This window comes from Salmonella sp. 741265055_HSA (assembly GCF_046569525.1).
Lineage (GTDB): Bacteria > Pseudomonadota > Gammaproteobacteria > Enterobacterales > Enterobacteriaceae > Salmonella > Salmonella enterica.
This window is the reverse complement of the sequence record NZ_JBKFSQ010000014.1, coordinates 1-57,671: the sequence shown is the minus strand read 5'-3', so window position 1 is coordinate 57,671 and position 57,671 is coordinate 1. Positions and strand designations below refer to the sequence as shown.

General features: G+C 54.1%; 50 protein-coding genes and 3 pseudogenes (1 of these 53 running past the window's edge). 25 read left to right on the top strand and 28 right to left on the bottom strand.

The window, feature by feature from the left end; translation table 11 throughout:
* Positions 1-443, top strand: partial view of a preprotein translocase subunit SecA gene (gene secA / locus ACLD4K_RS10120; RefSeq protein ID WP_411011790.1) — the final stretch only. 2,263 nt of this gene lie to the left of the window's left edge; only the last 443 of its 2,706 coding nucleotides appear in the window; the start codon falls outside the window, past its left edge; the stop codon is at positions 441-443.
* Between the two features lie 151 nt (positions 444-594).
* Positions 595-990, top strand: coding sequence for an 8-oxo-dGTP diphosphatase MutT (gene mutT, locus ACLD4K_RS10115; RefSeq protein WP_000736058.1), 396 nt, complete (start codon positions 595-597; stop codon positions 988-990).
* A gap of 33 nt (positions 991-1,023) precedes the next feature.
* Here the strand turns inward: mutT and ACLD4K_RS10110 are convergent.
* Positions 1,024-1,164, bottom strand: a pseudogene (locus tag ACLD4K_RS10110) (aldo/keto reductase); the annotation flags it as partial.
* A 41-nt stretch (positions 1,165-1,205) separates the two neighbouring features.
* On the opposite strand from ACLD4K_RS10110, the pseudogene ACLD4K_RS10105 reads away from it, so the two are divergent.
* Positions 1,206-1,307, top strand: a pseudogene (locus ACLD4K_RS10105) (LysR family transcriptional regulator); the annotation flags it as partial.
* Here ACLD4K_RS10105 and yacG read toward each other — a convergent pair.
* The 3 genes from yacG to coaE are packed head-to-tail and all read right to left on the bottom strand — an operon-like array spanning position 1,304 to position 2,868.
* On the bottom strand, positions 1,304-1,495 hold the full coding sequence (gene yacG, locus ACLD4K_RS10100; protein ID WP_001286419.1) for a DNA gyrase inhibitor YacG: 192 nt from the start codon (positions 1,493-1,495) through the stop codon (positions 1,304-1,306). The pseudogene ACLD4K_RS10105 and the gene yacG overlap by 4 nt on opposite strands.
* Before the next feature lie 9 nt (positions 1,496-1,504).
* Positions 1,505-2,248, bottom strand: a complete 744-nt coding sequence (gene zapD / locus ACLD4K_RS10095; RefSeq protein ID WP_000557441.1) for a cell division protein ZapD — start codon at positions 2,246-2,248, stop codon at positions 1,505-1,507.
* On the bottom strand, positions 2,248-2,868 hold the full coding sequence (coaE, locus tag ACLD4K_RS10090; protein WP_079981128.1) for a dephospho-CoA kinase: 621 nt from the start codon (positions 2,866-2,868) through the stop codon (positions 2,248-2,250). The genes zapD and coaE overlap by 1 nt, the downstream gene beginning before the upstream one ends.
* Before the next feature lie 225 nt (positions 2,869-3,093).
* On the opposite strand from coaE, the gene ACLD4K_RS10085 reads away from it, so the two are divergent.
* The gene (locus tag ACLD4K_RS10085) at positions 3,094-4,137 is read left to right on the top strand and encodes a GMP reductase (RefSeq protein WP_001217365.1); all 1,044 of its coding nucleotides are present in this window, start codon (positions 3,094-3,096) and stop codon (positions 4,135-4,137) included.
* Between the two features lie 30 nt (positions 4,138-4,167).
* On the opposite strand, the gene hofC is transcribed toward ACLD4K_RS10085, so the two are convergent.
* The 4 genes from hofC to nadC all read right to left on the bottom strand — a co-directional run bounded on the left by hofC (position 4,168) and on the right by nadC (position 8,307).
* A complete protein-coding gene (gene hofC / locus ACLD4K_RS10080; protein ID WP_000114087.1) occupies positions 4,168-5,370 on the bottom strand; it encodes a protein transport protein HofC in 1,203 nt (400 codons plus the stop codon).
* Complete coding sequence (gene gspE / locus ACLD4K_RS10075; protein ID WP_411011789.1) at positions 5,360-6,745, bottom strand: type II secretion system protein GspE; 1,386 nt, start codon at positions 6,743-6,745, stop codon at positions 5,360-5,362. Before gspE ends, hofC begins: the two co-directional genes overlap by 11 nt.
* A gap of 9 nt (positions 6,746-6,754) precedes the next feature.
* The gene (gene ppdD, locus ACLD4K_RS10070) at positions 6,755-7,192 is read right to left on the bottom strand and encodes a prepilin peptidase-dependent pilin (RefSeq protein WP_000414989.1); all 438 of its coding nucleotides are present in this window, start codon (positions 7,190-7,192) and stop codon (positions 6,755-6,757) included.
* Positions 7,193-7,413: 221 nt separating this feature from the next.
* Entirely contained in the window at positions 7,414-8,307 is an 894-nt protein-coding gene (gene nadC, locus ACLD4K_RS10065) for a carboxylating nicotinate-nucleotide diphosphorylase (protein WP_411011788.1), read from the bottom strand.
* Positions 8,308-8,394: 87 nt separating this feature from the next.
* Between nadC and ampD the strand changes: the two genes are divergently transcribed.
* Both ampD and ampE read left to right on the top strand, forming a co-directional pair.
* The gene (gene ampD / locus ACLD4K_RS10060; protein WP_000936326.1) at positions 8,395-8,958 is read left to right on the top strand and encodes a 1,6-anhydro-N-acetylmuramyl-L-alanine amidase AmpD; all 564 of its coding nucleotides are present in this window, start codon (positions 8,395-8,397) and stop codon (positions 8,956-8,958) included.
* The gene (gene ampE, locus ACLD4K_RS10055; RefSeq protein ID WP_000172039.1) at positions 8,955-9,809 is read left to right on the top strand and encodes a beta-lactamase regulator AmpE; all 855 of its coding nucleotides are present in this window, start codon (positions 8,955-8,957) and stop codon (positions 9,807-9,809) included. The genes ampD and ampE overlap by 4 nt, the downstream gene beginning before the upstream one ends.
* 91 nt (positions 9,810-9,900) lie before the next feature.
* Here the strand turns inward: ampE and ACLD4K_RS10050 are convergent, their stop codons facing one another.
* The 3 genes from ACLD4K_RS10050 to aroP all read right to left on the bottom strand — a co-directional run bounded on the left by ACLD4K_RS10050 (position 9,901) and on the right by aroP (position 13,794).
* A complete protein-coding gene (locus ACLD4K_RS10050) occupies positions 9,901-10,851 on the bottom strand; it encodes a family 43 glycosylhydrolase (RefSeq protein WP_411011787.1) in 951 nt (316 codons plus the stop codon).
* Entirely contained in the window at positions 10,851-12,257 is a 1,407-nt protein-coding gene (locus ACLD4K_RS10045; protein WP_000357540.1) for a glycoside-pentoside-hexuronide (GPH):cation symporter, read from the bottom strand. The genes ACLD4K_RS10050 and ACLD4K_RS10045 overlap by 1 nt, the downstream gene beginning before the upstream one ends.
* Positions 12,258-12,420: 163 nt before the next feature.
* Positions 12,421-13,794, bottom strand: a complete 1,374-nt coding sequence (aroP, locus tag ACLD4K_RS10040) for an aromatic amino acid transporter AroP (RefSeq protein WP_411011786.1) — start codon at positions 13,792-13,794, stop codon at positions 12,421-12,423.
* 561 nt (positions 13,795-14,355) lie between these two features.
* On the opposite strand from aroP, the gene pdhR reads away from it, so the two are divergent.
* The 5 genes from pdhR (at position 14,356) to ACLD4K_RS10015 (ending at position 22,196) form a co-directional block, all read left to right on the top strand.
* The gene (pdhR, locus tag ACLD4K_RS10035; RefSeq protein WP_000331771.1) at positions 14,356-15,120 is read left to right on the top strand and encodes a pyruvate dehydrogenase complex transcriptional repressor PdhR; all 765 of its coding nucleotides are present in this window, start codon (positions 14,356-14,358) and stop codon (positions 15,118-15,120) included.
* A 306-nt stretch (positions 15,121-15,426) separates the two neighbouring features.
* Positions 15,427-18,090, top strand: a complete 2,664-nt coding sequence (gene aceE / locus ACLD4K_RS10030) for a pyruvate dehydrogenase (acetyl-transferring), homodimeric type (protein ID WP_411011785.1) — start codon at positions 15,427-15,429, stop codon at positions 18,088-18,090.
* Between the two features lie 14 nt (positions 18,091-18,104).
* On the top strand, positions 18,105-19,997 hold the full coding sequence (gene aceF, locus ACLD4K_RS10025) for a pyruvate dehydrogenase complex dihydrolipoyllysine-residue acetyltransferase (RefSeq protein ID WP_411011784.1): 1,893 nt from the start codon (positions 18,105-18,107) through the stop codon (positions 19,995-19,997).
* 201 nt (positions 19,998-20,198) lie between these two features.
* Positions 20,199-21,623: a dihydrolipoyl dehydrogenase gene (gene lpdA / locus ACLD4K_RS10020; protein ID WP_411011805.1), complete on the top strand. Its 1,425-nt coding sequence runs from the start codon at positions 20,199-20,201 to the stop codon at positions 21,621-21,623.
* 288 nt (positions 21,624-21,911) lie between these two features.
* On the top strand, positions 21,912-22,196 hold the full coding sequence (locus ACLD4K_RS10015) for an outer membrane protein (protein ID WP_000765363.1): 285 nt from the start codon (positions 21,912-21,914) through the stop codon (positions 22,194-22,196).
* 37 nt (positions 22,197-22,233) lie between these two features.
* Here ACLD4K_RS10015 and ACLD4K_RS10010 read toward each other — a convergent pair whose 3' ends face one another.
* Positions 22,234-23,025, bottom strand: a complete 792-nt coding sequence (locus tag ACLD4K_RS10010; protein WP_411011783.1) for a DUF2950 family protein — start codon at positions 23,023-23,025, stop codon at positions 22,234-22,236.
* A 12-nt stretch (positions 23,026-23,037) separates the two neighbouring features.
* Positions 23,038-24,666, bottom strand: a complete 1,629-nt coding sequence (locus tag ACLD4K_RS10005) for a DUF3300 domain-containing protein (RefSeq protein WP_411011782.1) — start codon at positions 24,664-24,666, stop codon at positions 23,038-23,040.
* 388 nt (positions 24,667-25,054) lie between these two features.
* Between ACLD4K_RS10005 and acnB the strand changes: the two genes are divergently transcribed.
* The 6 genes from acnB (at position 25,055) to ACLD4K_RS09975 (ending at position 32,408) form a co-directional block, all read left to right on the top strand.
* Positions 25,055-27,652, top strand: coding sequence for a bifunctional aconitate hydratase 2/2-methylisocitrate dehydratase (gene acnB, locus ACLD4K_RS10000; RefSeq protein WP_000888956.1), 2,598 nt, complete (start codon positions 25,055-25,057; stop codon positions 27,650-27,652).
* A gap of 188 nt (positions 27,653-27,840) precedes the next feature.
* Entirely contained in the window at positions 27,841-28,203 is a 363-nt protein-coding gene (gene yacL / locus ACLD4K_RS09995; protein ID WP_219560702.1) for a protein YacL, read from the top strand.
* Between the two features lie 233 nt (positions 28,204-28,436).
* On the top strand, positions 28,437-29,390 hold the full coding sequence (locus tag ACLD4K_RS09990) for a 2-keto-3-deoxygluconate permease 1 (protein WP_001022089.1): 954 nt from the start codon (positions 28,437-28,439) through the stop codon (positions 29,388-29,390).
* The gene (gene dtnK / locus ACLD4K_RS09985) at positions 29,387-30,658 is read left to right on the top strand and encodes a D-threonate kinase (RefSeq protein WP_000783302.1); all 1,272 of its coding nucleotides are present in this window, start codon (positions 29,387-29,389) and stop codon (positions 30,656-30,658) included. Before ACLD4K_RS09990 ends, dtnK begins: the two co-directional genes overlap by 4 nt.
* Positions 30,648-31,631, top strand: coding sequence for a D-threonate 4-phosphate dehydrogenase (locus ACLD4K_RS09980; RefSeq protein WP_183060624.1), 984 nt, complete (start codon positions 30,648-30,650; stop codon positions 31,629-31,631). Before dtnK ends, ACLD4K_RS09980 begins: the two co-directional genes overlap by 11 nt.
* Before the next feature lie 9 nt (positions 31,632-31,640).
* On the top strand, positions 31,641-32,408 hold the full coding sequence (locus ACLD4K_RS09975) for a DeoR/GlpR family DNA-binding transcription regulator (RefSeq protein WP_119014997.1): 768 nt from the start codon (positions 31,641-31,643) through the stop codon (positions 32,406-32,408).
* A gap of 29 nt (positions 32,409-32,437) precedes the next feature.
* Here the strand turns inward: ACLD4K_RS09975 and speD are convergent, their stop codons facing one another.
* The 3 genes from speD to ACLD4K_RS09960 all read right to left on the bottom strand — a co-directional run bounded on the left by speD (position 32,438) and on the right by ACLD4K_RS09960 (position 34,567).
* Complete coding sequence (gene speD / locus ACLD4K_RS09970; protein ID WP_000734276.1) at positions 32,438-33,232, bottom strand: adenosylmethionine decarboxylase; 795 nt, start codon at positions 33,230-33,232, stop codon at positions 32,438-32,440.
* A gap of 20 nt (positions 33,233-33,252) precedes the next feature.
* Positions 33,253-34,113 (bottom strand): polyamine aminopropyltransferase, encoded by an 861-nt coding sequence (gene speE / locus ACLD4K_RS09965; RefSeq protein ID WP_411011781.1) that lies wholly within the window; start codon positions 34,111-34,113, stop codon positions 33,253-33,255.
* Between the two features lie 106 nt (positions 34,114-34,219).
* The gene (locus ACLD4K_RS09960) at positions 34,220-34,567 is read right to left on the bottom strand and encodes a YacC family pilotin-like protein (RefSeq protein WP_000846613.1); all 348 of its coding nucleotides are present in this window, start codon (positions 34,565-34,567) and stop codon (positions 34,220-34,222) included.
* A gap of 201 nt (positions 34,568-34,768) precedes the next feature.
* Here ACLD4K_RS09960 and cueO point away from each other — a divergent pair, with 201 nt between their 5' ends.
* Positions 34,769-36,379 (top strand): multicopper oxidase CueO, encoded by a 1,611-nt coding sequence (cueO, locus tag ACLD4K_RS09955; RefSeq protein ID WP_411011780.1) that lies wholly within the window; start codon positions 34,769-34,771, stop codon positions 36,377-36,379.
* A 77-nt stretch (positions 36,380-36,456) separates the two neighbouring features.
* Here the strand turns inward: cueO and ACLD4K_RS09950 are convergent, their stop codons facing one another.
* Complete coding sequence (locus tag ACLD4K_RS09950; RefSeq protein WP_411011779.1) at positions 36,457-38,847, bottom strand: glucose/quinate/shikimate family membrane-bound PQQ-dependent dehydrogenase; 2,391 nt, start codon at positions 38,845-38,847, stop codon at positions 36,457-36,459.
* Between the two features lie 205 nt (positions 38,848-39,052).
* Here ACLD4K_RS09950 and hpt point away from each other — a divergent pair, with 205 nt between their 5' ends.
* Positions 39,053-39,589: a hypoxanthine phosphoribosyltransferase gene (gene hpt / locus ACLD4K_RS09945; RefSeq protein ID WP_000683341.1), complete on the top strand. Its 537-nt coding sequence runs from the start codon at positions 39,053-39,055 to the stop codon at positions 39,587-39,589.
* Between the two features lie 57 nt (positions 39,590-39,646).
* Here hpt and can read toward each other — a convergent pair whose 3' ends face one another.
* Complete coding sequence (gene can, locus ACLD4K_RS09940; protein WP_000651590.1) at positions 39,647-40,309, bottom strand: carbonate dehydratase; 663 nt, start codon at positions 40,307-40,309, stop codon at positions 39,647-39,649.
* A gap of 108 nt (positions 40,310-40,417) precedes the next feature.
* On the opposite strand from can, the gene ACLD4K_RS09935 reads away from it, so the two are divergent.
* The 4 genes from ACLD4K_RS09935 (at position 40,418) to ACLD4K_RS09920 (ending at position 43,947) form a co-directional block, all read left to right on the top strand.
* Positions 40,418-41,344, top strand: a complete 927-nt coding sequence (locus ACLD4K_RS09935; RefSeq protein WP_001523220.1) for an ABC transporter ATP-binding protein — start codon at positions 40,418-40,420, stop codon at positions 41,342-41,344.
* Complete coding sequence (locus ACLD4K_RS09930) at positions 41,341-42,111, top strand: ABC transporter permease (RefSeq protein ID WP_000983418.1); 771 nt, start codon at positions 41,341-41,343, stop codon at positions 42,109-42,111. Before ACLD4K_RS09935 ends, ACLD4K_RS09930 begins: the two co-directional genes overlap by 4 nt.
* 104 nt (positions 42,112-42,215) lie before the next feature.
* A complete protein-coding gene (locus tag ACLD4K_RS09925) occupies positions 42,216-42,656 on the top strand; it encodes a PTS sugar transporter subunit IIA (protein WP_411011778.1) in 441 nt (146 codons plus the stop codon).
* 61 nt (positions 42,657-42,717) lie between these two features.
* Positions 42,718-43,947, top strand: coding sequence for a polysaccharide deacetylase family protein (locus ACLD4K_RS09920; protein WP_411011777.1), 1,230 nt, complete (start codon positions 42,718-42,720; stop codon positions 43,945-43,947).
* A 6-nt stretch (positions 43,948-43,953) separates the two neighbouring features.
* On the opposite strand, the gene panD is transcribed toward ACLD4K_RS09920, so the two are convergent.
* The 9 genes from panD to thpR form a co-directional block, all read right to left on the bottom strand.
* Complete coding sequence (gene panD / locus ACLD4K_RS09915; protein ID WP_000621526.1) at positions 43,954-44,334, bottom strand: aspartate 1-decarboxylase; 381 nt, start codon at positions 44,332-44,334, stop codon at positions 43,954-43,956.
* 94 nt (positions 44,335-44,428) lie between these two features.
* A complete protein-coding gene (gene panC / locus ACLD4K_RS09910) occupies positions 44,429-45,283 on the bottom strand; it encodes a pantoate--beta-alanine ligase (RefSeq protein ID WP_411011776.1) in 855 nt (284 codons plus the stop codon).
* A gap of 125 nt (positions 45,284-45,408) precedes the next feature.
* Positions 45,409-46,200: a 3-methyl-2-oxobutanoate hydroxymethyltransferase gene (panB, locus tag ACLD4K_RS09905; RefSeq protein WP_411011775.1), complete on the bottom strand. Its 792-nt coding sequence runs from the start codon at positions 46,198-46,200 to the stop codon at positions 45,409-45,411.
* Positions 46,201-46,320: 120 nt separating this feature from the next.
* Positions 46,321-46,800 carry a 2-amino-4-hydroxy-6-hydroxymethyldihydropteridine diphosphokinase gene (folK, locus tag ACLD4K_RS09900; RefSeq protein WP_411011774.1) on the bottom strand — a complete coding sequence of 160 codons (480 nt, stop codon included), beginning with the start codon at positions 46,798-46,800 and terminating at the stop codon, positions 46,321-46,323.
* Positions 46,797-48,194 (bottom strand): polynucleotide adenylyltransferase PcnB, encoded by a 1,398-nt coding sequence (pcnB, locus tag ACLD4K_RS09895; RefSeq protein WP_220659774.1) that lies wholly within the window; start codon positions 48,192-48,194, stop codon positions 46,797-46,799. The genes folK and pcnB overlap by 4 nt, the downstream gene beginning before the upstream one ends.
* A gap of 161 nt (positions 48,195-48,355) precedes the next feature.
* Positions 48,356-49,252, bottom strand: a complete 897-nt coding sequence (gene gluQRS / locus ACLD4K_RS09890; RefSeq protein WP_411011773.1) for a tRNA glutamyl-Q(34) synthetase GluQRS — start codon at positions 49,250-49,252, stop codon at positions 48,356-48,358.
* Positions 49,253-49,320: 68 nt separating this feature from the next.
* Complete coding sequence (gene dksA / locus ACLD4K_RS09885) at positions 49,321-49,776, bottom strand: RNA polymerase-binding protein DksA (protein ID WP_001155232.1); 456 nt, start codon at positions 49,774-49,776, stop codon at positions 49,321-49,323.
* A 176-nt stretch (positions 49,777-49,952) separates the two neighbouring features.
* Complete coding sequence (sfsA, locus tag ACLD4K_RS09880; RefSeq protein WP_000899412.1) at positions 49,953-50,657, bottom strand: DNA/RNA nuclease SfsA; 705 nt, start codon at positions 50,655-50,657, stop codon at positions 49,953-49,955.
* A gap of 16 nt (positions 50,658-50,673) precedes the next feature.
* Positions 50,674-51,204, bottom strand: a complete 531-nt coding sequence (thpR, locus tag ACLD4K_RS09875; RefSeq protein WP_001294175.1) for an RNA 2',3'-cyclic phosphodiesterase — start codon at positions 51,202-51,204, stop codon at positions 50,674-50,676.
* Positions 51,205-51,276: 72 nt separating this feature from the next.
* Here thpR and hrpB point away from each other — a divergent pair, with 72 nt between their 5' ends.
* Positions 51,277-53,706, top strand: coding sequence for an ATP-dependent helicase HrpB (hrpB, locus tag ACLD4K_RS09870; RefSeq protein WP_411011772.1), 2,430 nt, complete (start codon positions 51,277-51,279; stop codon positions 53,704-53,706).
* Positions 53,707-53,841: 135 nt separating this feature from the next.
* Complete coding sequence (mrcB, locus tag ACLD4K_RS09865; RefSeq protein WP_411011771.1) at positions 53,842-56,367, top strand: bifunctional glycosyl transferase/transpeptidase; 2,526 nt, start codon at positions 53,842-53,844, stop codon at positions 56,365-56,367.
* A 51-nt stretch (positions 56,368-56,418) separates the two neighbouring features.
* Here the strand turns inward: mrcB and ACLD4K_RS09860 are convergent.
* Positions 56,419-57,344: pseudogene (locus ACLD4K_RS09860) on the bottom strand (transposase domain-containing protein).
* Between the last annotated feature and the right edge of the window lie 327 nt (positions 57,345-57,671).

Sequence of the window (57,671 nt, the reverse complement as noted above, 5' to 3'; positions counted from 1 at the left end):
GCGCTGAAATGATGCGTCATTTCGAAAAAGGCGTGATGCTGCAAACGCTCGATTCCCTGTGGAAAGAGCACCTGGCGGCGATGGATTACCTGCGTCAGGGTATTCATCTGCGCGGCTATGCGCAAAAAGATCCGAAGCAGGAATACAAGCGCGAATCCTTCGCTATGTTCGCCGCGATGCTGGAATCGCTGAAATATGAAGTGATCAGTACCCTGAGCAAAGTCCAGGTACGTATGCCGGAAGAGGTCGAAGCGATGGAAATGCAGCGTCGCGAAGAGGCGGAGCGCCTGGCGCAGATGCAGCAGCTAAGCCATCAGGATGACGATGCCGCCGTGGCTGCCGATCTGGCCGCCCAGACAGGCGAACGTAAGATTGGACGTAACGATCCTTGCCCTTGTGGTTCCGGTAAGAAATACAAACAGTGTCACGGTCGCCTGAGCTAATGCGATAAACTTACCGGCCTGATAAGACATAATGTGTTGCCATCAGGTCGGTGCTGGCATTATTGCCGAAGGGCGCTACGCTTATTCGGCCTGACATTGAACACAGATAAAAAGGCGCAGGCGACTGCGCTTTTTTTATGGATGCAACAAGATGAAAAAACTGCAAATCGCGGTTGGGATTATCCGCAACCCGAACGACGAAATTTTTATTACCCGACGCGCCGCGGATGCGCATATGGCGAACAAACTGGAATTTCCCGGCGGAAAAATTGAAGCCGACGAAACACCAGAGCAGGCGTTGATCCGGGAGCTACAGGAAGAGGTGGGGATTACGCCAACACAGGTGACATTATTCGACACTCTGGAATATCAATTCCCGGACCGACACATTACGCTGTGGTTTTGGCTGGTTGAACGCTGGGAGGGCGAACCGTGGGGGAAAGAAGGACAGCCGGGACGGTGGATCGCGCAGAACGCGTTGAATACGGACGATTTTCCGCCGGCCAATGAACCGATTATTCGTAAATTACGCCAATTTGCGCCTTAGTGGGGGATCGCAACACGATCCCCATCGATCTTATTAGCGATTTAATGTCGACATAATTTCCGGCCAGTAGCGGGGGCCGGCCGCGGCGTCGTGAGGAAAAACCGCCTCAATTGCCGCCAGCTCTTGCGGGCTTAGGGTCAGTGATAACGCGCCAGGGTTTTCTGGCGCAGTGGCGGCTACGTTTCTGTTATAGCCTAATCTCGCCGGTTGATTGGTATTATCCCGGCCGCGCGCATATGGCGCCAAAACTACGCGTATTTATTGATTATTTTTGTCATAAGGCGATATTGCCGTCTCAACAGAGCTATCACCGTTAGCGCTCTTCGCTCCAGTCGTCGCTATCAGACTGGTCGCCGCTGCTGGCGATTCGTTTCTCTTCGGCGGCCCATTCGCCCAAATCAATTAACTGACAGCGTTTAGAACAAAATGGGCGGAAGGGGCTAATTTCCCCCCAGACGACCGGTTTACCGCAGGTCGGACAGTTTACGACGGTCACGTCAGACATTTTTACTCCTTAGCAACAGGCCAGTTCAAAATCAAGACGCTCCGGCACCAGACCATTTTCACTATCCAGCGGCATAAAGCGAATGGCAAAACGGCTCTTATGGCCGGAAATTTGCGGATAAAGTTGTGAATCGAGCGTCAGCATAAGACGCAGCAAATCGGCGTCGTCCCCGTTATCCTGATAAAAACCGTTCAGGCTGGTTTGCTTACGGAAAGGCGCTGAATTTCGGATCAGATCAAGTACCAAAGTCAGCGCCTGGGTGAGGGGATTCAGGCTGGCAAGCCAGCTTTCAATCTGGGCGTCGCGCTGCGCCTGTTGTAGGTGCAACCAGATATGCAGAGTGGGTAAATCGAAACTGCAACAGCCGCCAGGAATACTTAGGCGTTGACGCACAAGGGCAATCAAGCGATCTTCACGTAGCTGCTGGCCAATCCTCGGGGCGGAGATCAGCACGCTGCCCGCGGATTTTAACTGCTGGCGCAGGGCTTCAATACGGTCTTGATCGACGCCGGGAACCTCAACCCAGGCCTGTAATTTACGCTGCTGGCGCTCCAGTTCTTTCAGCAGTTCGGTACGGACTTCGCCCCGTTCGAACACATCCAGTAGATCGCTGATGTTACGGAAAAAATGCAGTGCGCCAGCATGGTCTGCAATTGGCAGGTTGATGGAGAGCTGTTGGATCAAAAACTCTATGCGCAGCCACGTACGCATCTTCTCATTGAGAGGGTGTTCAAATAGGACCTGGGTGTGCATTACGGTTTTTCCTGTGAGACAAACTGCGACGCGAGCTTAAGATAACTGGCGTGCAGGCGGGCCACATCTGATGCGATAGCATCCGGTGCGCCGTTATTATCAATAACATCGTTCGCCACGGCAAGGCGCGCTTCACGCGTCGCCTGCGCAGCGAGAATGTGTTCAACATGCTCGCGCGTAACATCATCACGCTGCATTGTGCGCATAAGCTGCGTTTCGGGCGTCACGTCAACCACCAGTACGCGGTTGGCTTTTTGATACAGCCTGTTTTCAACCAGCAGAGGCACAACCCATAACACATAGGGCGACGTAGCCTGTTGAAACTGTCGTTGGGTTTCCTGCTGAATTAAGGGATGAAGCAGAGCGTTAAGCCAGGCTTTTTCTTCCGGATGCGAAAAAATACGCTCACGCAGCGCCCGGCGACGTAACGTGCCGTCGGCGGCGATAAGTTCAGAACCAAAATGTTCCGCTATTGCGTTCAGGGCGGGCTGCCCTGGCTCAACCATCTGGCGCGCGATAATATCCGCGTCGATGACGGTTATTCCGAGGTCAGCGAAGGCATCAGCGACGGTACTTTTACCGCTGCCAATACCGCCGGTTAAGGCTACGGTATACCTCATATCTCCAGCTTCCGGAATTTTAGTTTGCCAATCAAAAGGTTAAATTTTAAATATACAAAGACGATACGCTCTGAGCATTAACCTACTATTCGCCAGGTAAATTTATGGGATTGTAACGTAAAAAAAGAGAATTTCGCAGTCTTGTACGGCCATGATTAGTGCGTATGATAACGTCACTGGAGTTGTGAGTTTCGATTTTTCGCCATTAACCCCAGGAATCCGCACATGCGTATTGAAGAAGATCTGAAGTTAGGTTTCAAAGACGTTCTTATCCGTCCTAAGCGTTCTACCCTCAAAAGCCGTTCCGATGTTGAACTGGAACGTCAATTCACCTTTAAACACTCAGGTCAGACCTGGTCTGGCGTACCGATTATCGCGGCCAATATGGATACCGTCGGGACGTTTGAAATGGCGCAAGCATTGGCCGGGTTTGATATTCTGACTGCTGTACATAAACATTATACCGTTGAAGAGTGGGCAGCTTTTATCAACACGGCTTCGGCTGATGTTCTCAAGCATGTGATGGTTTCCACCGGGACCTCTGATGCTGATTTCGAAAAGACCGTGCAGATTCTGGCGCTGAATCCTGCGCTGAACTTTGTCTGTATTGATGTGGCCAATGGCTATTCAGAACATTTTGTGCAGTTCGTCGCGAAAGCGCGTGAAGCATGGCCGACAAAAACAATCTGCGCAGGCAATGTGGTAACGGGCGAGATGTGCGAAGAGCTTATCCTCTCCGGCGCCGATATCGTGAAAGTGGGAATTGGTCCCGGTTCCGTATGCACGACGCGTGTAAAAACCGGCGTCGGTTATCCGCAACTGTCGGCGGTTATCGAATGTGCTGACGCGGCGCATGGCCTGGGCGGCATGATCGTCAGCGATGGCGGCTGCACCATGCCAGGCGACGTAGCAAAAGCCTTTGGCGGCGGCGCGGATTTCGTTATGTTGGGCGGTATGCTGGCGGGTCACGAAGAGAGCGGCGGCAGCGTGGTAGAAGAGAACGGCGAGAAATTTATGCTGTTCTACGGCATGAGTTCGGAATCCGCGATGAACCGTCATGTCGGCGGCGTCGCGAAATACCGCGCGGCAGAAGGTAAAACGGTTAAATTGCCGCTGCGTGGGCCGGTGGGCAATACCGCCCGCGATATCCTGGGCGGTCTACGCTCAGCCTGCACCTATGTCGGCGCGTCTCGCCTGAAAGAGCTGACCAAACGCACCACCTTTATTCGGGTGCAGGAACAAGAAAACCGCATTTTCAATAGCCTCTAATATTCTGGCTGGCGTAAATGTGCGCCAGCCTTATCCCATCCCGCTCATCGCGTCTCCCAGATGAAAAATCGGCAAATACATCGCCACCACCAGCGTACCGATAATTAAGCCGGTGATGATCAATAACGCCGGTTCCAACAGCGACGCCAGATTATCGGCCAGCGCCAGCGTAGTTTCACTGTGGTGACGGGCAAGGTTATGCAGCATGATATCGAGTGAACCGGACGCTTCGCCCGTTCTGACCAGTTGCAGGCATAGCGGACTAAATTCCTGGGTATTTTTTAGCGCCAACCAGACCGGATTGCCCGCGGCGATCTCCTGATGCACCTGCGTTAAACGCTGTGACCAGTAAGGGCAGCCGAGACTATCGATAGCGCTTTCCAGTCCCTGAAGAAAAGGAATGCCTGCGCTTTGGGTCAATGCCAGTACGGTGAATATTTGCGCTAGTTTCTGGCCTCTTATCAGGCGACCCATAACGGGAAGCCGTAGCAGAAGACGCTGCCGCTGCGCTTGCCAGGACGGCTTTTGTTTTACCCTGCGGTGAGCGATAGCAACGAGCATCGTCAGGAACAAGATGAGCCAACCCCATGCCGACCCCCATTGCGCTATCGCGATAATACCACGCGTCAGAAGAGGGAGCGGGGTATTAAAGCTACGGTAAATGGCGGCAAATTCCGGCAGAACAAAGTGCAGCATGGCGAAAACGACCAGGGCGGCCATTGTCAGAATAATGGCGGGATAGCGCAGCGCCTTTTTCACGCTAACCGTAATCTGCCGTTGCGCTTTTTGCTGACGGGCCAGTTCAAAGCAGCATTCGGCCAGTTTGCCGGTCAGTTCTCCGGTGCGGATCATCGTCTGGTAGAGCGGCGGAAATACCTGCGGCCAGGAGACTAATGCGCTGGAAAAAGGGACGCCCTGTTCAAGCTCGTGAGCCAGCGTGCGCAACAGCGCTTGCCATTGTCGGTGGGGATGCTGTTTCGCAAGGAGTTCCAGCCCTTCTGAAAGCGTTAGTCCGGCATGAATGAGCGTGGCCAACTGATGAATAATTTCAGCGCTTTGCTCTTCTTTCCACAGTGCGGCGTTAACGCCCATGCGCTTGATGCGAAGCGGCATAATGCGCTGATGTTGCAGGGTGATGATCAGCGCCAGACGATTGTCCGCCCATACAACGTCTTGTTCCAGTTGACCTTTATCGTTAACGCCTTGCCAGCGCCAGAGTTGTTTAACGCTCATGGGGCATTCCCAGAACGCGCAGTATCTCTTCAAAGGACGTCATGCCTTGCTCAACGGCGCGACAGCCATTTTCAAAAAGCGTCCCTGTACCGGTCTGTTGGAGGTGGGCTTCCAGTGCTTGCGCCGATGCGCCGCTCGCAATTAACTGACGTAATGCCGGGGTAACGGTTAACACTTCGAATAACGCGGTTCGGCCATAAAAGCCGTGGTAGCAATGCTGACAGCCGCTTGCCTGCCAGCGCGGTAGCGCGCTGGGCCAAAGATTGGGCGATAGCACCACGGGATCGCTCAGACGCTGTTTGCAGTGCGGGCAAAGCTTCCTTACCAGGCGTTGCGCTACCACCAGCGTAAGCGCCGATGAGATCATCCAGCGTGCTACGCCCATTTGCTGCAAACGTATCAGGGTTTCACTGGTGGAGTTCGTATGGAGCGTTGAAAGTACCAGATGGCCCGTTTGTGCCGCCTTAATGGCGATTTCTGCGGTGTCGCCGTCACGAATTTCACCTACCATGATGATGTCAGGATCCTGGCGTAAAAGCGCGCGCAGCACATTTTGAAAGGTGAGCCCGGCGCGGGGATGGATCTGCGTCTGGTTAATCCCATCCAGTGGAATTTCTATCGGATCCTCAACGCTACAGAGGTTGATACCCGGCGTATTCCGGGTTTGTAGCGCGCTGTATAGCGTGACCGTTTTTCCGCTACCGGTGGGGCCAGTCACCAGTACCAGCCCCTGAGGTTGCTGTAGGGCTTGTCTAAAAGCGGTAAGTTGTGCCCCGTACATGCCCAGCGTGTCCAGATCCAGCGTTTGTTCAACCTGATGCAACAACCGTAAGACGACTTTTTCGCCCTCCTTACAGGGAAGCGTGGCGATACGAAAAGAGATGCTGTCGCCCGCCAGGTCAACGGTAAATTGCCCGTCCTGCGGCAGCCGATGTTCAGCGATGTCCAAATTTCCCAGGACTTTCAATCTGGCCGTCAGCGCAAGCCCCGTCTCTTTGGCGATGTCCTGCAGAATATGAAGAACACCGTCGATGCGGAGCCTTATCCGGTAGCGGCCGGCGCCTGGTTCGAGATGGATATCAGAGGCGCGTTTCGCCATCGCCGAGCGTAATGTCTGATTGAGAAGCTGGGCCGCGGTTTCTCCGCCTTTCGCGGCGTTTGTCGAGGGAGCCTGATCCGGCTTATGCCGATGATTTTCCATTTGCTGGCGAGTCCAGCACACAATATCAATCTGTTTTTGCGTGGCGAAATGCAGAGCGTCCAGTAACGCATGAGAGGGCGCGTCGACCACCGCAACAGTGATACTGTTGCTGGCGCTATTGATCAGTACAGCCTGATGACGTTGACATAAGGTGTTGAGCTGAGCGTCTTTCATCTTGTCTCCTTAGTTGGCGTCAAAACGGAAGACATCTTCACAAGCCTGTTGTAACGCGCTGTCGCTTTGAATATTGCAGTTACGCGTCCAGCCGGTAATGCCGTTAGCATTGTCCCAGGCGGGCGTCATGATGACGCTAAGCCCGCTCAGACTCTCCTGGCCGGTAAGCGTGATGACGCCTTTTTCCACGCTCATGCCCGAAACATAACGGGTGATGACGGGCGAGGGGATACCGTTGACGCCCGCATCGCATGTGCTCGTCCCACCATGTTCCAGAGCGCAGAGTTCGACGGCGGTACGATAGGGGACAAACGTTTGCAACATATCCGTCAGCGCCGCTTTACGCAGATAGTTCTGGTAAGCCGGAATGCCAATGGCGCTTAAAATGGCGATGATGCCAATAACGACCATCAGTTCGATAAGCGTGAAACCGCGTTGTTTTTCCATTGTTCGCTCCTTGAGTTAGCTGGCGCTACTGTGGCAAACGAGGGAAGAGCGGGCGAGCGGCAAAAGGTAAAACGGGAAGGCGGATTCTGAAGATTTTCGCTGCGTTACATGACACGGCAACGTTATTGCGAGGCGCTACGAATATTTTACCGAATCACGACGCGGATCTCCGGACAGGTGATTTATAGACCCGACGGCGCAGCGCCATCGGGCGGAGAGGATCAGCAAAAACGCATGGAGAGATCGAGCGCGCGTACGTGCTTGGTCAGCGCGCCAACGGAGATGAAATCCACCCCGGTTTCAGCAAATTCGCGTAAGGTTTCCGCGGTGACGTTGCCGGATACTTCCAGCCGCGCCTGGCCGTTGACGCGTTTCACCGCCTCGCGCATCTGGTCGGTGTTGAAATTATCCAGCATGATAATATCCGCGCCTGCTTTCAGCGCATCGTCCAGTTCATCCAGATTTTCGACCTCGACTTCTACCGGCACGTCCGGATGGAGCCAGAACGCTTTTTCCACCGCCTGACGAACCGAACCGGAGGCGATAATATGGTTTTCTTTAATCAGGAACGCGTCAGTGAGGCCCAGACGATGATTGGCGCCGCCGCCGCATAAAACTGCATATTTGAGTGCGGTGCGCAGACCCGGCAGCGTTTTACGCGTGTCGAGCAACTGGGTTTGGGTGCCAGCCAGCAGTCCAACGTAGCGGCGTACTTCACTGGCGACGCCGGAAAGGGTCTGGACAAAGTTTAGCGCCGTGCGCTCGCCAGTCAGCAATACGCGAGCTGGGCCGTTCAGTTCAAACACTGTTTGGTTGGCGTGAATGGCGTCGCCGTCATCGACATGCCAGGTGAGGCGCACATCATCGCCCGCCAGTTGGATGAAGACCTCTTCAACCCAGCGCTTGCCGCAGAAAACGCCGTCTTCACGAGTGCTCACCGTGGCATGGGCTTGCGTATCTGCCGGCAAAAGTTGCGCGGTGATATCGTTGCCAGCATCGACTTCTCCACCTAAATCTTCACGCAGCGCCTGAGCAACGGCGGCAGGGATATCGAGATTAATGCGTTCCAGTAGCGCGTCACGTCGGTCGTCTGGGTTATAACGGCGAGGCGGCATGATAAAACTCCAAATTGCTAACGAATCATAAGGTAGAAACATGCTACTCTGAAGCAGCTATAAGCACCACTCAAAAGGAGACTCTGCATGTTGCCAGATAAGGGTTGGTTGGTAGAGGCGCGACGCGTCCCTTCTCCGCATTATGATTGCCGTCCGGATGACGAAAAACCGTCCTTGCTGGTGGTGCATAATATTAGCCTGCCCCCCGGCGAGTTTGGCGGTCCGTGGATCGATGCATTATTCACCGGAACGATAGATCCAGACGCCCATCCTTTTTTTGCAGAAATCGCTCATCTTCGTGTTTCGGCCCATTGTCTGATTCGTCGCGACGGTGAAATCGTCCAGTATGTGCCTTTTGATAAGCGTGCGTGGCATGCGGGCGTATCAAACTATCAGGGGCGGGAACGTTGTAATGATTTCTCCATTGGTATTGAGCTGGAGGGGACGGATACGCTGGCTTATACCGATGCGCAGTATCAGCAGCTAGCCGCCGTGACGCGCACGCTTATCGCTTGCTATCCGGCGATCGCCGACAATATGACCGGACACTGCAACATTGCGCCTGACCGCAAAACGGACCCTGGCCCTGCCTTTGACTGGCCGCGCTTTCGCGCTTTGGTAGCCCTTTCGTCGCACAAGGAGATGACATGACGCTGTTTACGACATTACTGGTGCTGATTGTCGAGCGCCTGTTTAAGCTGGGCGAGCACTGGCAGCTCGATCATCGGCTGGAGGCGCTATTCCGTCGGATTACGCATTTTTCGATGTTGCGCACGATGGGAATGACGGCAATCGCGATGGTGGTGACTTTTCTACTGCTCCAGGCGTTAAAAGGGCTGCTATTTAACGTGCCGACGCTGGTGGTGTGGATTCTCCTGGGCGTGCTGTGTATCGGCGCGGGTAAAGTGCGAGTACATTATCACGCCTGGCTGAAAGCGGCGTCCCGTAACGATCCGCATCCTTGCGAGGCGATGGCCAGCGAGCTTACGCTGATTCACGGCGTGCCGCCGGATTGTAATGAGCGTGAATTTTTGCGTGAGCTGCAAAATGCGTTGTTATGGATAAATTTCCGTTTTTACCTCGCACCGCTATTTTGGTTTATCGTTGGCGGTCCGTGGGGGCCGGTAACGCTGGTGGGCTATGCGTTTTTACGGGCCTGGCAGACCTGGCTGGCGCGCTATCAGACGCCACACCAACGTTTGCAATCCGGCATTGACGCTATTCTTCATGTGCTGGACTGGATTCCGGTACGTCTGGCGGGCGTAGTGTATGCATTACTGGGGCATGGCGAGAAAGCGTTGCCGGCCTGGTTTGCCTCGCTGGCGGATCTGCATACTTCGCAATATCAGGTGCTCACACGTCTGGCGCAGTTCTCACTGGCGCGCGAACCGCATACTGACAAAGTAGAAACCCCCAAAGCGGCGGTGTCGATGGCGAAGAAGGCCTCGTTTGTGGTGGTGGTGATTATTGCGTTGCTCACCATTTATGGGGCATTAGTGTAGCGTTGTGCCGATGGCGCTAACGCTTATGCTGCCTACAATGGAAAAATCTGTAGGCCCGGTAAGCGTTAGCTCCACCGGGCAGTGCAACGGCTTAGATCGTATCGGCTGGCGGCACGCCAAAATCAGGCATCCCGTTTTCGTCCCAGCGCACCCGTTTCAGACGCGTATGGCGGTTGGGATCGTACAACGGATCGCCTTCAATTTCGGTGTAATTTCTCGCGTGGTACACCAGTACATCTTCACCTTCCGGCGTTTGCGTAAAGCTGTTGTGTCCCGGCCCATACTGGCGATTTGCATAGCTGGTGGTAAAGACCGGTCGCGGTGATTTATGCCAGTTGGCCGGATCGTGCGGATCGTCGTTTACGTTAATCCACAGTAACCCCATACAGTAGTTTTCATCGGTGGCGCTGGCCGAATAGCTGATAAACAGCTTGTCGCCATGCACCACGACGGCCGGACCTTCGTTAACCCAAAAACCCCGACACTCCCAGTCGTACTCTGGCTTACTGAGTCTTACCGGCTCGCCTTTAATCGTCCACGGGTTTTCCAGTTCAGCCAGATAAATATTTGAGTTACCGGCAATATCCGGCGCTTTTTGCGCCCACAGATACCACTGCTTTCCCTGGTGATAAAAAGTGGTGGCATCGAGGGCGAAGGTATCAAACGGTGTTTTAATTTGACCTTTCTCCGTCCACTTGCCGGTGAGTGGGTCGGCATCGGCGCACTCCAGGGCAAACATGCGGTGCTGGAACATTCCCAGCTTATCAAGCGCTTGAGTATGGGTAGCGGCAAAATAGATGTACCACTTACCGTTGATGCGGTGCATTTCCGGTGCCCAGATGAGCTGGCTCATCGGGCCGCTTTCCGGTTTGCGCCAGACGACAACGGGGTCGGCGGCGCGCAACCCTTCCAGCGAATCAGCCCGGCGGATTTCCAGCCTGTCATATTCCGGTACGGAGGCAATAAAGTAGTAATCGCTGCCGTCGCGTAAAATAAACGGATCGGCACGTTGTTCAATAAACGGGTTTGGCCAGTTTGCCATCAGGCTTTCCTTACGCTTTCAGCGGCGTTGAGCTCCTGCAACTCACTCAATTCGCGGTAATTAGTGCGACGTTTTTCCAAATCGTCCTGGATTTTTTTCATCAGTTCACGGTCAACTTTCAGCAGGCGTACCACGCCTGCGGTAATCAGATAGCCAACGCCGGGGATAACGGTAAACAACAGCATAATACCGTTCATCGCCGAGGCGCTTTGCGCTTTGGCGCTGGCGTCATAACCGTACCAGGAGAGCAAAAAGCCGACCATCGCCCCGGCAATCGCCAGGCCCAGTTTCAGGAAGAACAGATTACCGGAGAAGCTAATACCGGTAATGCGTTTTCCGGTTTTCCATTCGCCGTAATCATCGACGTCCGCCATCAGCGACCAGTGCAACGGGGAAGGGATCTGATGCAGAATATTGAGCAGGAAGTAGAGCGCCACTATCATCACGGTAGCTTTCGGATCAAAGAAATAGAACGCGCAGGAGAAAATCGCCAGCGCGATATTGGTCCAGAAAAATACCTTCAATTTACACCAGCGATCGGTTAAGACTTTTGCCAGCATACTGCCGATCATCATACCGACCACGCCAAGGCTAATAAAAAGCGTAGCGAAATGGGTGCTTTGTCCCATCACCCAGGTGACGTAATACATGGTCGCCGCCATACGGATAAACCCCGGGCAGACGTTACATAAGGTCAATAGCAGAATGCGTACCCACTGATCGTTTTTCCACACGTCTTTGAAATCATTCTTCATATCATCGTGCGTCGGAACGGCAGGGCGAACGCGTTCGCGGACGCTGGCAAAGCAGAACAGAAACATACCCATGCCGATAATCGCCAGCACGGTCATCGCCAACTGATAGCCTTTGGCTTTGTCGCCGCCGCCAAACCAGTCCACCATCGGCAATAGCGTTAACGATAGCAACAGCGTCGCGATGCCGACTAACACGAAGCGATAAGCCTGACAGGCCACGCGCTCTTTTGGATCGTTGGTGATCACGCCGCCCAGTGAGCAATAGGGAATATTGATGGCGGTGTAGGTCACGGAAAGCAGAAAATAGGTGACGAAAGCATAGACAACTTTGCTGTTATAGCCCCAGTCCGGCGTCGTGAACATCAGCACGCTGAACAGCGCGTAGGGAAATGCAATCCACAGTAGCCAGGGGCGGAAACGACCATATTTACTTTGGGTACGATCGGCAAGCGCGCCCATCACCGGATCGGTAACGGCATCGATAACGCGTACTGAAAGGAGTAAAACACCGACTAACGCCGGGGCAAGACCAAAAATATCCGTATAAAAATAATTAACAAACAGCATGATAGCGCCAAAAATAATGTTACATCCGGCGTCGCCCATGCCATACCCGATTTTCTCTCTTACCGAAAGTCTGCCCTTATCCATTGAGACTTCTCCCCATCAGATGATGGCGGTAATTATTCGCCTGCGAGCTTTTTTTTGCGTAGCAGGATCACGCCGCTGATATGGATAAAATGGTTATACGTGGGAAACTGTGAGGCAGATAACACCCTCCCCGGACGGGGAGGGCGGAAAAGTAACGTCACGATCAGTGGGCTTTCACCGTTTTTGCCGTTTTTTCTTTACACAGGTAGCCTACGCCCAGGATGAGCAGCCATACCGGAATCAGCCACACGGAGATCGCCATACCTGGCGTCATCAGCATAATGATCAATACCGCCGCCATAAACAGCAGGCAGAGAACGTTGCCGAATGGATAAAACAGGGCCGGGAAGCGGGTTTTCACGCCCTGCTGCTGTTTCGCGCGACGGAACATCATATGGGCAAGGCTAATCATCGCCCAGTTAATGACCAGCGCGGAGACCACCAGCGCCATCAGCAGTCCGAATGCGGACTCTGGGGCCAGGTAGTTGAGCAGCACGCACAACGCAGTCACGACGGCGGAAACCAAAATGGAGCTCACCGGCACGCCGCGTTTGTCGACGTTCAGCAGCGCTTTCGGCGCATTTCCCTGCTGGGCCAGACCGAACAGCATACGGCTGTTGCAGTAAACGCAGCTGTTATAAACCGATAGCGCGGCGGTGAGAACCACGATATTCAGCGCATTGGCGACAAACGTATCGCCCAGTTCATGGAAGATAAGGACAAACGGGCTGGTATCGGCGGTGACGCGAGTCCATGGCAGCAGCGAAAGCAGGACCGCCAGCGAGCCGATATAAAAAATCAGGATGCGATAGATAACCTGATTGGTAGCTTTGGGGATGCTCTGTTCCGGGTTATCGGCTTCAGCGGCGGTGATCCCGACCAGCTCCAGTCCGCCGAACGAAAACATAATAATGGCCATCATCATCACCAGCCCGGTCCAGCCATGCGGCAGAAAGCCGCCCTGTTCCCACAGGTTGCGCACAGTGGCTTGCGGACCAGCGGTATCGCTGAAGAGTAACCACGCGCCGAACAGAATCATAGCGATGACGGCGATCACTTTAATAATGGCGAACCAAAACTCCATCTCACCGAACACTTTAACGTTGGTCAGGTTAATGGCGTTGATAACGACAAAGAAAAGCGCCGCCGAGGCCCAGGTAGGGATTTCCGGCCACCAGAATTGAATATATTTACCCACTGCGGTCAGTTCCGCCATGGCAACCAATACGTACAGCACCCAGTAGTTCCAGCCGGAAGCGAATCCGGCAAAGCCGCCCCAGTATTTATAGGCGAAGTGGCTAAAAGAGCCGGCGACCGGTTCTTCAACCACCATCTCCCCCAGTTGGCGCATAATCAGAAAGGCAATAAAGCCTGCAACCGCATAGCCCAGGATAATTCCTGGCCCCGCCGACTGAATAACGGAGGCGCTTCCCAGGAACAAGCCTGTCCCTATCGCGCCGCCCAATGCGATAAGCTGAATATGGCGGTTTTTCAGGCCGCGCTTGAGCTGCTCGCCGTGCTGCTGACTGTCCATCATAAAACCTCGTGTATCGGGCGCGGTTTATTCATAACGCGCTTATTTGAACGATGCAGTAGTGCGTGTGTAAGTTTGCAATTCCGCTTTTTGTATTGATTTATTTACAGATTTGTTTTTTTAAATGTCACTTCAACTCTTTCGTCTTGATCAGAATAATGGTATGTGGCCGCGAATGCACCTGCTTTGTGCAGGGGTGATGACGAGTTGCGTAAAAAGAAAGCACTTGTAAATACCTCCTTTTATTTTCCCTTACAGATGTTAATTTGTTTTTATTCATTATTTATGCATAAAAGTGTATTTAATCTGCTGTTGAATCGGTTCAGATGAGATTTTTTATCGTTTCAAATACGTTAAATCTACCTCCTGATGGGTAAATTTAACATTTGTGCATAGTTACAGTTTTGAAACATGATTTCTGTAAAATTGTTAAAATGTGCCTCCTTTACTGATTTCAATCAAAACCTGTATGGACAGAAGGTGAATACTTTGTTACTTTAGCGTCACAGACATGAAATTGGTAAGACCAATTGACTCCGGGCAAATGGCTTAAGACAGGAAATCATGGCCTACAGCAAAATCCGCCAACCAAAACTCTCCGATGTGATCGAGCAGCAGCTGGAGTTTTTAATCCTTGAGGGAACATTGCGTCCCGGAGAAAAACTCCCACCGGAACGTGAACTGGCAAAACAGTTCGACGTCTCCCGTCCCTCCTTGCGTGAGGCGATTCAACGTCTCGAAGCGAAGGGATTGTTGCTTCGTCGTCAGGGCGGCGGAACCTTCGTGCAGAGCAGCCTGTGGCAGAGCTTTAGCGACCCGCTGGTGGAACTGCTCTCCGATCACCCTGAATCCCAGTTTGACCTGCTCGAAACGCGCCATGCGCTGGAAGGCATTGCGGCTTATTACGCGGCGCTGCGCAGCACCGACGAAGATAAAGACCGTATTCGTGAGCTGCACCACGCCATTGAGCTGGCGCAAGAGTCCGGCGATCTGGATGCCGAGTCCGAAGCCGTGCTCCAGTATCAAATCGCCGTCACCGAAGCGGCGCACAACGTGGTATTGCTTCATCTGCTAAGGTGTATGGAGCCGATGCTGGCGCAAAACGTGCGGCAGAACTTCGAATTGCTGTATGCGCGTCGGGAGATGCTGCCGCTGGTGAGTACGCATCGCACCCGTATATTTGAAGCCATTATGGCCGGAAAACCAGAAGAAGCGCGTGAAGCGTCACACCGCCATCTGGCGTTTATCGAAGAGATTATGTTGGACAGAAGCCGTGAGGAGAGCCGTCGTGAACGCGCTTTACGCCGTCTGGAACAGCGCAAGAATTAGTTTTTTCTGGCAGAACGTTAACCAGAAGATGTTGTGAATAAAGCGCAAAAATGTGCGCGGCAACTAAATGCCAGGCCCATAAGGCTATTTTATTTGCCATTTTGGTCCTGGGCAGTGCTCACAATCCTCACATACTACGTGTACGTTCCGGTTGTTCCGCGCTGTCCGTGACCAAACTGGCTGCAACAATTACACCTTATGGGCCAGGCAATAAACGCAGAACCTGTCTTATTAAGCTTTCTGACGAAAGTTTAATGGGACAGGTTCCAGATAACTCAACGTATTAGATAGATAAGGAATACCCCCATGTCAGAACGTTTCCCAAATGACGTGGATCCGATCGAAACTCGCGACTGGCTACAGGCGATCGAATCGGTCATCCGTGAAGAAGGTGTTGAGCGCGCTCAGTATCTGATTGACCAACTGCTTTCTGAAGCTCGCAAAGGCGGCGTGAAAGTCGCGGCAGGCGCAGGGGCCAGTAATTACATCAACACTATTGCCGTTGAAGACGAACCGGAATACCCGGGCAATCTGGAGCTGGAACGTCGCATTCGTTCTGCTATCCGCTGGAACGCCATCATGACCGTGCTGCGCGCGTCTAAAAAAGACCTTGAGTTGGGCGGCCACATGGCGTCCTTCCAGTCTTCCGCCACGATCTATGATGTCTGTTTCAACCATTTCTTCCGTGCGTGCAACGAACAGGATGGCGGCGACCTGGTATACTTCCAGGGCCACATCTCTCCGGGCATCTACGCTCGCGCGTTCCTGGAAGGTCGTCTGACCCAGGAACAGATGGATAACTTCCGTCAGGAAGTGCATGGCAATGGCCTCTCTTCCTATCCGCACCCGAAACTGATGCCGGAATTCTGGCAGTTCCCGACCGTCTCTATGGGTCTGGGCCCAATCGGTGCTATCTACCAGGCGAAATTCCTGAAATATCTGGAACACCGCGGCCTGAAAGATACCTCTAAACAGACCGTTTACGCCTTCCTCGGCGACGGCGAGATGGATGAGCCGGAATCCAAAGGCGCGATCACCATCGCCACCCGTGAAAAACTGGACAACCTGGTCTTTGTTATCAACTGTAACCTGCAGCGTCTTGACGGCCCGGTCACCGGTAACGGCAAGATTGTTAACGAACTGGAAGGCATCTTTGCAGGTGCTGGCTGGAACGTTATCAAAGTCATGTGGGGCGGTCGTTGGGATGAGCTGCTGCGTAAAGACACCAGCGGTAAACTGATCCAGCTGATGAACGAAACCGTTGACGGCGACTACCAGACCTTCAAATCCAAAGACGGCGCTTACGTGCGTGAGCACTTCTTCGGTAAATACCCGGAAACCGCAGCCCTGGTGGCCGACTGGACCGATGAGCAGATTTGGGCGCTGAACCGCGGTGGTCACGATCCGAAGAAAGTCTATGCTGCACTGAAAAAAGCGCAGGAAACCAAAGGCAAAGCGACCGTAATCCTGGCCCATACCATTAAAGGTTACGGCATGGGTGACACCGCGGAAGGTAAAAACATCGCTCACCAGGTTAAGAAAATGAACATGGACGGCGTGCGTTACGTCCGCGATCGTTTCAACGTGCCGGTTGCCGATGCTGATCTCGAAAAACTGCCGTACATTACCTTCCCGGAAGGTTCTGAAGAACACAAATACCTGCATGAACGCCGTCAGGCGCTGCATGGCTATCTGCCAAGCCGTCAGCCGAACTTCACCGAGAAGTTAGAGCTGCCGACCCTGGAAGATTTCGGCGCGCTGCTGGAAGAGCAAAGCAAAGAGATTTCCACTACGATCGCTTTCGTGCGTGCCCTGAACGTGATGCTGAAGAACAAGTCGATCAAAGATCGCCTGGTACCGATCATCGCCGACGAAGCGCGTACTTTCGGTATGGAAGGTCTGTTCCGTCAGATTGGTATCTACAGCCCGAACGGCCAGCAGTACACCCCGCAGGACCGTGAGCAGGTTGCTTACTACAAAGAAGACGAGAAAGGCCAGATTCTGCAGGAAGGGATCAACGAGCTGGGCGCAGGCGCATCCTGGCTGGCTGCGGCGACCTCTTACAGCACCAACGATCTGCCGATGATCCCGTTCTATATCTACTACTCCATGTTCGGGTTCCAGCGTATCGGCGACCTGTGCTGGCAGGCTGGCGACCAGCAGGCTCGCGGCTTCCTGATCGGCGGGACTTCCGGTCGTACTACGCTGAACGGCGAAGGTCTGCAGCACGAAGATGGTCACAGCCACATTCAGTCGCTGACTATCCCGAACTGTATCTCTTACGACCCGGCTTACGCTTACGAAGTGGCTGTCATCATGCATGATGGTCTGGAGCGTATGTACGGTGAGAAACAAGAGAACGTTTACTACTACATCACCACGCTGAACGAAAACTACCACATGCCGGCAATGCCAGCAGGTGCCGAGGAAGGTATCCGTAAAGGTATCTACAAACTCGAAACCCTCGAAGGTAGCAAAGGTAAAGTTCAGCTGCTGGGCTCCGGTTCTATCCTGCGTCACGTGCGTGAAGCGGCACAGATTCTGGCGAAAGACTACGGCGTAGGTTCTGACGTGTACAGCGTAACCTCCTTCACCGAACTGGCGCGTGATGGTCAGGATTGTGAGCGCTGGAACATGCTGCACCCGCTGGAAACCCCGCGCGTACCGTACATCGCTCAGGTGATGAACGACGCTCCGGCTGTGGCATCTACTGACTATATGAAACTGTTCGCCGAGCAGGTTCGTACTTATGTACCGGCTGATGATTACCGCGTACTGGGTACCGACGGCTTTGGCCGCTCTGACAGCCGTGAAAACCTGCGTCACCACTTCGAAGTTGATGCTTCCTACGTGGTGGTAGCGGCACTGGGCGAACTGGCTAAACGTGGCGAAATCGACAAGAAAGTGGTAGCGGATGCGATTACCAAATTCAACATCGATGCAGATAAAGTTAACCCGCGTCTGGCGTAAGAGGTAAAAGAATAATGGCTATCGAAATCAAAGTACCGGACATCGGGGCAGATGAAGTTGAAATCACCGAGATTCTGGTCAAAGTGGGCGACAAAGTGGAAGCTGAACAGTCGCTGATCACCGTAGAAGGCGACAAAGCCTCTATGGAAGTCCCGTCTCCGCAGGCTGGCGTCGTGAAAGAGATCAAAGTCTCTGTCGGCGACAAAACCGAGACCGGTGCACTTATCATGATTTTCGATTCCGCCGAAGGTGTAGCTGACGCTGCACCTGCTAAGGCAGAAGAGAAGAAAGAAGCGGCTCCGGCAGCAGCACCTGCTGCGGCAGCGGCGAAAGACGTTCACGTTCCGGATATCGGCAGTGACGAAGTTGAAGTGACTGAAGTGATGGTGAAAGTGGGCGACACGGTTGAAGCTGAACAGTCGCTGATCACCGTAGAAGGCGACAAGGCCTCTATGGAAGTGCCGGCGCCGTTCGCGGGTACCGTGAAAGAGATCAAAGTGAACACCGGCGACAAAGTGTCTACCGGCTCTCTGATTATGGTCTTCGAAGTGGCGGGTGAAGCAGGCGCAGCAGCACCAGCGAAAGCGGAAGCCGCTCCGGCTGCGGCTGCTCCAGCAGCAGCGACGGGCGCGAAAGACGTTAACGTACCGGATATCGGCGGCGACGAAGTTGAAGTCACCGAAGTGATGGTCAAAGTCGGCGATAAAGTAGACGCTGAACAGTCGCTGATCACCGTGGAAGGCGACAAAGCCTCCATGGAAGTGCCTGCGCCGTTCGCGGGCACCGTGAAAGAAATCAAAATCAGCACCGGCGATAAAGTGAAAACCGGTTCTCTGATTATGGTCTTCGAAGTCGAAGGCGCAGCGCCTGCGGCCGCTTCGGCTAAACAGGAAGCGGCGGCACCGACTCCGGCGGCGAAAGCTGAGAAGCCTGCTGCCCCGGCTGCCAAAGCGGAAGGTAAATCTGAGTTCGCTGAAAACGACGCGTACGTTCACGCTACCCCGCTGATTCGTCGCCTGGCGCGCGAATTCGGTGTGAACCTGGCGAAAGTGAAAGGCACCGGTCGTAAAGGTCGTATCCTGCGTGAAGACGTTCAGGCTTACGTGAAAGACGCTATCAAGCGTGCTGAAGCGGCTCCGGCTGCAGCAGCAGGTGGTGGTATCCCGGGTATGCTGCCCTGGCCGAAAGTGGACTTCAGCAAGTTTGGTGAAATCGAAGAAGTGGAACTGGGCCGTATCCAGAAAATCTCTGGTGCGAACCTGAGCCGTAACTGGGTGATGATCCCGCACGTTACGCACTTCGACAAAACCGATATCACCGATCTGGAAGCGTTCCGTAAACAGCAGAACGCCGAAGCTGAGAAGCGCAAACTGGATGTGAAATACACGCCGGTGGTCTTCATCATGAAAGCGGTTGCCGCTGCTCTGGAACAAATGCCGCGCTTCAACAGCTCTCTGTCCGAAGACGGTCAGCGTCTGACCCTGAAAAAATACATCAACATCGGCGTGGCGGTTGATACCCCGAATGGCCTGGTGGTTCCGGTCTTTAAAGACGTGAATAAGAAGAGCGTGACCGAGCTGTCTCGCGAACTGACCACCATCTCCAAAAAAGCGCGTGATGGTAAGCTGACCGCTGGCGAAATGCAGGGTGGTTGCTTCACTATCTCCAGCATCGGCGGCCTGGGAACTACCCACTTCGCACCGATTGTTAACGCGCCGGAAGTGGCTATCCTCGGCGTTTCTAAGTCGGCGATGGAACCGGTGTGGAATGGGAAAGAGTTTGTGCCGCGTCTGATGATGCCTATCTCTCTTTCCTTCGACCACCGTGTGATCGATGGTGCTGATGGGGCGCGTTTCATTACCATTATCAACAATATGTTGTCTGACATTCGCCGTCTGGTGATGTAAGCGAAAAAGCCGGCCCGACGGCCGGTTTTTTTTTGATAATCTCATGTGTTTTGTGAGGTTATTAGCGAAAGCGATAATTCGTGATCCGTTTGTTGTTTCAAAATTGTTAACAATTTTGTAAGATACGGGCGGATAGAACGACCCGGTGGATGATGGGCGATCAAGTACCCCGGACCGCCGGATACAAATAAAGAGGTCATGATGAGTACTGAAATCAAAACTCAGGTCGTGGTACTTGGGGCGGGCCCGGCAGGCTATTCTGCCGCTTTCCGTTGCGCTGATTTAGGTCTGGAAACCGTAATTGTAGAACGCTACAGCACTCTTGGCGGTGTTTGTCTGAACGTCGGCTGTATCCCTTCTAAAGCGCTGCTGCACGTAGCAAAAGTTATCGAAGAAGCCAAAGCGCTGGCTGAACACGGTATCGTTTTCGGTGAGCCGAAAACCGATATCGACAAGATTCGTACCTGGAAAGAGAAAGTGATCACGCAGCTGACCGGCGGTCTGGCGGGTATGGCCAAAGGCCGTAAAGTGAAAGTGGTCAACGGTCTGGGTAAATTCACCGGGGCGAACACCCTGGAAGTTGAAGGCGAAAACGGCAAAACCGTGATCAACTTCGACAACGCGATCATCGCGGCAGGTTCTCGTCCGATCCAATTACCGTTTATTCCGCATGAAGACCCGCGCGTATGGGATTCTACCGACGCTCTGGAACTGAAAGAAGTGCCGAAGCGTATGCTGGTCATGGGCGGCGGTATCATCGGTCTGGAAATGGGCACCGTATACCACGCGCTGGGTTCAGAGATTGACGTGGTTGAAATGTTCGACCAGGTTATCCCGGCGGCTGATAAAGACATCGTTAAAGTCTTCACCAAGCGCATCGGCAAGAAATTCAACCTGATGCTGGAAACCAAAGTGACTGCCGTTGAAGCGAAAGAAGACGGTATCTACGTTTCGATGGAAGGCAAAAAAGCCCCGGCTGAAGCGCAGCGTTATGATGCGGTTCTGGTGGCGATTGGTCGTGTGCCGAACGGTAAAAACCTCGACGCAGGCAAAGCTGGCGTGGAAGTTGACGACCGTGGCTTTATCCGCGTCGACAAACAGCTGCGCACCAACGTGCCGCACATCTTTGCTATCGGCGATATCGTCGGTCAGCCGATGCTGGCGCACAAAGGCGTTCACGAAGGTCACGTTGCCGCTGAAGTTATCGCCGGGAAGAAACACTACTTCGATCCGAAAGTTATCCCGTCTATCGCGTACACCGAGCCAGAAGTGGCATGGGTTGGCCTGACCGAGAAAGAAGCGAAAGAAAAAGGCATCAGCTATGAAACCGCCACCTTCCCGTGGGCAGCTTCTGGCCGCGCTATCGCTTCTGACTGCGCAGACGGTATGACCAAACTGATTTTCGACAAAGAATCTCACCGCGTGATCGGCGGGGCGATTGTCGGCACCAACGGCGGCGAGCTGCTGGGTGAAATCGGTCTGGCGATCGAAATGGGCTGTGACGCGGAAGACATCGCGCTGACCATTCATGCGCACCCGACTTTGCATGAGTCCGTGGGCCTGGCGGCGGAAATTTTCGAAGGTAGCATTACTGACCTGCCGAACCCGAAAGCGAAGAAGAAATAATCTTCTGTAGGTGGCAATGCGCTACCCGGTACAGAAAAGCGGCTTTACGGCCGCTTTTTTTATGCATGGCAAATCAAATGTGTCAAATGATGGCGAAGGATAACGAAACCGCAAAATTTATCTTTTCCGCAGCAGTACGTTTTTCAAAGCTTATGCCGTCGGTAGTGCCTTTGTCTGTCATTCTCGACCAACTAATTGTTTCATAAGAAATACCTCTCCTTACTTTGTCATCACCCTGAAATTAGTAACGCTATAAAATAATAGCGAGCTAATTATGAGGTTTGATATATGAAACTTTTTCTGACAACAGCAGCGCTAACTGCGACGTTGATTTCCGGCATGGCATTTGCCAGCGATCCCGTCATCCCTTGGGCGACTAACAGCGGCGGTACGGAAAGTACGCATATTGCGGCAATGGGCGAGGATTTGAATGCGCAGCATCAGCAGATCACCCACACGCATGAAGGCGTATGGGCGGCCAATTCCGGCAGCATTCAGGCTGATGAAGCCGCGCTGACCAGCAACAAGCCGCCGGTACAAGGCCACCCGGAATTAATGCCGCATCAGGGCTAATGATCATGGCCTGGCGATAACGCCAGGCGCTTACGGGTTATTCGGCGACCTGCCACTGCGCGTCTGGCGCAAAACGCGTGATAGCCTGAACTTTACTCTCCGTCTCCTTGCCTAAATCCGCCTGATAAATACGATCGTCCTGGTTGACCATAAAACTCATCACCCCGGTTTCGCCGTAATGCATCGGCCAGGCCAGAAGCGCCGCGCCGTGACCGTCGTTATCGCTGATAATACGGAAATGGTAGCCGTGATAGCCCTCTTCTGGCGCGGCGGGGCTAAAGTTTGGGCCTAATGGACTGGGGACGTCGCCTGCTTTGGTTGGCCAGTACAGGCCATCTTTTTGGCCTTCGCTACTGATTATCCTGTGCGCCCAGCGATGGTTTTGTAAGTAATAGTCCTGCTGCGCATCAACGTAAGCATGCATGGCCTGTAAGGTAGAAAGTTCATTTCGCCCAATAGTACGGGTGAGGATCTCATTCCCGGCTGCCGCCATATCAAAGCGCCAGCCGCCAGTCTCTTTCACCAAGGGCACCGGGAGCTGCCAGTCTTCTCGTCCGACATTCAGGTGCGCCGTATTGTCTTTTTGTACAATGCGATGGCCTTCGCGCCAGTCACGATTGAAGCGGGCCACGGCCTCTGGATCGGCGCCTTCCGGCGGCAGAAATTGCCGCCAGTCATCGCCCAGTAGCGCGGTAAGCTGCGTTTCGTTTTTTCCGGCTACCGCCGCGGCGAAGGCGCTGGCGGCCGCTTCCGGGGAGGGGAACCGTTCCTGTGCGTAGCCCAGCAAGGGTAACGACAGTAACAGAGCGCTTAACATAACCTTTTTCATTATCTGCTCCGGTTAACGGCGATGAAATTCATGATGTTCAGAAAAATGTTCCCGCGCGGCGGCGCGTTGCTCGGTGTTTAAGTGACTGCCGCGACGGCTTTCCAGGCCGCGTAGCTGTTGCGATTGCCATGACGGCGATCGACTGTCGTTCCCGCTAAACACATTGGCGTGCATATTCTGGCGAAATGCCTGACGCTGCTGCGGCGTAGAGGATTCAATACGCTGGCGGGCGGTGTCTCTCTGCTGTTGTGAAACAGGGTGCTGCTGGGCTTTAGCCTTCAGCTCGGAACGATGCTGCTGCGTGGTGGATTTATTCAGTGTCTGCTGCGCCGCCTCGCGACGACTGCTGTTTTGTGTTCCGTCATAGCCACGGTAATTATTACGCTGGGCTATCTGATTTAATTGTTGTGAGGCCGCCTTACGCTGGGCGTCGCGGGTGCCTGGCGCTGGCAAAGAAGCGTTCGCCGTATGGCTGCGCTGTTGGAATTGCGTCATGGCCGCCTGGCGCTGACTGTCGCGAGACACTGGCGCTTGCTGCGTTGCGCTTAACCCGCCGCTAACATTGGTGGGATGGAACCGTTGCGCAACGGTATTATTCGGATAGAGGACGCCATTGCGCCAGGCGGGATTATGCTGCCAGCCCATCGTTTGGCCCGGCAGGTTTTGCCCGGATATCCGGTTGAAATTATTGACATTGATGTTGATATTATCGCCATTATGTTGATAACCGTTACCACCATGATGGTAATCATCATCATGATGATGGTCGTCGTCATGGTGGTGATGATCGTCGTCATCCCAGTCTATGCTACTGAACAACGCATAGGTGGTGGCGACGCCCAGACTATAACCAAAACCTTTAACAAAACTGTCGGCAAACTGCTGTCCCGGAGGGGGCGGTAAATACACCGGCGGATAAGCGGTATTGGGCCAGGCGCCATACACCGTCGCGGGGTTATAGTTCGGCACGTACACCACCTGCGGATTCGCGGGTTCAATTTTGATAACGGTCGACGGTGTCGCTGGCGTAGTGGCGGATGTGGTGGTGGTTGTCGTCGTGACGGCGGTAGAAGCGCTGGACTTCGGCACGCTGGTGACGATTTGCTGCGGCGTTGATTTTAGCGAACCGGTTTGTTGAGCGAGCAGACGCAACCTTTGCACCGCATCCATCACATCCTGTGGCTGGGCTAAGAACGCATCGCCCAGGTTTTGCACCCATTGCGGATTCTCGCCCATAAGCGCCATCAACTGGGGAAAGGCGACCAGCGATTTGACGCTGGGGTCCCACGGTTGGCTGGCCACCGCCTGAATAGCGGCATCGCCCTGCAGCGTGGGGTTATCTCGCGACCACTGGACGGCCTGAACCACGTTCGCCGGGTAGGTGGAGGCCATGAGCACCTGCGAAAGCAGGGCATCGGGATAAAGCGCGACAGGCGCGACCCATTGATCGATTTGCACAGTGGTAAAGGTCGTTTTCGCGACAGGCGCGGGCACAGCGGTCTGCGTTTGCTCAGGGACGGGAGCCGCCGCCTGCGCGGGCGCTTCGGGAGCGCGGCTTTTAACATACAGTACGCCCGAAGCGGCAAATAACCCGGCACTGCACACAAGGGCAATGAGATGGGGTTTAAAGGGCAACGTCATTTTATCTCTCCCGATTCCAGAGAATCGCTATGGTCATTATGCCTGCCGCCGACGGGGTGCAGTTTGGCGTGAGTATAAAGGGACGATAGTTTAATTTTTAGCTAATGTTGGGATCGGTAACGTTACGTGACGATCAAAGCACGAAATGAGGTAAGCATTTATGGCTGCAGCTCCCGTCTCAGTAGAGCATTAGACCATCCTTAACGATTCAGCCACTTTTTTATGTTGCTTTTTTGTAAACAGATTAACACTTAAAGAAAATCCTGTTATTGTGCCTTATGCGGTACCGGGCATTTACCCTACTAACTACTGTCTCACAGGAGCGTGAAGAGAATCGCCCATCAACAAAAGCGCCGCATTATGACAATGAGAGCGAGGAGATATCGTCGTGCTAGAAGAATACCGTAAGCACGTAGCTGAGCGTGCTGCCCAGGGGATTGTGCCGAAACCTTTAGACGCAACCCAAATGGCTGCGCTTGTCGAGCTGCTGAAGACCCCGCCTGTGGGCGAAGAAGAATTCCTGTTAGACCTGTTGATCAACCGCGTTCCTCCTGGCGTAGATGAAGCCGCTTATGTTAAAGCCGGTTTTCTCGCTGCTGTCGCGAAAGGCGACACCACCTCCCCGCTGGTCTCCCCAGAAAAAGCCATTGAACTGCTGGGCACCATGCAGGGTGGTTACAACATTCATCCGCTGATTGATGCGCTGGACGATGCGAAACTGGCGCCGATTGCTGCCAAAGCGCTGTCCCACACTCTGCTGATGTTCGATAACTTCTACGACGTAGAAGAGAAAGCCAAAGCGGGCAATGAATATGCCAAACAGGTGATGCAATCCTGGGCCGACGCCGAATGGTTCCTGAGCCGTCCGCCGCTGGCGGAAAAAATCACCGTCACCGTTTTCAAAGTGACCGGCGAAACGAATACCGACGATCTCTCTCCGGCGCCGGATGCGTGGTCGAGACCGGATATTCCGTTACATGCGCAGGCGATGTTAAAAAACGCCCGTGAAGGCATTGAGCCGGATCAGCCAGGCGTTGTCGGCCCCATCAAACAAATCGAAGCATTGCAGAAAAAAGGCTACCCGCTGGCTTACGTGGGTGACGTGGTGGGCACCGGTTCTTCCCGTAAATCCGCGACCAACTCCGTGCTGTGGTTCATGGGCGATGACATCCCGAACGTGCCGAATAAGCGCGGCGGCGGTTTGTGCCTTGGCGGCAAAATTGCGCCTATCTTCTTTAACACCATGGAAGATGCGGGCGCGCTGCCGATTGAAGTTGACGTTTCTAACCTGAATATGGGCGATGTGATTGACGTCTACCCGTACAAAGGCGAAGTACGCAATCATGAAACCGGCGAGCTACTGGCAACCTTCGAACTGAAAACCGACGTGCTGATTGACGAAGTGCGTGCCGGTGGTCGTATTCCGCTGATTATCGGCCGTGGCCTGACCACCAAAGCGCGTGAAGCGCTGGGGCTGCCGCACTCTGATGTATTCCGTCAGGCAAAAGACGTGGCGGAAAGCAGCCGTGGCTTCTCGCTGGCGCAGAAAATGGTCGGTCGCGCCTGCGGCGTGAAAGGTATCCGTCCGGGCGCGTACTGCGAACCGAAAATGACCTCCGTCGGTTCTCAGGATACTACCGGCCCGATGACCCGCGATGAGCTGAAAGACTTGGCCTGTCTGGGATTCTCCGCCGATCTGGTCATGCAGTCGTTCTGTCACACCGCAGCCTATCCGAAGCCGGTTGACGTCACCACGCACCACACGCTGCCGGACTTCATTATGAACCGCGGCGGTGTCTCTCTGCGTCCGGGCGACGGCGTGATCCACTCCTGGCTGAACCGTATGCTGCTGCCGGACACCGTGGGGACCGGCGGCGACTCCCATACCCGTTTCCCGATTGGTATCTCCTTCCCGGCGGGCTCAGGCCTGGTGGCGTTTGCCGCCGCGACCGGCGTGATGCCGCTGGATATGCCGGAATCCGTGCTGGTGCGTTTTAAAGGCAAAATGCAGCCGGGCATCACCCTGCGCGATCTGGTCCACGCCATTCCGCTGTACGCCATCAAACAGGGCCTGCTGACCGTTGAGAAGAAAGGCAAGAAAAACATCTTCTCTGGCCGCATCCTGGAAATCGAAGGTCTGCCGGATCTGAAAGTTGAGCAGGCGTTTGAGCTGACCGATGCGTCCGCCGAGCGTTCTGCTGCCGGTTGTACCATCAAGCTGAACAAAGAGCCTATCATTGAATACCTGACCTCCAACATCGTCCTGCTGAAGTGGATGATTGCCGAAGGCTACGGCGACCGTCGTACGCTGGAACGCCGTATTCAGGGTATGGAAAAATGGCTGGCGGATCCGCAACTGCTGGAAGCCGATGCCGACGCAGAGTACGCGGCGGTGATCGACATCGATCTGGCGGATATCAAAGAGCCAATCCTGTGTGCGCCGAACGATCCGGACGACGCGCGTCTGCTGTCTGACGTGCAGGGCGAGAAGATCGACGAAGTGTTCATCGGTTCCTGCATGACCAACATCGGCCACTTCCGCGCCGCTGGTAAGCTGCTGGATAATCACAAAGGCCAGTTGCCGACCCGCCTGTGGGTAGCGCCGCCAACCCGTATGGACGCCGCGCAATTGACCGAAGAAGGCTACTATAGCGTGTTCGGTAAGAGCGGTGCGCGCATCGAAATCCCTGGCTGTTCCCTGTGTATGGGGAACCAGGCGCGCGTTGCAGACGGTGCGACGGTGGTCTCTACCTCTACCCGTAACTTCCCGAACCGTTTAGGTACCGGGGCGAACGTCTTCCTGGCTTCTGCGGAGCTGGCGGCGGTTGCGGCGCTTATCGGCAAACTGCCAACGCCGGAAGAGTACCAGACCTTTGTGGCGCAGGTGGATAAGACGGCGGTGGACACCTACCGTTACCTGAACTTCGACCAGCTCTCTCAGTACACTGAGAAAGCAGATGGCGTGATTTTCCAGACTGCGGTGTAATTTGCCTGACGGCGTCAGGCTTACCATGCCTACGCTTCTTATTGCCCGGTGGCGGCTACGCTTACCGGGCCTACAAAACCCATCGCAACTGCGGTGGGTTTTTATTTTCATTCCGCCTGCTGTTCCCGCTTTTTTTCTTCTCCGCTGCTGCGATAATGACTGTAAGGGCTTTGCAGAGGAAAACAATTATGGATTACGAATTTCTGCGCGACGTTACCGGAGGGGTAAAAGTACGAATGTCGATGGGCCACGAGGTGGTCGGTCACTGGTTTAATGAAGAGGTTAAAGACAACCTCTCGCTACTGGATGAAGTAGAACAAGCCGCGCGTATGGTCAAAGGCAGCGAACGCTCCTGGCAACGAGCAGGGCATGAATACACGATCTGGATGGACGGCGAAGAGGTGATGATTCGCGCCAATCAGCTGGATTTTTCCGGCGATGAGATGGAAGAGGGGATGAGTTATTACGATGAAGAGAGTTTATCCCTGTGCGGCATGGAGGATTTTCTACGGGTCGTCGCCGCGTATCGGGAATTCGTCAGTAAAGCCTGACTCTCTCTTCGTTATTGTCCCGCAATGCCAGTCGACGGACAGTTGGGGCGGTAGTGGAAACGAAATCACCACACATTCCAGCCGGGAGTATCCCGGCTTTTTTATAGCAGAATGATTTTTTGATTTTTATTAATCATTTTAAAACTGTGATCTGACGCGTTTGTGATCTTAACTTGATTGAATATAATCGTTATGATTTTATTCAATCACAACAAGCAACAGGCGGTAAGACCATGAACATCAAAAAAGCAATAGAGCGCGTACCCGGCGGCATGATGGTCGTACCGCTCGTTATTGGCGCAGTCATTAACACCTTCGCCCCGCAGGCGCTTGAGATTGGCGGTTTTACCACCGCCTTATTTAAAAACGGCGCGGCACCGCTGATTGGCGCTTTTCTGCTGTGTATGGGAGCCGGTATCAGTGTGAAAGCCGCGCCCCAGGCGTTATTGCAGGGCGGGACGATTACGCTCACTAAGTTGCTTGTCGCCATCGGGATTGGCCTGGGCGTGGAGCATCTTTTCGGCGCGGAGGGTATTTTTGGCCTGAGCGGCGTGGCGATTATCGCGGCGATGAGCAATTCGAATGGCGGACTTTATGCTGCGTTGGTAGGCGAATTCGGCAATGAGCGCGACGTCGGCGCTATCTCTATTTTGTCTCTTAATGATGGCCCTTTCTTTACGATGATTGCGCTGGGCGCGGCAGGGATGGCGAACATTCCCATTATGGCGCTGGTGGCGGTGCTGGTTCCGCTGGTTGTCGGCATGATCCTCGGCAATCTTGATCCTCATATGCGCGATTTTTTGACCAAAGGCGGCCCGCTGCTCATTCCTTTCTTTGCTTTTGCGCTGGGGGCGGGCATCAACCTGGAAATGTTACTGCAAGGCGGACTTGCCGGAATTCTGCTCGGCGTGCTGACAACGTTTGTTGGCGGTTTCTTTAATATCCGCGCAGATCGTCTGGTTGGCGGAACTGGCATTGCCGGGGCGGCGGCCTCCAGCACCGCGGGTAATGCCGTTGCGACGCCGCTGGCTATTGCGCAGGCCGACCCTTCGCTCGCCGAGGTGGCCGCTGCTGCCGCTCCGCTGATTGCCGCCTCGGTGATCACCACGGCAATCCTGACGCCAGTGTTGACCTCCTGGGTTGCGAAAAAACAGGCGCGTCAGGCTTCTTTGGAGAAAAACGCATGAAAATGATGGTTATCGCCGATGATTTTACCGGATCGAATGATACCGGCGTCCAGTTGGCGAAGAAGGGGGCGAGAACGGAAGTCATGTTGAGCGCGTCGCAAAAACCGTCCCGCCGCGCCGATGTGTTAGTCATTAACACCGAAAGCCGGGCGATGCCCGCAGATCAGGCGGCATCTGCCGTTTATGCCGCGCTTTCCCCGTGGTGTGAGACATCGCCAGCGCCGCTGGTGTACAAAAAAATCGACTCCACATTTCGCGGTAATATCGGTGCCGAAGTGACGGCGGCCATGCGCGCCAGTCAGCGAAAACTGGCCGTTATCGCCGCGGCGATCCCTGCGGCCGGACGCACGACGCTTGAAGGAAAATGTCTGGTTAATGGCGTCCCGCTACTGGAAACCGAATTTGCCAGCGATCCGAAAACGCCCATTGTCTCTTCCCGTATTGCCGAGATAGTGGCGTTGCAAAGTGAGATCCCTGTGTATGAAGTCTTTTTGCAGGATGTTCGACGCGGTGGGTTAAGCGCCTTACTTACGGCTTATGCGGCTGAGGGCGAAGGGATTATCGTCGTGGATGCGGTAGAAGAGCGGGACCTGACGTTGATTGCGCAAGCGGCGTGCGAACAACCGTCGATGCCGCTGCTCGTCGGCGCAGCTGGTCTGGCGAATGCGTTGCCGGTTGAACTTTTTATGCAAGACCGGCAGCGGCTGCCGGTGCTGGTGGTGGCCGGTTCGATGAGCGAAGCCACGCGACGTCAGGTGGATAATGCGCTGTGCCGGGGACGTGCGGAGGTCGTGGATATCGATGCCGCGCGCATGGTGTCGGATAGCGCGGAACAGGAAATCGCGTCTGTCGTAGAGCAGGCCTGCGCGCTGTTAAGTCAGCATCGACATACGATTTTACGCACCAGCCGTCGCGCAGAAGATCGACAGTTAATCGACGCGCTGTGCGAAAAATCCGCGATGAGCCGTCAGCAATTGGGCGAGCGACTGAGCCAGCGGCTTGGCGTCGTCACGTTAAACATTATCGAGCAGGCGCGGATTGGTGGGCTGTTTCTGACCGGCGGCGATATCGCTACCGCCGTCGCCGGCGCGCTTGGCGCTGAAGGTTATCGCATTCAGAGCGAGGTGGCGCCCTGTATTCCCTGTGGAACGTTTGTAAACAGCGAAATTGACGATCTGCCGGTCATTACCAAAGCGGGTGGATTCGGTTCAGACAGTACGTTGTGTGACGCGCTTTATTATATTGAGGAGATGTATTGTGGAGACTAAAACCGTTGCCATTACCATGGGCGATCCAGCGGGCATTGGGCCGGAAATTATTGTTAAAGCGCTAAGCGAAGACGGTCTCAACGGCGCGCCGCTGGTGGTTATTGGATGCCTCGCAACGTTGAAACGTTTACAGGCGAAGGGCATCACGCCGAACGTCGAGTTACGGGCCATTGAACGGGTCGCCGAAGCGCGTTTTGCGCCCGGCATCATTCATGTGATTGATGAGCCGCTGGCGCAGCCGGAGGCGCTGGAGGCCGGGAAAGTTCAGGCGCAGGCGGGGGATTTAGCGTATCGCTGCGTGAAGCGCGCCACCGAGTTAGCGTTACGGGGCGACGTACAGGCTATCGCTACCGCGCCGCTGAATAAAGAGGCGCTGCACCTGGCGGGGCACAACTATCCGGGCCATACCGAGCTGCTCGCGACCCTGACCCATAGCCGCGATTACGCGATGGTACTTTACACCGATAAACTAAAAGTAATTCACGTTTCAACGCATATCGCGCTGCGTAAATTCCTTGATACGTTAAGTACCGCGCGTGTCGACACGGTGATTGGTATTGCTGATACTTTCCTCAAGCGTGTGGGTTACGTTAAACCGCGTATCGCCGTGGCAGGCGTGAATCCTCATGCGGGCGAGAATGGCCTGTTTGGCGATGAAGAAACGCGTATCCTGACGCCAGCCATTACCGATGCCCGCGCAAAAGGTATGGACGTTTATGGGCCGTGCCCGCCGGATACTGTATTTCTCCAGGCTTATGAGGGGCAGTATGATATGGTGGTGGCGATGTATCATGATCAGGGGCATATCCCGTTGAAATTGCTTGGCTTTTATGATGGCGTGAATATCACCGCGGGGCTGCCGTTTATTCGGACCTCTGCCGATCATGGCACCGCATTTGATATCGCCTGGACGGGAAAAGCAAAATCTGAGAGCATGGCCGTATCGATCAAACTGGCAATGCAACTGGCATAATTCCCTGTTATGAAAGGACAACACCGTCTGGATCTCATTGTGGCGTATCTGAAAAACCATACGCTGGTTACGGTAGAACAGCTGGTTGAGGCGGTTGACGCATCGCCAGCCACTATCCGTCGCGATTTGATCAAGCTGGATGAGCAGGGCGTGATCAGCCGTAGTCATGGCGGCGTGGCGCTGCGGCGTTTTGAACCCGCCCCGCCCACCACCAATGAAAAACAACTGCGATCGCCCGCTGAAAAACGGGCGATCGCACGCGTTGCCGCATCGCTGGTCAATGCTGGCGATGCCGTCGTGCTGGATGCCGGTACGACAATGATGGAGCTGGCGAAATGCTTAACCCATCTTCCGCTGCGGGTCATCACCGTCGATCTGCATATTGCGCTGTTTTTAGCTGAGTTCCGGCAAATTGAAGTGACGATTGTCGGCGGTCGTATTGATGACAGCAGTCAGTCCTGTATCGGTGAGCATGGGCGTAAGCTGTTGCGCAGCGTGTATCCGAACATCGCGTTTATGAGCTGTAATTCATGGGGGGTAAAAACGGGCGTGACGACCCCAACGGAAGATAAGGCCGGGCTTAAACAGGAGATTATTGCTAATGCGCAGCGCAAAGTGTTGCTGGCGGACAGCAGTAAGTATGGCGCGCATTCGCTCTTTAATGTGGTGCCGCTTGAGCGCTTTAATGATGTGATTACCGACGTCAATCTGCCGCCGTCAGCGCAGGTTGAACTGAAAGGGCGCGCTTTTGCGCTAACGCTGGTGCAGCCGGAGTGACAGCGCCGTCAGGCGCTGCCAGTGGTGAATCAGACCGCAGAAATATTGCGGCCGTAGTAAATCTCGCGCATCTCTTTCCACAACGCGGCGGTGATCTCCTGGCGTTCGGTTTCAGTGAGATCTTCCGGTTTGGTGTGAAACATGTAGTGCTTAAGATCGAACTCTTTAAGCAGCATCTTGGTATGGAAAATATTTTCCTGATACACGTTTACATCCACCATGTCATACAGCGATTTCATATCTTCCGACATAAAATTCTGAATAGAATTAATCTCATGATCGATAAAGTGCTTCATACCGTTGACGTCGCGCGTAAAGCCGCGCACGCGGTAATCGATGGTGACAATATCGGACTCTAGCTGGTGGATCAGGTAATTGAGCGCTTTTAGCGGTGAAATCACGCCGCAGGTTGACACTTCGATGTCGGCGCGAAAGGTGCAAAGCCCGCCTTCCGGATGGCTTTCCGGATAGGTATGCACACAGATATGGCTCTTATCGAGGTGCGCCACCACGGTTTCCGGCAGCGGGCCGGGATGTTCGGTTTGGTCGATAAGTTTCGGGTCGATCGGCTCTTCGCTCACCAGAATCGTGACGCTGGCGCCCTGCGGTTCATAATCCTGACGGGCGATGTTCAGGATGTTCGCGCCGATAATGGAGCAGGTCTCCGACAGGATCTCGGTCAGTCGGTTGGCGTTATAGAGTTCATCGATATAGGCGATATAGCCATCGCGCTCTTCTGCGGTTTTGGCGTAGCAGATATCGTAAATACAAAAACTCAGGCTTTTCGTCAGATTGTTAAAGCCATGCAGTTTCAGCTTTTTCAATTTTTATCACCTCCTTAACGTCACTGTGCGGACAGTGCGTCATGTAGATATTGCGGTAGCGCAAATGCAGCGGCATGAATAGCCGGGTTGTAATAGCGACATTTGAGGCCGGCGACATGAAAACGCGCCTGAATAATTTCGCTCGACAGGTGACGAAGAGCGTCGTTGTCCGTCGCCCAGGCGAAGGTCATAATGCCGCCGTAATAGGTCGGAATCGCCGCCTGGTAGAAGCCGACATCGCTGAAGTAATGACTCAGCTTGCGGTGGCTGTCGAGCGCTTCATCCTGTTGCAGGAAGCACACGCCGTTCTGGGCGACAAAAATGCCGCCCGGATTCAGGCAACGCTTACAGCCTTCATAAAAGGCGGAGGTAAACAGGCTTTCGCCGGGGCCTATCGGATCGGTACAGTCGGAAATGATCACATCAAAGGTCTGATGGGTCTGATTGACGAAATTCACGCCGTCGTCGATCACCAGCGTAAAGCGCGGATCGTCGTAGCTGCCGGCATTGTGGTTGGGTAAATACTGGCGGCAAAACGAGACTACGCCAGCGTCGATCTCCACCATGGTGATGGTTTCGACGTTTTTATGCCGGGTAACTTCACGTAGCATTGCGCCGTCGCCGCCGCCGATAATCAGAACGTGTTTCGCATGACCGTGCGCCAGCAGCGGGACGTGGGTCATCATTTCATGATAAATAAACTCGTCGCGTTCGGTGGTCTGTACCACGCCGTCCAGCGCCATCACGCGGCCAAAAGCGGCGTTTTCAAAGATGATTAAATCCTGGTGATCGGTTTTTTCATGATACAGAACGTTGTCTACGGCAAAGTATTGACCAAACTGGTCGTGTAGCGTTTCATGCCACATCGTATTTTCGGCCATTGGCTGATACCTCCATTGTTAACACCCGTAAAAAAAGGGCGCAACATCATAGCTAACAATGACCGTGGATGCACGGTCATTATTTCAGCAATAGGATCGCGGAGGATTATTTAACGTAGGCTAACAGGCTCAGAGAATCGCGGGCCAGAGCTTTGCATTTTTTAGCGACCGGAATACCGATGCCGCTAAGATCGCGGTAGCTGTCTTCGCCCAACGATTTCATATCGAAGGTGTCGTAGTTACTCAGGTCCCACTGATTTTGCTGGGCAAAAAAGACCAGCGCACGGCGAATCTGACTGTTGGGTAAATTTTGGTAACCACAGTCATTTTTCAGAAAAACGAAAACCGCCGTTAAATCGGCCATATCTTCAGCTTCGGATTCAGTAAGCGCATAGCTATTTGCGCATAAGGCCATCAGGCTGCCAAACAACACGGGTCTGAAAAACGTCTTCATTGCTTCTACCACGGCATCAGGGAAAGTCAACGTTAGCATACTGAGAACGTAGCGACGACTTTTATTATTAGAATTGGCCGCGGCGTTTTCATTCTTGTTGTATTGCTGTCAGGAACGGTAAAGACGTGTTGCTGGCTTGACCTTCCCGTTAGGGCAGGGTCTATGCTTAGACACCCGCCTGTTCATTATAAGGAAATGATTATGTTACGCCGTGATTTCTTAAAATATTCAGTGGCGCTGGGGGTTGCATCAGCGCTGCCGCTGTGGAGCCGCGCCGCTTTTGCCGCCGAACGTCCCGCGTTGCCTATTCCTGACCTGTTAACGGCAGATGCGAGCAACCGTATGCAGTTAATTGTTAAAGCCGGACAGTCCACATTCGCCGGTAAGAACGCGACAACCTGGGGCTACAACGGTAATTTGCTGGGGCCAGCGGTACAGCTTCACAAAGGAAAAAGCGTGACCGTTGATATCCATAACCAACTGGCCGAAGACACGACGCTTCACTGGCATGGTCTGGAGATTCCGGGCATCGTCGACGGCGGCCCGCAGGGGATTATTCCCGCAGGCGGAACCCGCACGGTGACGTTTACGCCGGAGCAACGCGCCGCGACCTGCTGGATTCATCCGCACAAACACGGCAAAACCGGGCACCAGGTGGCGATGGGCCTTGCCGGACTGGTGCTGATTGAAGATGACGAGATTCGCAAATTGCGCCTGCCGAAACAGTGGGGCATCGACGATGTGCCGGTGATCATTCAGGACAAACGCTTCTCCGCCGATGGCCAGATTGATTATCAACTGGATATTATGACCGCCGCCGTCGGCTGGTTTGGCGATACGCTGCTGACCAATGGCGCTATCTATCCGCAGCATTCCGCGCCGAAAGGCTGGCTACGTCTGCGCTTGTTGAATGGCTGTAATGCGCGTTCGCTGAATATCGCCGCCAGCGATAATCGCCCGCTTTATGTGATCGCCAGCGACGGCGGCCTGCTGGCGGAGCCGGTGAAAGTCACCGAACTGCCGTTATTAATGGGCGAGCGTTTTGAAGTGCTGGTGGATATCAGCGACGGGAAAGCCTTTGATCTGGTGACGCTGCCGGTCAGCCAGATGGGAATGGCGATCGCTCCGTTTGATAAACCGCATCCGGTGATGCGTATCCAGCCGCTGCGGATTACCGCCTCCGGTACGTTGCCGGATACGTTGACGACGATGCCGGCGTTGCCGTTGCTGGAAGGGCTGACGGTGCGCAACCTGAAACTGTCGATGGACCCGCGTCTTGATATGATGGGGATGCAAATGCTGATGAAGAAATATGGCGCTCAGGCGATGAGCGGCATGGATCATGACAGCATGAACGCGCATATGCAGGGCGGCAATATGGGGCATGGCGAGATGGATCATGGCAATATGGATCACAGCGGGATGAATCATGGCGCGATGGGCAATATGAATCATGGCGGAAAATTCGACTTCCATAACGCTAACTTTATCAACGGCCAGGTCTTCGATATGAACAAACCGATGTTCGCGGCGCAAAAAGGCCGACATGAACGTTGGGTGATTTCCGGCGTGGGCGACATGATGCTGCATCCTTTCCATATTCACGGCACGCAGTTCCGTATTCTGTCAGAGAACGGCAAAGCGCCAGCGGCGCACAGAACGGGCTGGAAGGATACGGTACGCGTTGAGGGCGGTATCAGCGAAGTGCTGGTCAAGTTCGATCACGACGCGCCGAAGGAACATGCCTATATGGCGCACTGTCATCTGTTAGAACATGAAGATACGGGGATGATGTTAGGATTTACGGTCTAATCGCTGTCTCCGACGCAGGCCGGGTAAGGCGAAGCTGCCACCCGGCACAATGCCCGGCATATGCCGGGCATTAATGGTTATTTCGCGTCGTCAGGCAAAGCATAGGCCACGATATAGTCGCCCATCTTCGTACCAAACGAACCGTGGCCTCCGGCAGAAACGACCACGTACTGCTTACCGTTTACCTCATAGGTCATCGGCGTTGCCTGGCCTCCGGCGGGTAAACGTCCCTGCCACAGTTTTTCCCCGTTGCTCATGTTATAAGCGCGCAGGTAGTTGTCGGCGGTCGCGGCGATAAACAGCACGTTACCGGCGGTTGAGATTGGCCCGCCGAGCATGGGCATCCCCATGTTGAACGGCACCGGAACCGGCATCGGGAACGGCATACTGTCGCGCGGCGTCCCTATACGTTTCTTCCACACGATTTCATTGGTCTTCAGATCCAACGCGGAAATATAGCCCCAGGCCGGTTGTTTACACGGCAGGCCAAACGGCGAAAGGAACGGATTCAGCGTGACGCCGAATGGTACGCCGTACTGTGGCTGAATACCTGCTTCTGTACCGGTCCCTTTTGCGTCTTTCGGCGGTTCCATTGGATTGCCAGGCCCGCGGGGAATAAGTCTGGAGACAAACGGCAGCGCCATTGGGTTAGCGATAGCGACCTGACGGTCTGGATCGACGGAAATACCGCCCCATTCAAACATTCCCAGGTTGCCAGGGAATACCAATGTCCCCTGCTCTGACGGCGGGGTGAAGATACCTTCATAGCGCAACTGGTGGAACATAACGCGGCACACCAGTTGGTCGAACATGGTCGCGCCCCACATATCCGCGCCGGAGAGATCTTTTTTCGGGCGGAAGGTTAAATCAGAGAACGGCTGAGTTTTGGCGACGTAATCGCCTTTTGCCGCGCCCTGTGGGACCGGTTTTTCCGGGGCGGGCACGACCAGCTCGCCATTACGTCTGTCGAGCACAAAGATATTACCGGTTTTCGCTGGCGCATAGATAACCGGAACGGTGGTACCGTCAACGGTAATATCCGCCAGCGTCGGCTGTGCCGGCAGGTCCATATCCCACAGATCGTGATGGACGGTCTGATAACTCCAGGCCAGTTTCCCGGTGGTGGCATTCAGCGCCAGGATGGCGCTGGCATAACGTTCCTGCTCCGGCGTGCGGTTACCGCCCCAGATATCCGGCGTGGTCACGCCCATCGGCAGATAGACCAGATCCAGTTTCGCATCATAGGCGGCAGGTGCCCAGGAGTTCGGCGAGTTAAAGGTAAAAGCGTGCTCATCGGCTGGAATCGCGTTCGGATCTTTCGCCCCCGGATCGAAGGCCCACAGTAGTTTACCGGTATTAACATCAAAACCACGGATAACGCCGGACGTTTCGCGGGTAGAGAAGTTATCCGTGACCGAACCGGCAATGACAATCGTTTTATCGGTGATAATCGGCGGCGACGTCGGTTCATACAGTCCCGGCGTGGTGTCCGGCATATTGGTTTGCAGATTCAGGACGCCTTTGTTGGCGAAGGTTTCACACAGCTTGCCGGTTTCGGCATTCACCGCGAAAAGGCGACCGTCATTGACCGGAAGGATAATGCGGCGCGGACAGTCGGCGATGACCTCCGGCGAGGCGGTATCCGCTTTGGCCTCATGATAAGAGACGCCGCGGCAGGTCACATGCTGGAAAGATGAATCGGTCTTCAACTGGGGATCAAAATGCCACTTCTCTTTACCGCTGGCGGCGTCCAGCGCGAACAGACGCTGGTGAGCCGTACACAGATAAAGCGTATCGCCGACTTTAATCGGGGTCACTTCGTTGGTGATTTCGCCCGGATCGTTGGGTTGTTTCAGATCGCCGGTGCGGAAGACCCACGCTTCTTTCAGTTGGTGAACGTTATCCGCAGTGATCTGTTTCAGCGGCGAATAGCGTTGGCCTTCCTGATTACGTCCATAGGCCGGCCAGTCTTCGTCGGCGATCGACGAGCTTGTTGCGACGGGCGTGGCGTCGGCGCGAAGCGTTCCGTTGATCTCCTGCGGGTCGTTGAAGCCAGCCCAGGTCAGAATGCCGCCGCTAATCAGCAGCGCCACGACCAGCGCCGCCACTGCGCCGCTGGAAGGAACCACCAGCCGATGCCAGACAAACGGCAATATTAGCCAGATGCCGAAAAACACCAGGATATCGCTACGCGGCGTGAGCGCCCAGAAGTCGAACCCGACTTCCCACACGCCCCAAATCATTGTCGCCAGCAGCAGGGCGGCATACAGCCACAGCGCGGCACGTTTACTGCGCCATAGCAATCCGGCCACAACCAGCATCACGAGGCCCGCGATGGGGTAGTACCAGGAACCGCCAATAGCAACCAGCCAGACACCTCCGATAAGAAGATACAGCCCACAAAGTGCTGCAAAGAGGGCCGTCAGCGTCACGAGTAATCGTGGCGATCGTGCGTTATTTTCTGCCATAAAAAGACACCATCCCAAATTGTTAATTTTTTAGTAGCAATTAAGTATAGGAATTAACATGTGTGATCGTCATCACAAAATGAGCTTTCTTATCAAATGCCGCGAATGAATACGTTTGCTGTTATACTGCGTGCCTTGCGCGTCAATGCGGCGTTATTAGTCACCGGCATTGAGTGATTTGTTTTTAAATCATATGGTTATAAATATGAAACATACTGTTGAAGTCATGATCCCCGAAGCGGAGATCAAAGCACGTATTGCCGAGCTGGGTCGTCAGATTACCGAACGTTATAAAGACAGCGGCAGTGAAATGGTGCTGGTAGGTCTGTTGCGTGGCTCATTTATGTTTATGGCGGACCTGTGCCGTGAAGTCCAGGTTCCTCATGAAGTCGATTTTATGACCGCCTCCAGCTATGGTAGCGGCATGTCCACCACCCGCGACGTGAAAATCCTCAAAGATCTGGATGAGGATATTCGCGGTAAAGACGTGCTGATTGTTGAAGACATTATTGATTCCGGTAATACGCTGTCGAAGGTCCGTGAAATCCTGGGCCTGCGCGAGCCGAAATCGCTGGCGATTTGTACGCTGCTGGATAAACCGTCTCGTCGAGAAGTGGATGTCCCGGTGGAGTTTATCGGCTTCTCTATTCCTGATGAGTTCGTCGTGGGGTACGGTATTGACTACGCCCAGCGTTATCGCCATCTACCGTATGTTGGTAAAGTGGTGCTGCTGGACGAGTAAGCGCAGAAATGCCGGATGGCGTCGCTAAAGCGACTTATCCGGCCTATAGCTAATGGCTTATTGGTGGGGAATGTATTTCAGACTTAGGGCGGAGATACCCTTATGATAGCCGTTCTCCAGCGTTTTTTTGTTGGTGGCGGTGACGTCAAGATCGCGCAGCAGGCCATCATTGATACTGTACGCCCAGCCGTGAATGGTCACATTCTGCCCGCGTTTCCACGCTGACTGCATAATGGTGGAATGTCCCAGGTTATAGACCTGCTCCATGACGTTCAATTCATAGAGCGCGTCCAGACGTTGCTCTTCGGGCATTTTTCCCAACAGCGAGCTATGTTTAAGCCAGATGTCGCGGATATGCAGCAGCCAGTTATTAATCAAGCCCAACTCAGGGTTTTCTACCGCAGCCTTGATACCGCCGCAACCGGAGTGGCCGCAAATGATAATATGCTCAACTTCCAGAACATCAACCGCATACTGAACCACGGAGAGACAGTTCAGATCGGTGTGAATAACCAGGTTAGCCACATTACGGTGAACAAACAATTCGCCCGGTTCAAGCCCGGTTAAACGCTCTGCGGGAACGCGGCTGTCGGAACATCCAATCCATAGAAAGCGCGGTTTTTGCGCTTGCGCCAGTTTCTCAAAAAATCCGGGGTCCTCTTCCACCAGCATTTTTGACCATAGTGCATTGTTGCTGATGAGTGTATCTATGTCTTTCATGGAAGTTAACGACCTGTAACCAAATAAGTGCGTTGGGCTAATATAGGGCAACTCCGTAGTTATTTAAACCATATATAAAGTGTAAGAACGTAAAGTAAGTGAGAATTTATGACCATTGCGCTGGAACTTCAACAACTTAAAAAAACCTATCCCGGCGGCGTTCAGGCGCTGCGCGGCATAGATTTGCAGGTCGAAGCGGGGGATTTTTACGCGCTTCTGGGGCCAAATGGAGCAGGGAAATCGACCACCATCGGTATTATCAGCTCATTGGTTAATAAAACGTCCGGGCGCGTTAACGTTTTTGGTTATGACCTGGAAAAAGACGTGGTTAACGCCAAGCGACAGCTTGGACTGGTGCCACAGGAGTTTAACTTTAACCCGTTTGAAACGGTGCAACAGATCGTAGTGAATCAGGCCGGTTATTACGGCGTGGAACATAAAGAGGCGGTTTTACGTAGCGAAAAGTATTTAAAACAGCTCGATCTGTGGGAAAAACGTAGTGAACGCGCGCGGATGCTGTCCGGTGGGATGAAACGCCGCCTGATGATCGCCCGCGCATTGATGCATGAACCTAAGCTATTGATTCTCGACGAGCCGACGGCGGGCGTCGATATCGAATTGCGTCGCTCGATGTGGGGATTCCTGAAAGACTTAAACGCTAAAGGCACCACGATTATTCTCACCACCCACTATCTGGAAGAGGCGGAAATGCTGTGCCGCAATATCGGTATTATTCAGCACGGCGAGCTGGTGGAAAATACCTCCATGAAAAATCTGCTTTCAAAGCTGAAATCGGAGACGTTTATTCTGGATTTAGCGCCAAAAAGCCCGCTGCCTAAGCTTGCGGGTTATCAATATCGTCTGGTGGATACCTCGACTCTGGAGGTTGAAGTGTTGCGCGAGCAGGGGGTTAACAGCGTCTTTAGCCAACTGAGCGAGCAGGGGGTTCAGGTATTAAGTATGCGTAATAAAGCCAACCGTCTGGAAGAACTGTTTGTGTCGCTGGTGCATGAAAAACAAGGAGATCGCGCATGATGCAGCTTTACTGGGTTGCCCTTAAAAGCATCTGGGCGAAAGAGATCCACCGCTTTATGCGGATCTGGGTGCAAACGCTGGTGCCGCCCGTCATCACCATGACGCTCTATTTTATTATTTTTGGTAATTTGATTGGTTCGCGCATCGGCGAAATGCATGGTTTTAGCTATATGCAATTTATTGTGCCGGGCCTGATTATGATGGCGGTTATTACTAACTCCTACGCTAATGTCGCGTCGTCATTTTTTAGCGCCAAGTTTCAGCGCAATATTGAGGAACTGCTGGTCGCGCCGGTACCAACGCACGTGATCATCGCCGGATTTGTCGGCGGCGGCGTGGCGCGCGGGCTGTGCGTGGGGATTCTGGTGACGGCGATTTCGCTCTTTTTCGTGCCTTTCCAGGTGCATTCCTGGGTATTTGTCGCGCTAACGCTGATTCTGACCGCGATTCTGTTCTCGCTGGCCGGACTGCTGAACGCCGTGTTTGCGAAAACCTTTGACGATATCAGCCTGATCCCGACCTTTGTGCTGACGCCGCTAACCTACCTCGGCGGGGTATTTTACTCGCTGACGCTGCTGCCGCCGTTCTGGCAAGGGTTGTCGCACCTGAACCCGATCGTCTACATGATCAGCGGCTTCCGCTACGGCTTCCTGGGTATCCATGATGTGCCGCTGGTCACCACATTTGGCGTACTGGTGATCTTTATCGCCGCTTTCTACCTGCTGTGCTGGTCGCTGATCCAGCGCGGACGCGGTTTGCGTAGCTGATACGATTCTCCTCTTCTCCTGGAGGGAAGAGGAGACTTTTGACGGCTGTCATCATTCCTGATTGGTAACCCTGATAAACTACTTGTCTGCTAAGGAGGTAGGCTATGTTAGGTTGGGTGATTACCTGCCATGACGATCGCGCACAGGATATGCTTGATCGCCTGGAGAGAAAAAATGGTCCGTTGGCGCAATGCCGGGCGGTCAATTTTTGGCGCGGCCTGAGCTCAAACATGCTGAGCCGTATGATGTGTGATGCCCTCCATGCCACCGACTCCGGTGAAGGCGTGATATTTTTAACCGACATTTCCGGCGCGGCGCCTTATCGTGTAGCGTCGCTGATGAGCCATAAACATTCTCAATGTGAAGTTATTTCAGGTGTTAGCTATTCATTGATAGAGGAAATGCTTCCTTTGCGAGAGTCGATGAGCAGTTCAGCATTTCGCGACCAGATTGTCGCGCTTGGCGCACCGGATGTCACCAGTCTCTGGCATCAGCAGCAGAAAAATCCGCCTTTTGTATTGCTGAATGATTTGTATGAGTTTTGATCAATACCATTGACGACGCTTTTGCTACAATAACGGCGTTTTTTCGCCTCGGTTATGATATATGGTTATGCGCGTTGTTCTTATCTTGCTGTTCTTTTTCGCCGGTAATGTGTTGGCTGCCTTGCCCGCTCGTTATATGCAAACGACGGAAGACGCCGCCATCTGGTCGCAGATTGGCGATAAAATGGTGACCGTAGGGAATATCCGCGCCGGACAAATTCTTTCCGTAACGCCTGTTGCGGCTGATTATTATGCCTTTAAATTCGGCTTCGGCGAGGGGTTTATCGATAAAGGCCATCTGGAATCCGTGCAGGGAAAACAAAAAGTGGAAGATGGGCTGGGCGATCTTAACAAGCCGCTCAGCAATCAGAATCTGGTGACCTGGAAGGACACGCCGGTGTATAACGCGCCGGACATCAGTAGCGCCCCGTTTGGCGTATTAGTGGATAATTTGCGTTACCCCATTATTAGCAAGCTGAAAGGCAGGCTACATCAAACCTGGTATCAGATCCGTATTGGCGACAGGCTGGCTTATGTCAGCGCCATGGATGCGCAGGAAGACAACGGCATTCCGATTTTGACCTACCATCACATCTTACGTGATGAAGAGAATACCCGTTTTCGCCATACGTCCACCACGACTTCGGTTCGGGCATTCAGCAACCAAATGACCTGGCTTCGCGATCGCGGCTATGCCACGTTGACGATGTACCAACTGGAGGATTACATCCATAACCGCGCTAATTTCCCGGCGCGCGCGGTGGCTATTACCTTTGACGATGGTCTTAAATCGGTGAGTCGCTATGCGTATCCGGTATTAAAGCAGTACGGTATGAAAGCGACGGCATTTATTATCTCATCGCGTATTAAGCGCCATCCGCAAAAATGGAATCCCAGGTCGCTGCAATTTATGAGCGTGTCCGAATTGCGCAAGATAAGCGATGTTTTTGATTTTCAGTCACATACTCACTTTTTACACCGGGTAGACGGGCATCGTCGCCCGATTTTATATAGCCGCAGCTACCATAATATTCTGTTTGATTTTGAACGCTCGCGGCGGGCGCTTGCACAGTTTACTCCGCACGTATTTTATCTTTCTTATCCCTTTGGCGGCTATAACGCGACCGCGATCAAAGCAGCAAAAGACGCCGGTTTCCATCTGGCGGTCACCACGGTGAGAGGGAAGGTGAAGCCTGGCGATAACCCGATGTTGCTAAAACGGCTGTATATTCTGCGCACGGATTCGCTGGAAACCATGTCGCGGCTGATAGTCAATCAGCCGCAGGGGTAAGGGCTGTCAGGCGACCTGTACCGGAATGGCTTTTGCAGTACGTTTCATTTCGTTGTCGCCTTCGAAATAGGCCACTTTCGGCCGCCATGTACGGGCTTCTTCGTCAGACATGGTGACGAAGCTGGCGATAATCACAATGTCGCCAACTTCAGCACAGTGCGCCGCTGCACCGTTCACCGAGATGATTCTGGAGCCGCGTTCAGCCGCAATCGCATAGGTTGAGAAACGTTTCCCATTGGTCACGTTCCAGATATCAATCGCTTCGTTTTCCAGAATACCGGAGGCATCAAGGAAATCCTGGTCAATGGCACAGGAACCTTCGTAGTGCAGGTCCGCCTGCGTGACTTTTACGCGGTGGAGCTTGCCTTGCAGCATGGTGCGAATCATAACTTCTTTACCCTGTCGTTTACCTTGGCTAAGCAGGCGCTTGTGGCCTGCTTTGGAAATTCTCAGGCAGTATTGCCCGATTTTTAACCCCTGTCTACTGGGCTAATGTAACGCTTTGATTATCGATCAGACGCGCCTGACCCAGCCAGGCGGCAGCCAGAATCACTGCGCGTTTGCTGGTTTCCGTCAGCTCCAGCAGCGTGTCGGCATCACGGATTTGAATGTCGTCGGCACGGAAGCCTTTTTCATTCAGTTCCTGTTCGGCAATGGCAATAATCTCTTGCAGCTCACGATTACCCGCAATCAGTTTTTCAGCGATGCTATTCATCACGTTGTATAGACCCGGCGCAATTTTGCGCTGTTCTGCGGTCAGATAACCGTTACGCGAGCTGAGAGCCAGACCGTCTTTGGCGCGAATAATCGGTACGCCGACGATCTCAATGTCATAACTCATATCCGCCACCATTTTGCGGATCAGCGCCAGTTGCTGGAAATCCTTCTCGCCAAAGCAGGCGATATCGGGTTGGATCAGGTTAAACAGCTTGCTGACGATGGTCGAGACGCCGCGGAAGTGGCCCGGACGGCTGGCGCCTTCCAGCATGGTGGAGAGGCCGGGAACATCAACGTACGTATGGCCTTCCAGCCCTTGCGGGTAGATTTCCTCAACGGCTGGTGCAAAGACATAATCGACTTTGCGCTTGTTCAGCTTTTCACAGTCTTCCTGCAGCGTGCGCGGATAACGCACCAGATCGTCCGGTCGGTCAAACTGCATCGGGTTGACGAAAATGCTGACGAACACCACATCAGCCCGCGCTTTTGCTTCATCGACCAGTTTCATATGGCCGTCGTGCAGGTTGCCCATGGTGGGAACCAGTGCGACGCGTTTGCCTTCCTGACGCAGACGACGAATATGCTGGCGCAGCAGCGGCAGGGTTTCAATGATTAGCACAACAAGACTCCTTGAATTGCCTGATGATCCTGCCCGATGGCGCTGCGCTTATCAGGCCTACATCCGTTGAGGATCTGTAGGCCGGATAAGACGCGTCGCGTCGCCATCCGGCACGGTCAGAAAAATTAGTGAAAGCTGTGTTCTTCGCCCGGATAAACGCCGGACTCCACTTCAGCCATATACTGCCGTACGGCGGCGCGCATGTCGCCTGCTTCATTGAGGAAATTCTTCGCAAATTTCGGGATATGGCCACCGGTAATGCCAAAGGCATCATGCATGACAAGGATTTGTCCGTCGGTGACGTTACCGGCGCCGATGCCGATCACCGGAATCGACAGCGCTTCCGTGACGCGCTTCGCCAGCTCAACAGGCACGCACTCCAGCACCAGCAGTTGGGCGCCAGCCGCTTCTAAAGCCAACGCGTCATCCAGCAGCACTTGCCCTGCATCTCCACGGCCCTGAATTTTATAGCCGCCGAAGATATTCACCGACTGGGGCGTTAGCCCCAGATGGCCGCACACCGGCACGGCGCGTTCGGTGAGCATTTTCACCGTATCCGTAAGCCAGGCACCGCCTTCGATTTTGACCATATTAGCGCCCGCGCGCATAACCACCGCAGCGTTTTCAAACGCCTGTTCCGGGGTGGCGTAAGCCATAAACGGCAGGTCGGAGAGCAATAGACAGTTGGGCGCGCCGCGGCGTACCGCGCGGGTGTGGTAGGCGATATCTTCCACGGTGACAGGCAGGGTGGAGTCGTGCCCCTGAATTGTCATGCCCAGAGAGTCGCCAACCAGCATCACATTGATACCTTCGTCGGCAAATAACTTAGCGAAGCTGTAGTCGTAGGCGGTAATTGTCGCGAAGCGTTTTTTCTCTTGCTTGCATTTCTGCAGCAGTGAAATGGTGGTGGGTTTCATAACGTTTCCTGATGGTAAAAGTTATATTTCCCGGCATTCTAACAGTCATATTCAGGGGGGCAATTGATTTAAGCAATCGTTTGGCGCTAAAGCAGTAAACGCTAAAGGGGAGGCGATGTTTTACCAGTGGGCGGGTTTTGCAGCACCAAGATGGGTGAGATGCTGATGCAGGCTGATACCATCCGGAAAGATAAGATCAGGAGCGATTTCGAATAACGGCCACAGCATAAAGCCGCGGTTTTTCATGTCGTAGTGCGGTACGGTCAGACGTTCGGTGTTAATGACTTCATCGCCAAACAGCATAATGTCGAGATCCAGCGTTCGCGGCCCCCAGCGTTCAGCTTTACGCACACGGCCCTGTTGCAGCTCAATGCGCTGGGTATGGTTAAGCAATTCTTCGGGGGCGAGAGTGGTATCCAGCGCCACCGCGGCGTTCAGGTAATCGGGTTGATCCTGTGGACCAAGCGGCGGCGTGCGGTAAAACGAGGAGACGGCCACGATTTGACTGTCAGGGATTTCACCGATCGCTTTCACGGCAGCATTAACCTGCTCCAAAGGGGAGGCGAGGTTGCTGCCAATGGCGATATAAACGACAGTCACGCACTTCCCTCGCGGCGCGGCGCGCGTTTGCGCGGACGTGAACGGCGGCGGCGTGGAGCAGGATCGTCATCCAGCTCGTTGAGCATCCCTTTTTGTTCCGGCGGCGCGGAAGCCTGAAACTCGGCCCACCACTGCGCCAGACGTTGCAGCTCAGTATTATTTTCCACCTGAGCGCGCAGCTCCAGCAAATCAAACGCGGCGCGGAATTTGGGATGTTCCATCAGTTTCCAGGCGCGTTTGCCCTGGCGTCGCGACATCCGTAACTGAAGCTGCCAAATATCACGGGTAAGCGTGGTCAGGCGTTTCGGGATCGCCAGTGAACGGCAGGCTTCATCCAGCACGTCATTCATGGCCAGCGCGAAAGCGTCGTAATAGGCCAGACCGCTCTCCTGAGCGATTTTTTGCGCCATCTCCAGCAGCGGATACCAGAACATGGCGGCAAACAAAAATGCCGGATTAACGCGCATCTCGTTACGGATGCGGTTATCCGTATTCTTCAACACCTGCGCAATGATGCGTTCCATTGCGCTGTCGCCGTTTTCGGTGAAATAACGCGTAATGGTAGGAAACAACGGCTGGAAGAGATTGTATTCCCGCAGTTGTTGATAGGTTTCAAAACCGTTCCCCGCCTGCAACAGCTTCAGCGACTCTTCGAACAGGCGCGCGGGAGGAATGTCGTTTAGCAAGGTTGCCAGACGCGGGATTGGCTCAGCCGTTTCAGGGCTGATACGCATATTGAGCTTCGCAGCGAAACGCACGGCGCGCAGCATTCGAACCGGGTCTTCGCGGTAGCGCGTTTCCGGATTGCCGATCAGGCGAATCACGCCTTCTTGCAGATCCTGCATCCCGCCGACGTAATCGCGCACGGTAAAATCCGCCACGCTGTAGTAAAGGCTGTTAATGGTGAAATCGCGGCGCTGGGCATCTTCTTCGATAGAACCGAAGATATTATCGCGCAGCAGCATACCGTTTTGCCCACGCTGGGAGGTCGTACGGTCGCTTTCACTGCCTTCATGATGACCACGAAACGTTGCCACTTCGATAATTTCCGGGCCAAACATCACGTGAGCCAGGCGGAAACGACGTCCCACCAGACGGCAATTGCGGAATAATTTCCGTACCTGATCCGGTGTTGCGTTGGTGGTCACGTCGAAATCCTTCGGCTTTTTGCCGAGCAGGAGATCGCGGACGCCGCCGCCGACCAGCCAGGATTCATAGCCCGCTTTATTGAGTCTGTACATGACTTTGAGGGCATTTTCACTGATATCTTTGCGGGAGATAGCGTGCTGTTCACGCGGGATAATCGTCATATGTGGACGGGCGACGGCTTGTTCTGCCTCGCTCTCCTCGCGGCTTAACACCTTACGGCAAAAATTAGCGACTCGGGTAAAAATAGCGCACCTCGGTAGTGTCATACATTAATAAGATCAACTTACTCTATGTCTTTCGCATTACGGCAGACGGACGTAAGAGAACAACGCGACCTGGGCTGTAAGCATCATTAACGCCGCAGCAATGCGAAAGACGATGAGCAAAAATAGCGGCTAATCATAGCTCAGCGAGACGCATTTGAGAATGCCGGATTTACATTAGCCGATGTGGGTACGGCTGTAAGCCTCCAGTGCGCCACCGCAAAGCGCAGCAACTCCTCAACAGACATCTCCTGCCACGCTACGACGGCGCGTTGGCCTAAAAAGCGTAATGCCTGGACCAGTACCGGGCGCGGATCGCCTGTCGCAAGCGCAGGGGCATGATTTTGCTTGGAAAGTTTAGCGCCTTGTTCGTTGAGTGCCAGCGGAAGGTGAACGTAACCTGGCGCACGCCAGCCAAACTGTTTATACAGCGAAAGTTGTCGGACAGTGGGTTCGATTAAATCTGCGCCGCGGACGATCTCCGTCACCCCCTGAAAATGATCGTCGACCACCACGGCCAGATTATAAGCAAACAGTCCGTCGCGGCGGTGGATAATAAAATCTTCGCTAGCCAGCTGTGGGTCAGCCTGGATATCGCCGCGCAAGGCATCATGGAAACGCATCACCGGATGCTGCTGTTTAATTCTGACGGCGGCATTCTCCGGCCCGTGGTATAACGCCCGGCAATGGCCGTCGTAAATACCGCCCAGACGTTGAATGCGCGAGCGGGGGCAAGTGCAGTAGTAGCTCAGTCCCTGCTCGTGAAGCCAGGCCAGCGCCTCGCGATAAGCCTCATGACGCTGTGATTGCCATAAGACCTCGCCATCCCAGTGCAGGCCGTAATGTTCCAGCTGGCGCAGAATGATCGCTGCGGCACCGGGAACTTCACGTGGGGGATCGATATCCTCTATACGAACGCGCCAAATTCCGCGTTGCGCACGGGCTTGTAGATAGCTGCCGAGGGCGGCGATTAACGAGCCGAAATGCAGTTCGCCGGATGGCGATGGCGCGAAACGGCCAATATAGTGTGAGTCAGTCATGCTGCGGGCAATAAAGAATAAGGCGGGAAAACTCCCGCCTGTCATAAATAGGGTAGAAACGAACGGGATTAACCCGCCATCTGTTTTTCGCGAATTTCAGCCAGCGTTTTGCAGTCGATGCACAGATCGGCTGTTGGACGCGCTTCCAGGCGGCGGATACCAATCTCCACCCCGCAGGACTCGCAATAACCGAAGTCTTCATCTTCCACTTTCTTCAGCGTCTTCTCGATCTTTTTGATCAGTTTGCGCTCACGGTCACGATTACGTAACTCCAGGCTAAACTCCTCTTCCTGCGCGGCGCGATCGACCGGATCGGGGAAGTTGGCGGCTTCGTCCTGCATGTGCGTCACAGTGCGATCGACTTCATCCCGGAGTTGATTACGCCATGCTTCAAGAATACGCTTGAAGTGCGATAGCTGGGCTTCGTTCATATACTCTTCGCCCGGTTTCTCCTGGTACGGCTCCACCCCAGCGATGGCGAGAATACTCAGGGACGATGTTTTACGGTTTTGCCCTTCTTGCATGTTGCTTCTCCTTAACACGCACTATCGATCCCCATGTTCGGGGGAAAATCAGGTCGCTATAAATAGCAGATGCTTTTCCGGATAGCAATTATCTAAACGTAACACTTGACAACCCTGTGAGGAAAAGCGTATTTACGCACGTGGCCAGAATACTTAATAATCAGGCTGTTATTCCACTACAACGTTATGGGTACTGGTTCGTTCAGTTCCATTTTTTGGGCTGAAAGTTCTGCTTTATAAGCTAAAACTTCCACGCCTTTATTCTGAGCCTCGCTCAATAGCTGCGCGTATTTTATATCGATATGACGTGCGGGTGAAAAACGTGTAATGGCGGAGTGCAGCACCGCGAACACCACCACCGCGCGATGACCTGCCGCCGCAACGCCCATCAACTCCCGAAGATGTTTTTGCCCTCGTTCGGTGATGGCGTCGGGAAAATAACCGTTTTCTTTTTCCGCTAACGTGACCGATTTCACTTCAATATAGCAGTCCGGGCGGAAATCTGCCTGTAACATAAAATCTATACGGCTGCGCTCGGCGCCATATTTGACTTCACTTTTCAGAATATTGTACCCCGCCAGCGCCGGCAGGCGATTCTCCTGAATCGCTTCTTTCGTTAGCTGGTTCGCCCGCAGCGTATTCACGCAAATGAATGCGCCGGATTGCGTTTCAGTCAATTCCCAGGTATGCGGATATTTGCGTTTAGTATTTTCTGATGTCGAATACCAGACGGTATCGCCAGGCGTGGCGCAGCCGGTCATCGCGCCGGTATTAGGACAGTGCAGCGTAAGCGTCGTACCGTCAGGGGTGATTACATCGGCTAAAAAACGTTTATAGCGCTGAATCAACGTAGCGCGTTGTAAAGGGGGTGAGAATAGCATCGACATTCCTTCATTATTATTCGCCCAGCGTCCAGCGCTGCAGCTCGGCATAGCGGGTACGGCCTTGCCCATACGAAGAGGCGTAAAGCGCAAACGACGTGACCGGAAATGACCAGCAAAAGCCCGGCGGTGGGATAGCCACCGTATGGCTGGCGTCGCGCAGCAGCGTAATATGCGGGTGAAAAGGCTGCGGGCTTTGGTAACAACCGCTGCGGGCGGCCTGCGCGCGCAGCATATTAGCCAACTGCAACAACCCGCGCGGCGGCTGGCGCATCCCCAGCCACACCACGCGCGAACGCAGCCACTGACCGGCGTCATCCAGATGTAGCGTAAAGCCCGGCTGGCGAATTCGTCCGGCCAGTTGCGCAAGCGCGCGCTGCTTATCGTTACTGACGTCGCCTAAAAAGGCCAGCGTCAGGTGTAGGTTCGCCGCTGCCACGGGCCGTCCGTCTTCAGACGCAAAATGGGCGGCGCGCCAGGCGATAATTTGCGCGCGTGCGTCGTCGGGTAAGTCAATCGCAAAAAACAGCCGTTTTGGCTCAGACATAGGGATACTCGGTTATGGATTAACACGATGCTACAATGCGGCGCAAAGAAAGTTAACCCCGTGGAGCCGTTTGTGACGTCATTGCCCGTTGCCGCCGTATTGCCTGAATTGTTGACAGCCCTAAAAACCGCGCCGCAGGTTTTGTTGTCCGCGCCTACCGGGGCGGGGAAATCCACCTGGCTGCCGTTGCAACTCCTGCAACAGGGGCCGGTTGCTGGAAAAATCCTTCTGCTTGAACCGCGTCGTCTGGCGGCGCGTAATGTCGCGCAGCGTCTGGCGGAAGCGTTGAATGAAAAGCCTGGCGAAACGGTAGGCTATCGGATGCGCGCGCAAAGCTGCGTGGGGCCGCGTACCCGGCTGGAAGTGGTGACCGAAGGCGTATTGACCAGAATGATTCAGCGCGATCCCGAATTACGCGGCGTGGGGCTGGTGATACTGGATGAATTTCATGAGCGCAGTTTACAGGCGGATTTAGCGTTGGCGCTGTTGCTGGATATCCAGCAAGGGCTCCGTGACGATCTCAGGCTGTTAATCATGTCTGCGACGCTGGATAACGACAGGCTCTGTCAGCGACTGCCTGATGCGCCGACGATCGTCTCGGAGGGGCGCGCGTTTGCGGTGGAGCGACGTTATCAGCCGCTTGCGGCGCATTTGCGTTTTGATGAAGCCGTCGCGATGGCGACAGCGGAACTGCTGCGCAATGAAAACGGTTCGCTGCTGCTATTTTTACCCGGCGTAGGCGAAATACAGCGCGTTCATGAACATCTGGCGTCGCGGGTAGGGAGCGATGTCCTGCTTTGTCCGCTGTATGGCGCATTGTCTCTGGAAGCGCAACGCAAAGCGATTGTTCCCGCCCCCGCCGGGATGCGTAAAGTGGTGTTGGCGACTAACATTGCCGAAACCAGTTTGACGATTGAAGGGATTCGTCTGGTCGTCGATAGCGCTCAGGAGCGCGTGGCGCGATTCGACGCGCGAACGGGACTGACGCGGCTGGTTACGCAGCGTATCAGTCAGGCATCAATGACGCAGCGCGCGGGGCGTGCCGGACGACTGGCGCCGGGAATCTGTTTACATCTGCTGGCAAAAGAACAGGCGGAGCGGGCGGCGGCGCAAAGCGATCCGGAAATCTTACACAGCGACCTCTCCGGTTTGTTGATGGAGGTGTTGCAGTGGGGATGTCACGATCCGGCATCACTTTTCTGGCTGGACAGGCCGCCGGAGGTGAATCTTCAGGCCGCCCGCCGTTTATTATTGATGTTAGGCGCGCTGGAGGGCGAGCGATTAAGCGCGCGCGGGCAGAAAATGGCGGCAACAGGTAACGATCCGCGCCTGGCGGCGATGTTAGTCAATGCCGGCGAGGGCGATAGCGCCGCCACCGCCGCCATGCTCGCGGCCATCCTTGAGGACCCGCCGCGCGGCGGCGGTACGGATTTTAGCGTGCTATTTTCGCGGCGACAGCCGGGCTGGCAGCAGCGTAGCCAGCAACTTTTAAAACGGCTGCAGGTGCGTAATGGCGAGCCGGATAGCGCGCTTATTATGCCGCTGTTGGCCAGAGCGTTTAGCGACCGCATCGCGCGGCGTCGTGGTCAGGAAGGGCGCTATCAGTTAGCCAATGGTATGGGCGCGATGTTAGATGCGGATGACGCGTTGGGACGTCATGAATGGCTGATCGCGCCGCTGTTACTGCAAGGCAGCGCCTCGCCGGACGCCCGAATATTGTTGGCGCAGCCGCTGGATATTGCCTCGCTGATTCAGGCGTGTCCTGATTTACTGCGCCAGTCTGACACGGTTGAATGGGACGAAGCGCAGGGAACGTTGAAAGCGTGGCGCAGAATGCGTATTGGACAGTTGACGGTTAGTGTTCAGCCACTGGCGAAACCGTCTGAAGAGGAGCTTCATCAGGCGATGCTGAACGGCATCCGCGATAGAGGTCTGGCCGTCCTTAACTGGACGCCGGAAGCGGAGCAGTTCCGTCTGCGTCTACACTGTGCGGCGAAATGGCTGCCGGAATATGACTGGCCTGCCGTGGATGAGGCGTCGCTGCTGGCGACTCTGGAAAACTGGTTGCTGCCGCACATGACAGGCGTACAGTCGTTACGGAGTCTGAAATCTCTGAATGTGACTCAGGCGTTACGGGGACTGCTTGACTATGCCATGCTGCAACGTCTGGATAGTGAACTGCCTGGGCATTACACTGTGCCGACGGGAAGCCGAATAACGATTCGTTATCATGAAGATAACCCGCCCGCACTGGCGGTCAGAATGCAGGAAATGTTCGGCGAGGCAAGTACGCCGACGCTTGCGCAGGGGCGAGTGCCGCTGGTGCTGGAACTGCTTTCGCCAGCGCAGCGACCGCTACAGATTACGCGCGATTTAAGCGCTTTCTGGCAGGGTGCGTATCGCGAAGTGCAAAAAGAGATGAAGGGCCGTTACCCCAAACATGTCTGGCCGGACGATCCGGCGAATACCGCCCCAACGCGGCGCACGAAGAAGTATTCGTAATGTAACTGTAGGCCGGATAAGGCGTTATGCCGCATCCGGCGAAAGAGCGGTAATAATTGAGAGATTTCTTCTTCTGTCGTCTGGCTGAAGAATAGAGAATCGGGCCTTTGCGCCTGTATGTTGCGGAGAAAAAGCATGGCGGGGAATGACCGCGAGCCGATTGGACGTAAGGGGAAACCGTCACGTCCTGTGAAACAAAAGGTGAGCCGTCGTCGGCAGCATGACGACGATTATGATGATGACTATGAGGATGAAGAACCGATGCCGCGTAAAGGTAAGGGCAAAGGGCGTAAGCCTCGTGGCAAGCGCGGCTGGCTGTGGCTATTGCTAAAACTGTTTATCGTTTTTGTTGTGCTGTTCGCCATTTACGGCGTCTATCTGGATCAAAAAATCCGCAGCCGTATTGATGGCAAGGTCTGGCAGCTTCCGGCGGCGGTATATGGCCGGATGGTGAACCTTGAGCCAGACATGCCTGTCAGCAAAAACGAGATGGTGAAATTGCTGGAAGCGACGCAGTATCGTCTGGTGACGAAGATGACCCGTCCTGGCGAATTTACCGTGCAGGCCAATAGCATTGAGATGATCCGTCGTCCGTTTGACTTCCCGGACAGCAAAGAAGGGCAGGTGCGCGCGCGGCTGACGTTCAGTGACGGGCGTCTGGAAACCATCGTCAATCTGGATAACAACCGCCAGTTTGGCTTCTTCCGCCTGGATCCGCGGCTTATCACCATGCTTTCTTCGCCAAATGGCGAGCAGCGTTTATTCGTCCCGCGCAGCGGTTTCCCGGATCTGCTGGTCGATACGCTGTTGGCGACGGAAGACCGTCATTTCTATGAGCATGATGGCATTAGTCTTTACTCTATCGGGCGTGCGGTGCTGGCCAACCTGACGGCGGGACGCACGGTGCAGGGGGCCAGTACGCTGACCCAGCAGCTGGTGAAGAACCTGTTCCTCTCCAGCGAAAGATCATACTGGCGTAAAGCGAATGAAGCCTACATGGCGCTGATCATGGATGCCCGTTACAGTAAAGATCGTATTCTTGAGCTGTACATGAACGAGGTCTACCTCGGTCAAAGCGGGGATAATGAAATTCGCGGTTTTCCGCTGGCGAGCCTGTATTACTTTGGTCGTCCGGTAGAGGAACTGAGCCTCGATCAGCAGGCGTTACTGGTGGGGATGGTAAAAGGGGCGTCGATTTATAACCCGTGGCGCAACCCGAAACTGGCGCTGGAGCGTCGTAACCTGGTGCTACGCCTGTTACAGCAGCAGAAAATCATCGATCAGGAACTCTATGACATGCTGAGCGCGCGTCCGCTTGGCGTACAGCCGCGCGGCGGCGTTATTTCACCGCAGCCAGCGTTTATGCAGATGGTTCGTCAGGAACTGCAGGCGAAGCTGGGGGATAAAATTAAAGATCTCTCCGGCGTGAAGATCTTCACCACCTTTGACTCCGTGGCGCAGGATGCCGCAGAAAAAGCCGTTGTCGAAGGCATTCCGGCGTTGAAGAAGCAGCGTAAATTGAGCGATCTGGAAACCGCGATGGTGGTGGTGGATCGCTTTAGCGGCGAGGTGCGCGCGATGGTTGGCGGGGCGGAGCCGCAGTATGCCGGCTATAACCGTGCCATGCAGGCGCGCCGTTCCATCGGGTCGCTGGCGAAACCGGCGACCTATCTGACCGCGTTAAGTCAGCCGAACTTATACCGTCTGAACACCTGGATTGCCGATGCGCCGATTTCGCTGCGCCAGCCGAATGGTCAGGTCTGGTCGCCGCAGAACGACGATCGTCGCTACAGCGAAAGCGGGAAAGTGATGCTGGTGGATGCGTTAACTCGCTCAATGAACGTACCGACGGTCAATCTGGGGATGGCGTTAGGTTTACCGGCGGTAACCGATACCTGGACGAAGCTCGGCGTGCCGAAAGATCAGCTCAATCCTGTTCCGGCTATGTTGTTAGGGGCGCTGAACCTGACGCCGATCGAAGTGGCGCAGGCGTTCCAGACTATCGCCAGCGGTGGGAACCGCGCGCCGCTGTCGGCGCTGCGTTCGGTGATTGCGGAAGATGGTAAGGTGCTGTACCAAAGTTATCCGCAAGCTGAACGCGCCGTACCGGCACAGGCGGCTTACCTGACGCTCTGGACAATGCAGCAGGTCGTCCAGCGTGGTACGGGGCGTCAGCTTGGCGCGAAATATCCGGGTCTGCATCTGGCGGGTAAAACCGGGACGACAAACAACAATGTCGATACCTGGTTTGCCGGTATCGACGGCAGCCAGGTGACTATCACCTGGGTAGGCCGTGATAACAACCAGCCGACGAAATTGTACGGCGCCAGCGGCGCGATGGCGATTTACCAGCGCTATCTGGCGAACCAGACGCCAACGCCTTTAGTTCTGACGCCGCCGGAAGATGTGGTGGATATGGGCGTTGATTACGACGGTAATTTTGTCTGTAGCGGCGGTATGCGCACTCTGCCGGTCTGGACGGACGATCCAAATACGCTGTGCCAGCAGGGCGAGATGTTGCAGCAGTCGGGTAATCCGTTCGATCAATCTTCTCAGCAGCCGCAGCAACAGCAGCCTCAACAGCAGCAACCGCCGCAGCAGGAGAAGAAGGACGGCGATGGCGTAGCTGGTTGGATTAAAGAGATGTTTGGTAGTAATTAATTCAGTAATAAATTAGACCTAAACACCCGCTATTAGTGTAATGCCGTTCACTTAAGCCTCACGTAGCTTAAAGCTGAACGGATATTTAGGCGGAACATAAAGCACCGAACGATCGTATCTTCGGTGCTTTATTTTTTCCGGCAAAATGAAGGATTTTACATTTTGCCTCATTCCTTTCAGATGCTTAGGGATATTCCCTGCTGTACCCTTACCGCTGACTCGTACCTGGGACACCAGGATATTTAACGCTGCGACGAAGCTTATTCGTGTCGGCATCACGCCTGCTTCGACAGCAATATCTGTCATCTCTTTTCTCAGCAGATTATACGATACCAGAATACCCCATAACTCCTGCTTCACCCCTTCAGGGTGTGAGCCGGCGCAGAAGAAACCAGCCGGTGTGCCAGCGTCAGTTACCTTCAGCAACGCCGCCAAAAGCGGCATCAGGCAACATATGAGAATGGGTCGCCATCAGCCCCACCATACGAACCTGCGGAAAGGTTCCATGAGCAGGGTCGATAAAGCCAAAGGCGGCGGCATTGTCTGGTGAATCTGGTGTGCGGAACAGAGTTCCGTCAACACTCAGAACATGAAGTCCGTGAAAAGTATCGGCTCCCAGAATGGCAGGCAGCCAGCCAGCCTTCATTGCAGGCATGGAACAAATAGCGGAGCGGGGCCTCGCCCAGACGCTGGCGTGCTGCGGTGAGTACGCCGGGAGCGAGACTCTGATAGCCGTCATCAGGCTGAAGAACGATATCGAGGTGGTGGCAGACATCTTTAATGGATAAATCGCGCAGCAGTCCCATCATCAGCACGAGCCAGACGGCCTGCTCAGCGGGAAGGCGACGCCGCCGGATGCTGGCCTTGTGACAGGCATTGAGCGCCTGATGGATCCATGCAGGGTCAGGCGAGCGGGAGAAAGTATCCAGCTCAGAAGAAAAAGCATCAACAACGAAATCCATATCGTGTTCAGACATAAAAAAATCCAGAGTCAGGGTAACAGAATCTGGATTGTCTCTTACTGGCCGGATCGTTCAAGTACTCTTAAATGATCGGCATTACGCTATTAGTGGGTGTTTTTATTTTTGGTTGAAATGAATGTAGCGATTTTATTAAAATAATTTATTGATTTAATTTTAATTAAGAGCAAATTAAGTAAAATAAATGTTTGCAAAAACCATTGTAAATTAAATGGTTAACATTCTTTATAGCGTGTTAGAAATCGCAGGTTATATCAGGCTATAGACAGTCTCTCCGGTAGTTTGATTTAATCCGCGAGTGAACACTATACAATATTCATTATA

What these genes read in the sequence shown, in the direction of transcription:
- ACLD4K_RS09975 (WP_119014997.1), top strand. Translation starts at nt 31,641, where the DNA reads ATGAAAGGACAACACCGTCTGGATCTCATTGTGGCGTATCTGAAAAAC.
- ACLD4K_RS09935 (WP_001523220.1), top strand. Translation starts at nt 40,418, where the DNA reads ATGACCATTGCGCTGGAACTTCAACAACTTAAAAAAACCTATCCCGGC.
- mutT (WP_000736058.1), top strand. Translation starts at nt 595, where the DNA reads ATGAAAAAACTGCAAATCGCGGTTGGGATTATCCGCAACCCGAACGAC.
- panD (WP_000621526.1), bottom strand. Translation starts at nt 44,334, where the DNA reads ATGATTCGCACCATGCTGCAAGGCAAGCTCCACCGCGTAAAAGTCACG.
- ACLD4K_RS09990 (WP_001022089.1), top strand. Translation starts at nt 28,437, where the DNA reads ATGAACATCAAAAAAGCAATAGAGCGCGTACCCGGCGGCATGATGGTC.
- aceE (WP_411011785.1), top strand. Translation starts at nt 15,427, where the DNA reads ATGTCAGAACGTTTCCCAAATGACGTGGATCCGATCGAAACTCGCGAC.
- hpt (WP_000683341.1), top strand. Translation starts at nt 39,053, where the DNA reads ATGAAACATACTGTTGAAGTCATGATCCCCGAAGCGGAGATCAAAGCA.
- ampE (WP_000172039.1), top strand. Translation starts at nt 8,955, where the DNA reads ATGACGCTGTTTACGACATTACTGGTGCTGATTGTCGAGCGCCTGTTT.
- dtnK (WP_000783302.1), top strand. Translation starts at nt 29,387, where the DNA reads ATGAAAATGATGGTTATCGCCGATGATTTTACCGGATCGAATGATACC.
- gspE (WP_411011789.1), bottom strand. Translation starts at nt 6,745, where the DNA reads ATGAAAGACGCTCAGCTCAACACCTTATGTCAACGTCATCAGGCTGTA.
- hofC (WP_000114087.1), bottom strand. Translation starts at nt 5,370, where the DNA reads ATGAGCGTTAAACAACTCTGGCGCTGGCAAGGCGTTAACGATAAAGGT.
- nadC (WP_411011788.1), bottom strand. Translation starts at nt 8,307, where the DNA reads ATGCCGCCTCGCCGTTATAACCCAGACGACCGACGTGACGCGCTACTG.
- gluQRS (WP_411011773.1), bottom strand. Translation starts at nt 49,252, where the DNA reads ATGACTGACTCACACTATATTGGCCGTTTCGCGCCATCGCCATCCGGC.
- ACLD4K_RS09930 (WP_000983418.1), top strand. Translation starts at nt 41,341, where the DNA reads ATGATGCAGCTTTACTGGGTTGCCCTTAAAAGCATCTGGGCGAAAGAG.
- coaE (WP_079981128.1), bottom strand. Translation starts at nt 2,868, where the DNA reads ATGAGGTATACCGTAGCCTTAACCGGCGGTATTGGCAGCGGTAAAAGT.
- sfsA (WP_000899412.1), bottom strand. Translation starts at nt 50,657, where the DNA reads ATGCTATTCTCACCCCCTTTACAACGCGCTACGTTGATTCAGCGCTAT.
- yacL (WP_219560702.1), top strand. Translation starts at nt 27,841, where the DNA reads ATGGATTACGAATTTCTGCGCGACGTTACCGGAGGGGTAAAAGTACGA.
- aceF (WP_411011784.1), top strand. Translation starts at nt 18,105, where the DNA reads ATGGCTATCGAAATCAAAGTACCGGACATCGGGGCAGATGAAGTTGAA.
- ampD (WP_000936326.1), top strand. Translation starts at nt 8,395, where the DNA reads ATGTTGCCAGATAAGGGTTGGTTGGTAGAGGCGCGACGCGTCCCTTCT.
- can (WP_000651590.1), bottom strand. Translation starts at nt 40,309, where the DNA reads ATGAAAGACATAGATACACTCATCAGCAACAATGCACTATGGTCAAAA.
- thpR (WP_001294175.1), bottom strand. Translation starts at nt 51,204, where the DNA reads ATGTCTGAGCCAAAACGGCTGTTTTTTGCGATTGACTTACCCGACGAC.
- speE (WP_411011781.1), bottom strand. Translation starts at nt 34,113, where the DNA reads ATGGCCGAAAATACGATGTGGCATGAAACGCTACACGACCAGTTTGGT.
- yacG (WP_001286419.1), bottom strand. Translation starts at nt 1,495, where the DNA reads ATGTCTGACGTGACCGTCGTAAACTGTCCGACCTGCGGTAAACCGGTC.
- ACLD4K_RS10010 (WP_411011783.1), bottom strand. Translation starts at nt 23,025, where the DNA reads ATGAAAAAGGTTATGTTAAGCGCTCTGTTACTGTCGTTACCCTTGCTG.
- pdhR (WP_000331771.1), top strand. Translation starts at nt 14,356, where the DNA reads ATGGCCTACAGCAAAATCCGCCAACCAAAACTCTCCGATGTGATCGAG.
- ACLD4K_RS10015 (WP_000765363.1), top strand. Translation starts at nt 21,912, where the DNA reads ATGAAACTTTTTCTGACAACAGCAGCGCTAACTGCGACGTTGATTTCC.
- dksA (WP_001155232.1), bottom strand. Translation starts at nt 49,776, where the DNA reads ATGCAAGAAGGGCAAAACCGTAAAACATCGTCCCTGAGTATTCTCGCC.
- lpdA (WP_411011805.1), top strand. Translation starts at nt 20,199, where the DNA reads ATGAGTACTGAAATCAAAACTCAGGTCGTGGTACTTGGGGCGGGCCCG.
- aroP (WP_411011786.1), bottom strand. Translation starts at nt 13,794, where the DNA reads ATGATGGACAGTCAGCAGCACGGCGAGCAGCTCAAGCGCGGCCTGAAA.
- ACLD4K_RS10085 (WP_001217365.1), top strand. Translation starts at nt 3,094, where the DNA reads ATGCGTATTGAAGAAGATCTGAAGTTAGGTTTCAAAGACGTTCTTATC.
- ACLD4K_RS09925 (WP_411011778.1), top strand. Translation starts at nt 42,216, where the DNA reads ATGTTAGGTTGGGTGATTACCTGCCATGACGATCGCGCACAGGATATG.
- ACLD4K_RS09950 (WP_411011779.1), bottom strand. Translation starts at nt 38,847, where the DNA reads ATGGCAGAAAATAACGCACGATCGCCACGATTACTCGTGACGCTGACG.
- ACLD4K_RS09960 (WP_000846613.1), bottom strand. Translation starts at nt 34,567, where the DNA reads ATGAAGACGTTTTTCAGACCCGTGTTGTTTGGCAGCCTGATGGCCTTA.
- ACLD4K_RS10045 (WP_000357540.1), bottom strand. Translation starts at nt 12,257, where the DNA reads ATGGATAAGGGCAGACTTTCGGTAAGAGAGAAAATCGGGTATGGCATG.
- ACLD4K_RS10050 (WP_411011787.1), bottom strand. Translation starts at nt 10,851, where the DNA reads ATGGCAAACTGGCCAAACCCGTTTATTGAACAACGTGCCGATCCGTTT.
- mrcB (WP_411011771.1), top strand. Translation starts at nt 53,842, where the DNA reads ATGGCGGGGAATGACCGCGAGCCGATTGGACGTAAGGGGAAACCGTCA.
- ACLD4K_RS09920 (WP_411011777.1), top strand. Translation starts at nt 42,718, where the DNA reads ATGGTTATGCGCGTTGTTCTTATCTTGCTGTTCTTTTTCGCCGGTAAT.
- ppdD (WP_000414989.1), bottom strand. Translation starts at nt 7,192, where the DNA reads ATGGAAAAACAACGCGGTTTCACGCTTATCGAACTGATGGTCGTTATT.
- panB (WP_411011775.1), bottom strand. Translation starts at nt 46,200, where the DNA reads ATGAAACCCACCACCATTTCACTGCTGCAGAAATGCAAGCAAGAGAAA.
- ACLD4K_RS10005 (WP_411011782.1), bottom strand. Translation starts at nt 24,666, where the DNA reads ATGACGTTGCCCTTTAAACCCCATCTCATTGCCCTTGTGTGCAGTGCC.
- cueO (WP_411011780.1), top strand. Translation starts at nt 34,769, where the DNA reads ATGTTACGCCGTGATTTCTTAAAATATTCAGTGGCGCTGGGGGTTGCA.
- zapD (WP_000557441.1), bottom strand. Translation starts at nt 2,248, where the DNA reads ATGCACACCCAGGTCCTATTTGAACACCCTCTCAATGAGAAGATGCGT.